This window comes from Spiribacter sp. 1M189 (assembly GCF_040838345.1).
Taxonomy (GTDB): Bacteria; Pseudomonadota; Gammaproteobacteria; order Nitrococcales; family Nitrococcaceae; genus Spiribacter; species Spiribacter insolitus.
Window position 1 is genome coordinate 1076697 of sequence record NZ_JBAKFF010000001.1, and the last position, 56669, is coordinate 1133365.

Genomic DNA, 56669 nt, shown 5'->3' on the forward strand with positions numbered 1-56669 from the left:
CCGCGGCAGCCTGCGCGGGGGCCCGTTCGAGCCACAATTGCTCTCCCTGGGCAGCAGCGGAGGCCGTTTCCCGGAATCCGCGCTGGCCCCACAGCGCCGGCCCGGATCCGGCCCCCTCCTGGCCATTCCGTTTGCATTGGTTGCCCCCGGTGAACAGCTCGATCCATTGCGCCGAAAACTGGAAAGCACGCTCCTGGAAAAGGGCCGGGCGGGGCTCGCCACGGACCGTGCGTTGCGGCAGTTAATGGGAATTGAGCCCGTCAACCTGAGTTATGCGACATTCCATGATCTCTCCGCGCTGCTCAAGGTGCAGCTGGAGCACGCAGAATTCGGCGGCCTATGGCAATTGATTGAAGGCGCGTTATACCGGCCCGACAGCCTTGAGGACGTTGGACTCGAGTCGGGAAACCGTTTTATCGGTAGCGCCGGTTCGGTCTGGACCCCCTGGATGACATTCGATGACTGGTCGGCGCGCAACACCGCCGACGTGGAGACGGCCCTGACAGGCTATGGCCGATGGGTCAGGATGCAGAGGCAGTACATGGCGGGTCTGGAGAGCCACGGCATCGAGGTGACGGCCAGCGCACCGGCAAAAGGCACCAGGGCGGCCGACCCTGAGGTCGCCCTCTCCGTTGCTCAGGCGCATGCCATCGACGCCCGACAGCCGTGGTACCGCCAGGTCGTCATCGACCACGGGGGCGTGAACTCGGCGGCGGTGGTCACCGTGACCGAACAGGCCAGCCGGGAACTCGGCCCGGTGGCCTACACGGCGCTCGCCCAGGCGGCGGATGGCAAGCTCCTGACACTGGTGCATGACTATCCAGTCCATCCGGACGGCATGCAGGCCATCCTTGATCATTGGGCGGAGCGGGCACGCTCTATGGGCGCCGCCTGGCAGGTGGAGCGGCCCGGCAACATCATCGCCGGCGGCGAACCGGCCCAGCTCCAACCCTGGCTCGACTACCAGGGCCGAGCCTGATCAGGGGTTGAGAAGCGTCCACTCCCAGGTGCCGCTTTCGCCGCGGTAGTACCGCTCGCGGTCGTGCAGGCGGCCGTCGCGGCCCCGCCAGAACTCGATCATGTCGGGGCGGACGCGATAGCCCGTCCAGTGCGGAGGCCGCGTTACCGGCATATCGGCAAACCGGGCCTCGACCTCGGCAACCCTTGCATCGAAGGCTTCGCGCCCGGCCAGAGGCTCGGACTGCTGTGAGGCCCAGGCACCAATCTGGCTGAGGCGCGGGCGGCTGGCAAAGTAGGCATCCGCCTCGACGTCGCTCACCGGCTGCACCGCGCCCTCGATCATCACCTGGCGCATCAGCGGAGCCCAGAAGAACGTCAGCGCCGCCCGGGCGTTGGCGGCAAGTTGGCGCCCCTTTCGACTGAGGCTGTTGGTGTAGAAAACAAAGCCATCTTCATCCACCTGCTTGAGCAATACCGTTCGCGCACTCGGCCTCCCGCTCGCCGTTGCCGTGGCAAGTGTCATCGCCGTCGGCTCCAGAATGCCTTCGGTCTCACGGGCGAGATCCAGCCATTCGGTAAAGCGCGCGACCGCGGTTTCATAATGCCCCATCGTCATTCGTCTCCCTTGTGTCCATCGGCTCGACCCTCAGGGTCAGGCCGTCTATTGCGGTGACCCGCACCCTGTCCCCCTCCCCCAGCGGCTTATCACATCTCGCCTTCCAGCGCTCACCTTCCACCCATACCCGCAGTTCGGGCCGGGTTGCGATCACCTCGCCCTGCTCTCCCTGCATGTGCGCCCTTCCCGCAACGCCACGCCGCCGGAAGGCACGCAGCGCGAGCATGGCCGTGCCCATGAAAATCACCAGGCTCGCTGCGGTTACACCGGCCACCAAGAGCATCGATAGCTCGAACCCCGGCCCCTCGGTATCGAAAAGCAGCAAGGAACCAAGCCCGAAGGCGAGTACACCACCGACGCCCAGCGCACCAAAGGATGGCGCGAGGGCTTCGCCCAGCATGAACAGAACGCCCAACGCAATCAAACCGAGCCCGGCATAATTGACGGGGAGCGCCTGCAGTGCAAATAGCGCGAGGAGTAGGGAAATGCCTCCGATCACCCCCGGAACGAATGTACCCGGATTGGCCAGTTCAAAGATCAACCCGTAGATCCCCACGAGCAACAGAATGTACGCCACGTTTGGATTGGTGATGACGGCCAGCAATTCATTTCGCCAGTCCGGGACGCGCTCGTCGATCACGGCGTCCGCCAGCCGAAGGGGCTCGGTGCTCTCCTGCAGGAGCCGGCGTCCGTCAACGGCCGCCAATACCGCCTGGGTATTCGTGGCCACCTGGTCGATGACTCCCTCCCGATAGGCAGCCTCCGCGGACAGGCTCACCGATTCGCGAACGGCACGCTCCGCCCATTCGGCGTTGCGCCCCCGGAGCTCGGCCAGCGAACGAATATAAGCGACGGCATCGTTGATGCGTTTGCGCTCCGAGGCCGATTGCGCACGACCGCCCTGATCCGCGGGCGCCTCATCGGATTCAGACGCGGCGCCGCCGGCGTCGGGCTCGCGCGCGCCACCGTCAGGATTCCCGGGCATACCCCCAACCTGAACCGGGGTAGCGGCCCCCAGATTGGTACCCGGCGCCATGGCAGCCCAGTGCGTGGCATAGAGTATATAAGTTCCGGCGCTGGCCGCGCGCGCTCCAGAGGGGGCGACGTAGCCGATGACGGGCACCTCGGAGGCGAGGATGGCCTGAATGATGTCGCGCATGGACTGGTCGAGCCCGCCCGGCGTATCCATCTGCAGGATGACGGCCGAGGCAGACTCCGCCTCGGCCGTTTCGAGCCCCTGCACGACATACTGTGCCGTCGCCGGACCGATCGCCCCATCAATCGTGAGGCGATGGACCGTCTGACCACTGACGCTCGTCACGGCCAGACAGAGCACCAGAGAGATAAACCCGCGCATCATGCCTGTCAGATCGCAGGCCTGGTACGCAGGTTCCCGGTTCAGCCCTCCAGGGCGTTGATGATCCGCTGTCGAACCGTGTCGATATGGCCCTCGCCATCGACGCAGACATACCGAGGCGCGTCGGGTCCGCCATTCTCAGCGAGTGACTGGTAGTAATCGACCAGCGGACTGGTCTGCTCGTGATAAACCGCAAGGCGTTGGCGCACCGTGTCAGGCTGATCATCCTCGCGCTGCACCAGTGGCTCCCCGGTGACGTCGTCCTTGCCGTCTTCCTTGGGCGGCGCGTTTTCCAGATGGTAGACGCGCCCGGAACCGGGATGGACTCGGCGTCCCGCCATGCGCGAGACGATCGCCTCGTCATCGACCCTGATCTCGACGACGGCATCGATGGGAACGCCCGCCTCCTGAAGCGCGTCCGCCTGGGCGAGCGTCCGCGGGAATCCGTCAAAGAGGAAACCGCTGGCGCAATCGGGCTGCGCGATGCGCTCCTTGACCAGGCCAATGATGATGTCATCAGAGACCAGTTCGCCGGCATCCATCACCGCCTTGGCCGCCTTACCCAGCTCAGTGCCCGCCTTGACCGCTGCCCGTAACATGTCGCCGGTGGAAATCTGCGGAATTCCGTAGGCTTCGCAGAGCCCGGCGGCCTGGGTTCCCTTGCCGGCCCCGGGGGGGCCCAGAAGTATCATGCGCATGGCTCTCCTCCTAGTTGCCTTGCTCGATGGTCAGGGCGCGCAGTCTACCGCCCAGATCCAGGACATACAGCCTGTCTTCCTCGAGCAGCGGCGCCGCTGCGATGCCAGTCCTGCCAACCTCGTAACGGGCGGTCAGTCTGCCATCACGAATATCAATCCAGTAGAGCCAGCCGTCAGAACCGGCGACCACCAGCCGATCACCATACTGGACCGGCGCCGTCAGCCGGATGCCGGAGAGCGCATCGACCCGCCAGACCGAAGCGCCGTTACGACGATCGAAAGCCCAGATACGCCCCTCAGCGTCGGTGGCGTAGACATTGGTGTCATCCACGCTCAGCCCGCCAAGGACGGAAACATCCCGGGCCCAGGCCACCTGTCCATTGCCGAGGGCCAATCCGGTGAGCCGACCCTGATAGGTACCCGCGAACAGCTCACGACCACTCACCACCGGATCGGCGTCGAGATCGATCATGCGCTCCAGATCGGTGCGACCCTCCGGGACAGCGACTGTGGCCTCCCAGACGGGATTGCCGGTCGCCAGATCGAGTGCGCTCAGCCGTCCGTTGTCGAATCCCGCCACGACGCCGCCATTGACCAGCACCGGCGCCGAGTGGCCGCGCAGACTGAGTGCCGGCACATTGCGCCGATACAGCCAACGCTGATCGCCATTAGCGGCATCGAGCGCGAACACCCCGCCGTCCGCCGTTCGTACGACCACACTGCCCTGCCCGACCGCCGGCGGAGCGAGCACCTCGCTGCTGACGCGGGTCCGCCAGTCGAGCTCGCCGGTTTCGGCGTCCAGGAACAGCACTTCGGCAGTCGTCGTCCCCACCGCCACGGCGTTTTCGCCGGCACCCACCGCACCGCCGATTTCTACATCGAAATCCTGACGCCAGAGCGATTCGCCGCTATCGGCGTCGAAAGCGGCCACTTCGCCGTCCGAAGAGGCCGCGAAAATTCGATTATCCAGCGCGGCGAGCTCGAGGCGGTGATAGGGCACGGAAACCGCGCCGATGTCCGCCTGCCAGCGTTGGGTGACCTGCGCCTCCGGCACCGGCGAGTCCAGTGCCGGTGGATCCTCTGCCTGGATGAGTGACTGACCCCCACACCCGGCAATCACCAGGGCGGTCGCGGTGATGATGGCTTTCGCGGTCATCTGCCCGTTCATGATGCCGGCGCCCCGCCTAAGTCGAGGAGCTTGATCTCCAACAGCGACCGGCGCTGACCGCCCGTCTCCTCCAAGGCCTGGCGATAGGCATCGATGGCGGCATCGGTATTGCCCAGAGCGGCCTCCAGATCACCCTGCAATTCCAGGTATCGGGGCCGCAGTGGCCCTTCCGGTGGCGGCTCAAGTGCCGTCAAGGCCGCCTGATCATCCCCAGCCTCACTGAGTGCCTCCGCCTGGCGAAGCCGGGCAACCACCGCCAGCGGACTCTGTGGCTGATTGGCCGGGATCCAGCCAAGGCTCTCGGCCGCTTCGCTCGTTTCGTCTCCGGAGAATTCCGCAGTGGCGACAGCGAGCGTTGCCATTGCCGCATAGGGGCTGCTTGCGTGCGATTCGCGAAGCAACTCCAGTCGATTGGCCGCGGCATCGCGATCGCCATCGTTAAGCGACGCCAGTATGGCCGCATAGTCGGACGCCGCCGCCGCCACCTGGCGATCCTGCCACGCACCCCACTGCTGCCAGCCAATGACCACCGCCAGGGCCACACCCACGGTTACCAGCACCGTGCGGCCGTACCGCTGCCACCAGGCCCGAATGGCCTCGAGTTGTTCTTCGTCGTCGTATGCCACGGATCGATTCCGTCCTGCTCAGGTTGATTCCAGCGTGGAGAGTATCTCCGGCAACCGCTCGATCGCCACTGAATACTGCTCCGCATCGCCACGCAAGTCCTTGATCGTGATCTCTCCGGCCGCGGTTTCCTCCGCGCCGCGGATAAGCGCCAGGGCCGCACCACTTCGATCGGCCCGGCGTAACTGGCTTTTCATGGAGCCCCCGCCAACGGGCAGTTGCAGTCGCAGCCAGGGGAGACGGTCACGAAGCCCCTCCGCCAGGGCCAGGGTATCGGCCTGCAGGCCCGAATCCGCCGCGACCAATGCCGCATGGGCCGGCGGCGCGGACGGCGCACTGCCCGACGCCTCCACCAGTGCCACCAGACGCTCCAGCCCCGCCGCGAAGCCGATCGCCGGCGTCGGTCGCCCGCCGATCATCTCGACCAGAATGTCATAGCGCCCGCCGGCCAGTACGGTGCCCTGCGCGCCGAGACGATCGCTGATCCACTCGAAGACGGTGCCGCCGTAATAGTCGAGCCCGCGCACCAGACGACTATTGATGACGTAAGGCTGACCGGCGGCATCGAGCATGGAACACAGATCATGGAAATGCTGCCGGGAAGCCTCGTCGAGATAATCCGCGAGGTCCGGCGCGGTTCGGACCACGTCGGCCATCTGCGGGTTCTTGGTATCGAGGATGCGCAGCGGATTGGTATGCAGTCGTCGCCGGGCATCATCGTCGAGCCAGCCCTCGTGAGACTCGAAATGCTCAATCAGCGCGGCCCGATAGCGCTGACGCGCCTCCATGGTCCCCAGGTTATTGAGCTCAAGCCGCAGTCCGTCGATACCAAGCGCGCGCAGGATCCGTCCGGAGAGGAGGATAAGCTCGGCATCCAGGTCCGGACCGGAGACTCCGAATGCCTCCGCTCCCACCTGATGGAACTGGCGATATCGGCCTTTCTGGGGACGCTCATGGCGGAACATGGGACCGGAATACCAGAGCCGGGGACGGGCGTTGTGCAGCAAACCCCGCTGCAGGGCGGCCCGGACACAGCCGGCCGTCCCCTCCGGTCGCAACGTGAGGCTATCGCCATTGCGGTCGGTGAAGGTGTACATCTCCTTCTCGACGATATCGGTCACCTCGCCGATTGACCGCGAGAAGAGCTCCGTCTTCTCCACGATCGGCAGCCGTATCTCCGAATAATCATAGCGCTCAAGCTCATGACGGAACGTCTCTTCGACGAACCGCCAGATCGGGCCCTCGTCGGGCAGGACGTCACTGAAGCCGCGGATGTTCTGGATCGAGGTACTCAAGCTTTCCCCGTTAATTTAAAACCATGACTGATCGGACCATGTCAGGAACCACCCAGCGTGAAACGCGCGACATTGCCCCGCGCATACGCTTCAAGGTCGACTTCCTCGTCCCCGTATTCGAGCCTGACGTTGCTCGTGTTGCCGATGACGATATCGAATGGTGCCCGGCCAGTCAGGCGCTCCTCACCCGGCTCGGCCATTCCAAATAGCAGCCGCTCACCGCGGTCATCGGTGACCTCCATCCAGGAATCCCCGCTGAAGCGGAAGACCAGTTCATCCGGCTCTGCCACCGGCGCGTCGACTGTCGCGGCCGGGGCGTCGGGTACCGCGACCGACGAGTCCGCGGCGTCCTCATTGCTGGATACGCCCGCTGTTGTCGGGCTCGTGTCCACCGCGCTCTCGCTGTCCGCCGTTTCTTCCATGGATGGCGCCGTCTCCGTTTCGGGTGCGGCGACCACGGACTCCGCCGGCTCGGGGTCGGTATCCATGGACTCAGAGGTGGGTTTGGATGCGGCTGTCCCCATGGATTGCCCGTCCGATGGGGCCTGCGTCATCGCGGCGTCTGATGATGAAGCGTTTTGCGAAGCACGATCGCTGGGTGCCGGTTCGGTGGACTCGTCCGCCGGTCCCATGAACGGGATGGAGATCTCCGCGCGCGACAGCCACCACCCCGCTGCGACCACACCGGCGATCAACAGGGCAAGCCCAAGGGCCAATCCGAGGAAGCCGGGGCCGCGACTGACTGGGCGTGGCGTGCGCGCATCACCCGCCTCGGCTCCGGCATGTGCCTTGAGCGGGCTTTCGTTGTCGGTAATCCCGGCATCAGCCAGGCGGCCGATCACCGGTTCGGGATCCAGATCCAGCAAATGACAGTAGGCGCGGAGGTAGCCGCGCACGAAGGTCAGCGGCGGAAGCGCCTCGAAGTCATCGGCCTCTAGTTGTTCCACCGTACGGCGGTCGAGATGCAGGGCCTCGGCAACCTGATCCGTGCTCATGTCCCGCCGCAGACGGGCATCCCGTACCAGCCGACCCGGTCCAGCGGCCTGGCTGACGGTGTTACTGCTATCGCCGCTGCGCTGTTGCTCCGTCATCGAGATGTTACTCCGTCAAGCGTGCGGCCTGCTCGGATGCGGGATATCGTTCCTTGAGCCGCCGGGCAAGCTGCCCGTGACGGTCCGCATCATCGGCGGCTCTGGCGACCCGCACCCCCAGCCAGAGCAGCGATGGCGTTTCCTCTGCCACCGCAGTGTAGCGCGAAAACCATTGTTGTGCGGCATCGGCCGAGTCCTGCGACAGGCTCCATTCGGTCATTCCCCGCAGGGCCGGCGGGTAGTGGGGCTGCAGCGAGAGTGCCCGCCGCCAGTAGGCTGCCGCCTCGCCACGCCGACCGGCATCGCTAAGGCAACGGGCCGCGTTGCTCAACGCCATCACACGCCGCGGGTAGAGCGGGTTGGCGGCCGCCATATCCCAAAGATCGAGTGCCCGACGCACTCGGCCGCGGCTGCACAGGAAGGCGGCATAGTTATTGAGCGCCGGACCACTGTCCTCGTCCAGCGACAGCGCCGTCTGGAAGTGCGACTCCGCTGCCGCCGGTTCACCGAGCCTTGCCCGTACTTCCGCCGCCACCAGGTGCCCGTCAATGAGCTCGGGATCCTGATCCAGCGCCCTGTCGATTTTCTCCAGCGCGAGGCCAAGCGCTCCGTTGCGCAGATGATAGGTGGCGATATCGGTATTGGCCCGGGCCGCCTGGAGGGAATCCTCGGTACTGAGGGGGGCATCCTGCCGAGCCACGCATCCGGCCATCAGTGTAGCGGCGAGGACCATCGACCAGACGCGCATCAGGCGGATGCCGTTGCTGTCCCGCGTTTACCCTGGTTGCGACGATTGATGACCTGACCGACCAGCTGGCCACAGGCCCCGTCGATATCCTGCCCTCGGGTGCGGCGGATCGTGGTGATGAACCCGGCGCGCTGGAGCGTATCGGCGAAGCGCCGGATGCGTTCCCTGGGCGATGCCGCATAGCGGGTGCCCGGAAACGGATTGAACGGGATAAGATTGATCTTGGAGGGAATCCCGGCCAGGAGATCCACCAGCTGCCGGGCATGTTCCTGACCGTCATTAACGCCATCGAGCATCACGTACTCCCAATAAATGCAGTGATGCGGCGTGTTGCCCAGGTAATGCTCGCAGGCCGGCAATAGCTCCCGCAGCGGATATTTCCGATTGATGGGGACGATCTCGTCGCGAAGCGCGTCGTTGGGCGCATGCAGCGAAACGGCAAGGCTGATGTTGCTGACATCCGCCAGCCTGTAAAGCGCCGGCACCAGGCCCACCGTCGACAGTGTGACCCGCCGCCGCGACAGCGCCCACGCATAGGGATCCACCATGAGGTTGGTGGCCGCCACCACGTTGCGGAAGTTCGCCAACGGCTCGCCCATGCCCATCATGACCACATTGGTCACTCGCCGGCCGCGGCCCTCTTCTTCGAGGGCCTGGGTGGCGAAGTGCAGCTGACCAATGATCTCCGCGGCCGTGAGGTTGCGATTGAAGCCCTGTTTGCCCGTGGAACAGAATCCGCAGTCCAGCGCACAACCCACCTGGGAAGACACACACAGCGTCCCACGGCCACGCTCGGGTATGTAGACGGTCTCAACCGCCTGACCACTCTCCAGGGCCAGCAGCCACTTGCGCGTGCCGTCCTCGGACTCACGATCGAAAACCGCCTGCGGCACGCGCAATTCCGAGAGATCCGCCAGCTTCCCGCGGAAGCCCTTCGCCAGGTCCGTCATGGCCTCGAAATCGAACACCCGCCGCTGGTGCAGCCACTGCCGCAGCTGCTTGCTGCGGAAAGGCTTCTCATCAAGCTCCTTGAGGAGGCCGTGCAGGCCTGCCTCGTCGAGACCAAGCAGATTGACCCGACCGGAGCGGGTCAGCGGCCGGTCTTCAGTTGCGGCTGTGGAGCTCATCATCACCAAAGAAGAAGGCGATTTCCTCGCGGGCCGTCTCCGGGGCGTCGGAGCCATGGACGGCATTGGCATCCAGGGTCTCGGCGAAGTCGTGGCGGATCGTGCCGGCGGCCGCCTCGGCGGGGTTGGTGGCGCCCATGATCTCGCGATTCTTGCGAATGGCGTGCTCACCCTCGAGTACCTGCACCATCACCGGCCCAGAGGTCATGAACTTCACCAGATCGCGGAAGAACGGACGCTCCCGATGCACGGCGTAGAATCCCTCAGCCTGCTCCTGGCTGAGGTGCAGCATACGCGCGGCGATGATCCGCAGACCCGCGGTCTCAAAGCGGCTGTAAATCTCGCCGATGTGGTTGCCGGCAACCGCGTCCGGCTTGACGATGGAAAGCGTGCGCTCCACGGCCATTGATCAACTCCTGCTGGGGAACCGGCTTAACCGCCGGTCCGAAAATACAAAACCCACCCGCCTCGGCGCAGTGGGCCCGAAAAACCGCCCGCTAGTCTACCCAGCCACCGGTATACCGGCAATCACTGCACCGAGAAGCTCTCGCCGCAACCGCACTCGGCCGTCACGTTGGGGTTGCGGAAACTGAAGCGCTCGTTGAGGCCCTCTCTGACGAAGTCCACTTCCACGCCCTCCAGGAATGGCAGGCTCTTTCGATCAATCACCACCGAAACGCCATGCTGTTCCACCAGCGTATCGTCATCCGCAACGGCATCGGCGTAATCCACCGTGTACATGAACCCCGAGCAGCCCGAGGTGCGGACACCCAGCCGCAGTCCCATGCCACTGCCCTGGCGCGCCAATGCGTCGCGAATGTGATCGGCGGCCCTTTCTGTCAGCTGTATCGTCATATCTCGCTCCCACCTTCTCCGGCGGCCATTACGGTCAGCGCCGACCGCAATGCATCCTCAATGCAAAGTGCTGTACCCCGAGCCTCATCCGGTATGTCGACTCTCTCGGCGAGCCAAAGCCCCGTGACCTTCGCTGCGGCGTCAAATGAGCGACCCGCGAGCCAATCCGCCAGCCAGGCCGCAGCTTTCATCGCCTCCGGGCCCGCGAACACCTCAAATCGGGCTTCGCGGATACACTCCGGCCCCGCTGCCAGCCAGCAATCGACTCGACAGCCGTCGGCGACGCGTCCAGCCTCGCCATGAGTCCAGCCCTGCGGCTCTGCGGGAGCACCAAGGCTCCCCGCATTCCAAGGTTCCGCCGACATTTCCATCATTTCAAGCCATTCCCGGCGGGGTTGTGACACCGTAGACATCTTCGATGGACTTTCCCGCCTGAAGTTCGCGCCACACCGGTGATATCGCCCGCAGGCGCCGGACCCGGTCGGCCACTCGCCCCGCCACCGCGTCTATGTCGCGCTCGGTGGTAAAGCGCCCAAGACTGAAACGCACCGAAGCATGGGCCAGCGCATCCGGCCGTCCCATCGCCCGCAGGACATGGGACGGCCCGCCGCGACTACTGCAGGCCGACCCGAAACCCACCGACAGATCGGCCAGTGCGGCACGCAGGGCCTCACCCTGGACACCCGCAAACGAGGCGTTTAGCACATGCGCCGATCCGTCGCGGCGGCCATTGATGACGACATCGCCAAGCCCCTCCAGGTGCTGGCTCAGCCGTTGATGGAGGCCGCGCTGACGCGTCCGCTCGTCGTGGTCATCCCTTATTTGCAGGGCCTCCCCCATCCCCGCGATGAGTGGCACCGGCAGGGTCCCCGAACGGATCCCACCCTGCTGGCCACCACCATGGAGCAGTGGCTCCAGGCGCAGCTCCGGCCGATAGCAGAGCGCTCCGATGCCCTTCGGTCCATAGAATTTGTGGGCCGACAGGGAGATCAGATCGGCATGACGATAGGGCCTGTCGTCGGGCAGATGACCGACTGCCTGAGCGGCGTCCAGATGAAGGCGGGCACCCACGGCGCGAATCGCCGGGGCGAGGGTCTCAATATCCTGGATGACACCCGTCTCGTTGTTGACGGGCGCGATAGAGACCAGCGCAACGTTGTCGTCAAGGGCCTGCTCCAGCGTACTCACCTCAAGGAGGCCATCGCCGGATACTGGCAGCGTTTCCACCTGCATGCCAGCGGACATTGTCGCCCGGGCGGCTGCCAGTACCGCCGAGTGCTCGGTTGCCACCACCAGCACTCGCCGCCGGCGACTATCCCGTCGATCGAGCGCCCTTGCGAGGCCACCGATGGCGAGGTTGTCCGCCTCGGTGGCGCCACTGGTCCAGATCACGCGGAACCCCGGGTCGTTCAGCAGGCCAAGCACCTGGTGCGCGGCCTCATCCACCGCCGATGCCGCCGCATGGCCGGCGGGATGGTCGCTACCGGGATTGGCGAAAAAACCGTCCGGTCCTTCGAACCGGGCCATGAACCGGGAGACCCGGGGGTCAACGGGGGTCGTTGCCGCATAGTCCAGGTAGGGGGTCATGAGCGCCCTTCAGCGTTCCGAACCCGAGGCCTGGTCCCGTTCGCCCTCGTCCTGCATGCCACAATCCTCGATATCAGGAATTCGGCTGTCATTCACCTCCGCGCCCAAGGCGCGCAGCGCGCTGCACATCTCCTGCATCCTCGCGTCGGTGTGGTGAACGTGATCGAGAATCGCATTAATGGCATTGGCCACCGGATCCGGCATATCCCGTGTCGCGCCATACGCCTCGAAGCCGATGCGCCGGGCCGTCTCCGCGCGGCGCTGATCGGCTTCGGTACACGGCGCTTCCTCCCGTGCGATGCGGGCGACCCGCGCCGGGATGCCCACCATCGTGGCGTGCTCGGGGACGTCCTTGACCACGACGGCGTTGGAACCGATCCGCGCACCCTCTCCCACCTCGATCGGGCCAAGCACCTTGGCACCCGCCCCGACAACCACATCATCGTGCAGTGTCGGATGCCGCTTACCCCCCTCCCAGGAGGTCCCGCCAAGGGTCACGCCCTGGTAGAGCGTGCAGTCGTCGCCGACCTCCGCCGTCTCGCCGATCACGATCCCGAGACCGTGATCGATGAAAAAACGTCGTCCGATCCGCGCACCCGGATGAATCTCGATGCCGGTCAGCCAGCGGGCGATCAACGAGAAGAATCGTGCCAGCCAGCGCAGACCCCGCCGCCACAGCCAGTGGTTCATGCGATGCATGATGAGCGCATGAACACCGGGATAACTGGTCAGCACCTCGAAATGGTTTCGTGCCGCCGGGTCGCGGTCGAGAACGCAGCTGACATCTTCGCGCAGACGCTGGAACATGAAGGAAGTATACGCGCCCCACGCTTACGGCAGCCAGCGTACCGCCCTAGGGCAGCACGCGCTTGAGGATGCCCCGCAGCAGATCCACTTCGTCGGTCGTGGGCCGGGCCCGGTTGATGAGGTTACGCAGCCGCCGCAGCATGACCTCACGGGGCGCGCGCGAGGCATAACCGCTGTGATCCGCCAGGAGCTCGATCTGCCGGTGGAGCCCTTCCAGATGGGCACCCGTCGCCAGCGTTGCCGCCGCCTCGCGGGTGGGCGCAGGCTGCCCGTTATCGCCCTGCCGTTCCGCCAATGCGATGAAGATCTCGTAGGCCATGATCTGCACCGCAGCGGCGAGGTTCAACGCCGGGTAGTCCGGATTGGCGGGAATGTGGACCAGACGATGACAGCAGGCCAGTTCATCATTGGTCAGGCCCGTGCGCTCACGACCGAACAGCACGGCCACCGGGCCGGATTCCCCGGCGATCATTGCGGCCGCCTGACGCGGCGTCAGCGCTGGCACCCCGTCACGCCTCGGCCGGGCGGTCAGCCCCAGACAGAGCTGGGCATCGGCCACAGCATGGGTGAGCTCGGCCTGGTGCCGGGCGGCGGCGAGCATGTCCCGGGCGCCGGCTGACATGGCAAGGGCCTGCTCATCAACCGCACACTCCGGCGCCACCAGCACCAGCTCGTCCAGTCCCATCGTGAGCATGGCCCGCGCGGTCGCGCCCAGATTGCCGGAGTGTGAGGTTCCCACCAGAACGAAGCGACAGTCATTGCCTTGCAACTGGGCCAAAACACGAACTCCCCTAGGTTTGCTGTTATCATGGGCGGCTAACGTGAATTCTACGGCATACCACGCCAATCGCAGCCCGTTTCAGGATCAGCCAATGCACCCGATGGTCAACGTCGCCGTGCGCGCCGCCCGCAGCGCCGGAAATATCATTGTCCGCAACATCGACCGCCTCGATCGTATCCAGGTCGAGACGAAAGGCGAAAACGACTTCGTCAGTGAGGTCGACCGGATGGCCGAGGACGAGATTCACGCCATTCTCAGCCAGGCCTATCCCGACCATTCGATCATTGGCGAGGAGCGCGGCGGCGAGGAGACAGCCGATTACGTCTGGCTGGTCGATCCGCTCGATGGCACGCTGAATTACCTGCGCGGTTTCCCGCAGTTTGCCGTCTCCATTGCCCTCAAATACCGGGGCGCGCTCGAGGCCGGGGTCATCTACGATCCGATCCGCCAGGAGTTGTGGACGGCCCGGCGTGGTGGCGGCTGCACGTTCGAGGGCCGGCGCATGCGCATCCAGGCACGCCCGGGACTGGACAACGCCCTGCTCGGCACGGGCTTCCCGTTGAGGATGCGGGACTACCACGAGGCCTATCTGGGGATGTTCGGCGACGTGTTTCGCCGCGCCGGCGATATCCGTCGCGCCGGTTCGGCGGCCCTGGACCTGGCCTATGTCGCCTGCGGGCGTCTGGACGGTTTCTGGGAGATCGGTCTAAAGCCCTGGGACATGGCGGCCGGCGCACTGATGATCCGGGAAGCGGGCGGCATTGTGGGGGATTTCGCGGGCGGGGACCGCTACCTCGAGACCGGCAACATTGTCGCCGGCAGCCCGAAGCTCTTCGCTGATCTGGTGCGCACCATCGGCCCGCACCGAGTCGAGGGTATTCGCGCCTGATCGCCGCTCAGGCGGCGCGCCCGTCCGCCACCACCCCGGAGGTGGACTTCAGCGTCTCGCGCACATCGCTCCAGCGGAGCAGTTCCAGATGGCCGGCGCGGGATTCCACCAGCGCGGTGCAGCTCTCGACCCAGTCGCCGTCATTGCAGTAGAGGACGCCGCTCTGGTCGGTGATCTCGGCGTGGTGGATATGCCCGCAGACCAGCCCGTCGACACCCGCCTGCCGGGCCTCGTGGATGAGCGCCTCTTCGTAATTGGCGATGTACTGCATGACATTCTTGGTGCGGTGCTTGAGATGAGCGGCCAGCGACCAGTAGGGGCGGTTGAACAGCTGGCGGATGCGATTGACCCAATGATTGGCCCGAATGAGCCAGGCGTACATGCGACTCCCCAGCATCGCCGCCAGGCGGCTGCACTGCACCACGGTGTCGAATTCGTCGCCGTGCAGCACCAGGAGTCGACGCCCGTCCGCGCACTCATGGATGGCCCGCAGTTCGATGCTCACGCCTTCGATGGACATCCCGGCGTAGTCACGGAACATCTCGTCATGGTTGCCCGGGATATAGATGACCCGGGTGCCATTGCGTGCCCGTTTGAGGATGTTCTGAACCACCGCGTTATGGCTGTCGGGCCAGCGCAACCCCCGCCTCCGCATCTCCCAGATATCAATGATATCGCCTACCAGATAGAGCGTGTCGCATTCCACCGATTCGAGGAAATCGAGAAGGAAATCCGCCCTCGCGCCACTGAACCCGAGGTGCGTGTCGGAGATGAAAATACTGCGGTAGCGAAGCGGTTTGAGCAGCTCGACGTCCGTCATGGCGGTATCCCCGTGGCCATGTTTGTCCGAATCATACGAGCTGTTTATGAAATCCGCGTGACCACCACTGGAATCAGGGCTGCTCATTCTCGGCGTCCTCACCTTCCTTCGGCGGCGGAACCAGATCTTCCTTGCTGACGCCGAGGGCCAGCGCCGCCGAGCTCGCCACATAGATCGACGAGTAGGTGCCCACCAGCACACCGATGATCAGCGCGATCGCGAACCCGCGGATGAGCTCGCCACCGAGCAGCGCGAGTGCGATGAGGACAAGCAGCGTGGTCAGGCTGGTGACCAGCGTGCGCGGCAGCATCTGGTTGATCGATCGGTTGGCGATCTCCGCGGCCGTCCCCTTGCGGACCCGCACGAAGTTCTCGCGGATCCGGTCGAACACCACGATCGTGTCGTTCAGCGAGTAGCCGATCACCGCCAGCAGCGCGGCCAGCACGGTGAGATCAAAGGTCATGCCGATCCCGGCGAAAATCCCGACGGTGACCACCACGTCATGCACCACAGCGGCCACCGCACCAATGGCGAAGCGGTATTCAAAGCGAAAGGCCACGTAGATCAGAATGCCGCCCAGAGCGTAGAGCAGCGCAAGCCCGCCCTTCTCGGCAAGCTCCTCACCCACCTGCGGCCCGACAAATTCCACCCGGCGCAATTCCGCCGCCGGGTCGGCTTCCCGCAGCGTATCCAGCACCGCATTGCTCAGCGAATCGCCTTCTCCGACATCCGGCGCCAGCCGGATCAGGATGTCGCGCGAAGTGCCGAAGGTCTGCACCACGGCGTCCTCGTAGCCGCCCTCGGCCAGTGTTGAGCGAACCTCCGCCAGATCCACGGTCTGCGGATAACCCACTTCGACGAGCGTGCCGCCGGTAAAGTCCAGGCCGAGGTTAAGCCCCCTGAAGAGCAGAAAGGCGATGGCCGCGGCGACGAGCACCGCGGTGAACACCGCGGCACGCCCGCGATGGGCCATGAATTCGATATTCGGCTCGCGTTTGAAGAAATCCACGAGCGCCTCCTCAGATGGCCAGACGGACGCCGCGACGGCCGCCATAGATCAGGTTGACGACAGCACGGGTGCCCAGAATGGCCGTGAACATGGAGCTCACGATGCCGATCGACAGCGTTACGGCGAACCCCTTCACCGGGCCGGTTCCGAAAGCAAACAGCACCAGGGCCGCGATCAGTGTCGTGACGTTGGCATCGGCGATGGTCGAGAAGGCCTTGCCATAGCCGGCCTCGATGGCCTGCTGGGTGCTGCTGCCGGCGCGCAGTTCTTCACGGATACGTTCATAGATCAGCACGTTGGCGTCGACCGCCATCCCCACCGTCAGGACGATGCCGGCAATACCCGGCAGTGTGAGCGTGGCCTGGAGCATCGAGAGCACCGCCACAATCAGCACCAGGTTGGCCAGCAGCGCGAGGTTCGCCACCAGTCCGAAGACCTTGTAGTAGACCGCCATGAACACGACCACCAACAGGAACCCCACGATCACCGCCGCCAGGCCCTGGTTGATGTTCTCCTGACCAAGGCTCGGCCCGATGGTCCGCTCCTCGACGATCTGCATGGGCGCCGCCAGCGAACCCGCCCTCAGCAGCAAGGCGAGATTGCGGGCCTCGCGGGAACTGTCGAGACCGGTGATGCGAAAGCGGCTGCCCAGCTGCTCCTGGATGCGGGCGACGTTGATGACCTCCTCGACCTCGACCTGCTCACGCACAACCTCGCCGTCGACCCGCCGCGCCTGTACCTCGGTCTCCTTGAAGACCACTGCCATATGATCGCCGACGCGGCCGCCGGTAATCCGGTTCATGACATTGCCGCCACTTCCGCTCAGGCGGATATTCACCTCCGGCTGACCGGTCTGCGTATCGATTCCCGAGGATGCATCGGTGATGGCGTCACCGGTGATAATGACTTCTCGCTCGAGCAGGACGTATCCGCCACCGCGCTCCGGGAACCGTTCAGTACCCGGCGGTACCGGATCATCGCCATCGCCGAAGTAGGGGAAATTGCCGGCGTCGACCATTCGGAACTCGAGCGTTGCCGTCGCACCGATGATGTCCTTCGCACGGGCTGTGTCCTGCACACCAGGGAGTTGGACGACGATCCGGTTGAGGCCCTGACGCTGGATCACCGGCTCCGCGACGCCGAGTTCATTCACCCGATTGCGCAGCGTGGTCATGTTCTGTTCGACAGCGAAGTTCCGGACCTCACGCAGTTCCTGTTCACTGAGTGCGGCCTCGAGGGTCGGCGTTCCATCCAACGCTTCCGCGTTAAAGTCGAGCTCCAGATAATCCGGACCCAGCGCCTCCCGCGCTGCATCACGGCGGGCCGCATCGGCAAACTGCATCACCACCCCGGTTTCGGCCAAGGTGATATCGCCATAGCGGATATCCGCCTCGCGCAGCTGACGCCGGAACTCGTCGCGATAGCGCGCAAGCGTCTGCTCGACAACCGCCTCGATATCCACTTCCATGAGAAAGTGCACCCCGCCGCGCAGATCCAGACCCAGATACATCGGCTGGCCACCGATGTTACGCAGCCAGCCCGGTGTGGCCGGTGCGAGATTCAGGGCGACGGTGTAATCACGGCCCAGCGCGACGGCGAGCTCGTCGGCCGCCCGCACCTGCGCATCATTGCTGGCGAGGCGCACCAGGAGGTGATCCTCCGAGACTTCCGTGCCCTGTATGGCGACGCCATCGTCGGACAAGAGACGGCGGATCCGCTCACGTGCCTGCTCCGAGGGCGCGCTGCCCTCGGCGGTACTGATCTGCAACGCGGGGTCCTGCCCGAACAGATTGGGCAGCGCGTAGAGACAGCCGCCGGCGATCACTAACACCAGCAGCAGGTACTTCCAGAGCGGATACCGATTCATCATGCCTACTTCGACTTGCCGCCCTTACCGGACTCGTCCTTGGCTGTCGCTTCGGCCTTCTCGAGACTGCCCTTCATCGCCCCCTTGGGCAGAACCTGGGCCACCGCGCTCTTCTGCATCCGGACCTCGATCCCGTCGGCGAGCTCGAGGCTGGCGTAGGTATCACCGACATCCGTCACGCGCCCGACAAACCCGCCGGTGGTGAGAATCTCATCACCTTTGGAGAGATTCGCGACGAGCTTCTTATGCTCCTTCGCCCGCTTCTGCTGCGGGCGGATCAGCAGGAAGTAGAAGATGACGATCAGCGCGATGGGAAAGATCAGGCCGGTGATTCCGGCCGCCGGCTCGCCCGACTGGGCAAGTGCATCACTGATGAAGAAGTCCATGGCAATCTCCCTCGATTAAAAAGTCGGCATTATGTCACACCGGAACGCATGGCATGGAACTCCCGAGTGAATTCCTCGAGCGCCTGCGCTTCGATCGCGTCGCGAATACGGCTCATCAGTCGCTGGAAATAGCGCAGGTTATGAAGGGTGTTCAGTCTGGCGCCCAGCATCTCCCCGCAACGGTCGAGATGGCGCAGGTAGCTGCGACTGTAATGGCGGCAGGTATAGCAGTCGCAGGCGGCCTCAACCGGGCGGGTATCATGGGCGAAGCGCGCGTTGCGCAGGCGCAGCGTCCCCGTATCGGTGAACAGAAAGCCGTTACGGGCGTTGCGCGTGGGCAGCACACAATCGAACATGTCGATGCCCCGCGCCACGCATTCGACAAGATCCTCGGGCTTGCCAACGCCCATCAGATATCGCGGCCGGTCCGCCGGCAGTCGCGGGCCGAGTGCATCGAGTACGCGGATGCGCTCCTCCGGTGGTTCTCCCACTGAGAGACCCCCCACGGCGTATCCCTCGAAACCGATATCGGTGAGCCCCGCGAGCGATGCAGCGCGCAGATCCTCGAACATCCCGCCCTGGATGATGCCGAACTGGGCCGAGGGATTACCGGCATGGGCCGCACGGCTGCGCTCGGCCCAGCGCAGCGAGAGCTCCATCGAGCGCTTCGCCTCGGACCACTCCACCGGCCAGGCGGTGCACTCGTCGAATATCATCACGATGTCGCTGCCCAGCGCCCGTTGAACGGCCATTGACCGCTCCGGATCCAGGAACACCCGCGAGCCATCCACTGGCGAGCGGAATTCGACGCCGGCCTCGCTGACCTTGCGCCCTTCGGCAAGACTGAATACCTGAAAACCACCGGAGTCGGTGAGGATCGGACCACCCCAGTGCATGAAGTCGTGCAGGTCACCGTGCTCGGCGATGATCTGGGTACCCGGCCGCAGCATGAGGTGGAACGTGTTCCCGAGCAGAATCTGCGCGCCGGATTCAGCCGCCTCTTCCGGAGTGACGCCCTTGACGGTGCCGTAGGTCCCCACGGGCATGAAGGCCGGCGTGTCAACGACCCCGCGGTCGAAATGCAGCCGCCCGCGCCGGGCCAGTCCGTCACTGGCCAGTTTCTCGAACCGCAGACTCATGGCCTCGCCCCGCCCGCGCCCGGCAGGATCAGCATGGCATCGCCGTAGCTGAAGAACCGGTATTTCGCCTCAACCGCATGACGGTAGGCGTTGAGGATTGCCTCGCGGCCTGCCAGCGCGCTGACCAGCATCACCAGGGTCGACCCCGGCAGATGGAAGTTGGTTATCAGTCCGTCGATCACGCGGAACTCGAAGCCCGGGTAGATGAAAATCTCAGTCTCGCCTTCGAAGGGTGCCAGCTCTCCTGGTGCGGCCGCCGCCTCCAGGGCACGCACCACGGTGGTTCCCACGGCCACCACGCGGCCACCGCAGGCGCGGGTGCGCTGGATCGCCTCACAGACGGACGCCGGCACCGAGAGCCACTCGGCATGCATATCGTGGCCCGCTATTGTCTCGCTGCGGATCGGCTGGAATGTCCCCGCGCCCACATGCAGCGTCAGGGAAGCGGTTTCCACGCCATCCGCCTGCAGCGCACCGAGCAGTGCCTCGTCAAAATGCAGGCCGGCAGTAGGCGCCGCCACGGCGCCGGGTTTGTCGGCGAAAACCGTCTGATAACGCTCGCGGTCCTCGTCGGTGTCCTGACGCTTGATATAGGGCGGCAGTGGCATATGGCCATACTGCTCGAGGAGCTGCGGCAGGGGCGGATCGGCAGGAAAGCGCAGGCGGAAGAAATCACCCGCCCGCTCCACCACTTCAACGCTCACGCCCCCTTCGAGCCGAATCTGCGTGCCGGGTTTCGGTGTCTTGCTGGCCCGAATCTGGGCCAGCGCCTCCGCTCCGCCGGTCAGACGCTCCAGCAGGATTTCCACTGCCCCGCCACTTGCCTTACGACCATGGAGGCGCGCGGGGAGCACACGCGTGTCATTGATCACCAGCAGATCGCCATCGCGCAGGTAATCCCGAATCGCCGGGAACTGACGATCGGTGATGCGGCCGGTGCGTGGATCCAACACCAGCAGCCTGCTGTCGGTCCGGTTGGGAAGCGGCTCGGAGGCGATCAACGCCTCCGGAAGGTCATAATTGAAATCGCTGACTTTCATGCAGGCCTGTTATAATCGATCCCCGGACGCCGGGGTGGCGGAACTGGTAGACGCGCCGGACTCAAAATCCGGTTCTCGCAAGAGAGTGCGGGTTCGATTCCCGCCCCCGGCACCATCGATTTTACCCAAACGCCCATCATAGCAACGCGCCGCGGTGATGTGGCACTCCCGCGACGGGTAGTGATAGACTTCGCGACGAAAAGTGAGACGGGGCCGTAGCTCAGTTGGGAGAGCGCTAGAATCGCACTCTAGAGGTCAGGGGTTCGACTCCCCTCGGCTCCACCACCTCCCCCTCAGGTCGATCCGACCGCATCCGCTCCTTCCTGGCCCGCACCGCGGCCCGGCTGGAAAGTGACAAGCGATACCGCGCTGATCACCGCCAGAGCCAGCAGGTAGTACGCCGGCGCGGCAATGTCCCCCGTGGCGTTGATCAACCATGTGCAGACCATGGGTGCGGTTCCACCGAAAAGGCCCATAGCCAGGTTGTAGGCGATGCCCACACCGGTATTACGGATGTCGCGGGGGAAGGTATGTGCGAGCATCGCCGGCATCGGGCCCTGCACCCAGCTGATGGCAAGCGCGAAGATCAGTCCGCTGATCAGGGCACCCAGAAAGCTCCCGGTATCGATCCAGAGAAACAGCGGGTAAACCCCGATGCCGGTGATCCCGATACCCCAGAGCATCATGCGGCGGAAGCCGAATCGATCCCCCATCAGACCACCAACCGGCAGGAGCAGGACCAGCACCAGCATGGAGAGGGTGTTCAGATCGATTGCATGGTCGATCGGATTCGGAATGACCTTCGACTGGTAGGTCGGCATCCAGACGAACAGGGTATAGAAGCCTCCGCAGAAAAGCAGCATGCAGGCCATGAGGTGCAGAACATCAATCGGGTGGCGTGTCAGCACCTGACGGAGGGGCGTTTCCTGTTTGCTCCCGACATTGATCGGCTCATCCGCCAGCGCGCGGCGCAACCATCGTCCGAAAACGAAGATCACCACGCTCAGCAGGAACGGGATGCGCCAGCCGTAATCCGCCATCGCCTCGGAGCTGATGAGCGCCTCGGTGGTCGCCACCACGGCGGAGCCGAGCAGTATGCCGCCGACCGCGCCGAACAGCGCCCAGCTGCCGTGGAGCCCCCGCCGGTGACGCGGCGCCCCTTCCACCAGGAAGGTAATCGAGGTGACCAGCTCGCCGCCCACCGAGACGCCCTGAATCAGGCGCAGGAGGATCAGCAGCGCGGCGGCCATCACACCAATGCTCTCGTAGGTGGGCAGCAACCCGACCAGAACCGTCGGCCCGGCCATCATGATGATTGACCAGCGCAGCGCTCGGGGTCGGCCCAGCCGATCGGCGATGTAGCCAAAGATGACGCCGCCCAGCGGCCGCATCAGATAACCCGCCGCAAACACCCCGTAGGTCTGGATGAGCGCCACCACCGGATCGGAATCCGGAAAGAACAGCGGCCCCATGAACGGCGCCAGGAAGCCGAAAACGGCAAAGTCATACCACTCGAGGACACTGCCAACGGCGCCGGCCATCTGGGTGCGGACTCTGGACATCTCAACACTTTCCATTGATGAATTTCAGGAAGAAATATCATAGCCACATCCACCCCGCGCCGGTAGCTGCACCGGTGATTGTTCCTGGTGGTATTCAGTGCCACCATTGCATTGGTGACCAGCCCTCTGGCGATGGGATTAGCGCCCCGATAGCTCAGCTGGATAGAGCGATCGCCTCCTAAGCGATAGGTCGCAGGTTCGAATCCTGCTCGGGGCACCAGCTCATTCGCCTTGCCGGTTCATCCATGTGATGGGCGGCTCAAGGGCCCAGCCGGCCTGCTCGGCATGCGTACGCATCAGATGGAGCAGCTCATGGGCATGGGCCCGGGTCAAGGAGAGCCCGGCCACCGGCAGCGGATCGAGCCGCCGGTCGGGCACACTGGGCAGCGGCTGGCCCATCAGGGCCACCACCAGGCGGTCGCCCTGCGGCTCAACCGTCACCTCGGTAATCAAATGATGGGCCCAGTTCGATGGTGCCTCGACGCCCACGCTTCCGTCCCCGGCGCGGGCATCCTTTTCCTGCGCGCGTTCTGCGGCGACCTGCGAGCGGGCGCCGATATGCTCCAGCGCCATCACGGCATCATGCGCCTCATCGCCATCCGCTGCCGGGTGACTCTTCTTGAGCATGGTATTCATGTGCCGCATGAGCCCCGTCAGCCCCCGCCGCGTCAGCCACGCCACCCGCCCGTCACCTGAGGCCATGGTCAGCCTGATCGCCAGGCGGTCTTCGAGTGCGGAGTAGACGAAACGGACCTGATGGACGCCCGGGACGGTGACTTCGCCCATGCGTCTCAACCTCTGCCCTTTCGGCGCCGGATCATTCGATCGCGTTTGCGCTGCTGGCGTGGCGTGAGCTTGTTGCGCCGCCCGGCGAACGGGTTTTCGCCCGTGCGCAGCTCAAGGCGGATCGGTGTGCCCTGCAGACTGAAGGCCCGGCGGAAGCGATTGACCAGGTAGCGCCGATAGGCGCCGGGCAGCTCGCCGGTCTGGTTGCCGTGGACGACGATGGTGGGCGGATTCTGTCCGCCCTGATGGGCGTAGCGCAGCTTGATGCGCCGGCCTCGCACAATGGGCGGCTGATGCGCCTCCACGGCCTCCTCCAGCACACGGTTGAGCGCCGATGTCGGCAGTTCGCGGCGGGCTGCCCGATAGACATGCACCACTTCCTCAAGCAGACGGCCGACGCCGGTACCATGTAGCGCCGAGATGAACCGCGGCCGGGCAAAGTCCAGGAAACCGAGCTTGACGTCGAGCTCACGCCGGATGCGCTCTCGGGTATCCGGCACCAGTCCGTCCCACTTGTTCACCGCCAGTACCAGCCCGCGGCCGGACTCGATGACATGGCCGATCAGATGGGCATCCTGCTCGGAGATCTCCTGTCGGGCGTCCAGCACCATGATGACCACCTGGGCCGCCTCGATGGCCTGCAGCGTCTTGACGACGCTGAACTTCTCGATGCTCTCCCGCACCCGGCTGCGCCGTCGGACACCGGCGGTATCGACAAGCGTAAAGGCCTGACCCTCGCGCTCGAACGGGACCCGGATGGCATCCCGGGTCGTACCCGGCATGTCATAGACGAGCACCCGTTCCTCGCCGATCAGGCGGTTCACCAGCGTCGATTTGCCCACGTTGGGCCGGCCAATGATGGCGACCTCGATGGATCGGGGCGTCGATTCATCGGACACCGCCTCATCCGCCATCCCGGAGCTGTCATCGGCATCGGGTATCGTCTGTTCGGGATCCACGGGCTCGCCGGTCAGATCCTCGAGAACGGCCGTCATGAGCCGGGTCACGCCCCGCCCGTGGACGGCAGCGATCGGCCATGGTGCATCCAGACCAAGGCTGTGGAAGTCCGCTGCCGCGAGATCGGGATCAACACCGTCGATCTTATTCATCACCAGCCAGACCCTTTTGCCCCGCTGGCGTAGCTCCGAGGTCAGGGCCTCGTCACCGGGCGTTACGCCGACCCGCGCATCCACCAGGAACAGGATGGCGTCCGCCTCGTCCAGCGCCCGGATCGCCTGGCGCTGCATATGGTGATAAGTGACGTCGTCAGGCTCCCCCAGCCCGCCGGTATCCACAACCACGTAGGCAGCCGGGCCGACCCGGCCGATGCCGTACTGACGATCCCGTGTCAGACCGGGAAAGTCGGCCACCAGCGCATCGCGCGTTCGGGTCAGACGGTTGAACAGGGTGGATTTACCGACATTGGGCCGGCCCACCAGAGCGATGACGGGTTGTTCCATGCACGAATGATAGCAGCCGTCGCCACGCCCCGGGGCACGGTGTCAGCTGGTATCCAGCGCCGCCGCCAGCAGTCGCTGTGTATAGGGATCGCGCGGGTCGGTGAACACCTGTTCCGCCGAGCCGGATTCCATTACGCGTCCGCCCTGCATGACGATCATGCGGTGGCTCATTGCCCGGACCACCTTCAGATCGTGGCTGATGAAGATATAGGCAAGTCCATGACGGCTCTGGAGCGTGCGCAGCAGCTCCACAAGCTGGCTCTGCACCGAGCGGTCCAGGGCCGAGGTCGGTTCATCCAGGACGATCAGCCGAGGCTTGAGCACAATCGCGCGGGCCACGGCCACACGCTGGCGCTGACCCCCGGAGAGCTCGTGCGGAAAGCGCTCGGCGAGCGCCGGATCCAGCCCCACTTCCTCGAGCGCTGCCCGGGCGAGCTGGCCACGCTCCGCGGCATCCGAGCCGATGCCGTGGACGCCCAGCCCTTCACCGATGATCTGCTCGACGGACATCCTCGGGCTGAGACTGCCGAAGGGGTCCTGGAAGACCACCTGGAACTCCCGCCGCAGTGGCCGCAGGGCGCGCTTGTCCACCGAACTGATGTCGCGTCCCTGGAAGAGGATTTCACCCCGCGCCGGCTGCAGGCGCAGCAGCGCCATGCCAAGGGTGGTCTTGCCCGATCCGCTCTCCCCCACCACACCCAGCGTCTCGCCTGGCCGGACCTGCAGGTCGACACCATCCACGGCCTTGAGATGGCTGACCACACGCTGGAACAACCCCGCGCGACGCGGGAACCAGACCCGCAGATCCCGAGCGGCGAGCACCGGCTCCGCGTCGGTGACGGGCGCCGGTCTTCCGGCCGGCTCGGCGGAGAGCAGCATTCGGGTGTAGCCGTGGCGCGGGCGGCTGAACACCGACTCAACCGCGCCCTGCTCCACAACCTCGCCCTGCCGCATGACCGCCACCCGATCGGCAATGCGCCGGACCACGTTAAGGTCGTGGCTGATAAAGAGCATGGCCATGCCGAGGCGATCCTTGAGATCGGCCAGCAACGCCAGAATCTCCGCCTGGATCGTGACATCGAGGGCGGTGGTCGGCTCATCGGCAATCAGCAGACGGGGGTTGTTGGCAATGGCCATGGCGATCATCACCCGCTGGCGCTGCCCCCCGGAGAGCTGGTGCGGGAAGGCCCCCAGTCGTGCCGAGGCCTCCGGCAGGCGCACCAGTTCGAGCAGCTCGACAATCCGGTCGCGGGCGGCGGCCGGCGTCATCCCCTGATGAATGCGCAGCGTCTCGCCGATCTGCTTATCGAGCGTATGCAGCGGATTCAAGGAGGTCATGGGCTCCTGAAAGACCATGCCCAGCGTCCCGCCGCGGAGCGCGCGGAGTCGAGCCGACGGTGCGCCGATCAGCTCCTCGCCATCGAGCCGGATGCTGCCAGCCGGGTGACTCGCCAGCGGATAAGGCAGGAGCTGCGGAATGGAGAGCGCCGTGATCGACTTGCCTGAACCGCTCTCCCCCACCAGGGCCAGGGTCTCGCCGGCATCCAGCGACAGGTTGACTCCCTGCACGGTGGGTGGCCGAGGATCTTCGCTGCCAAAGGCGATGGCCAGATCCTCGATCCGCAACAGCTCGGCGCTCATCCGCCCTGCCCCCCGAGCGTCTTGCGCGGATCGAAGGCATCCCGGGCCGCCTCGCCGATGAACACCAGCAAAGAAAGCATGATGGCCAGGGTGAAGAACGCCGTGAGCCCCAGCCAGGGTGCCTGCAGATTCGCCTTGCCCTGGGCCAGCAGCTCACCCAGCGAAGGCGAGCCTGGAGGTAGACCGAAGCCGAGGAAGTCCAGCGAGGTCAGCGTGGTGATCGAGCCGGTCAGGATGAAGGGCATGAAGGTGACGGTGGCCACCATGGCGTTGGGGAGGGCATGGCGGACAATGATCACGCCATCGGTGACGCCCAGCGCCCTCGCCGCCTTGACGTAATCGAAATTCCGCACCCGCAGGAGTTCCGCCCGCACGACGCCGACCAGCTGCGTCCAACTGAAAAGCAGCATGATGCCCAGCAGCCACCAGAAATTGGGCTGCACGAACCCCGCCATGATGATGAGCAGGTAGAGCACCGGCAGACCGCCCCAGATCTCGATGAAACGCTGGCCGAACAGATCAATCCGCCCGCCGAAGTACCCCTGCACCGCGCCAACCGCCACACCGATCAACGAACTGGCCAGCGTCAGCGCCAGCCCGAACAGCACCGAAATGCGGAAACCGTAGATCAGACGGGCCAGCACATCCCGCGCCTGGTCATCGGTGCCAAGCCAGTTCTCCGCCGACGGCGCCGCCGGTGCGGCGGCCTCGCTCGCATAGTTGATGGTGTCGTAGTGATAGCGAATGGGCGGCCAGATCATCCAGCCATCGGCATTGATCAGATCGGCGACAAACGGATCGCGATATTCCGCCTCGGTAGGGAAATCGCCACCGAAGGTGGTCTCCGGATAATTGACCAGCACCGGGAAATACCAGCCACCGTCGTAGTGCACCAGCAGCGGGCGGTCATTGGCGATGAACTCGGCACCCAGTGACAGCCCGAAGAGGATCAGGAACAGCCACAGCGACCACCAGCCCCGGCGATTGGCTCGAAACTGTGCCCAACGCCGCTGGTTGATGGGATTGAGCCGCGCCATGCCGCCTCAGCCCTCCCGCCGCTCGAAGTCGATTCGGGGGTCGACGAACATGTACATCAGATCCCCCAGCAGATTGAGCAGCAGCCCCACCAGCGTGAAGATGAACAGGCTGCCAAAGACGACGGGGTAGTCGCGGTTGACCACCGACTGGAAGCCCAACAGACCCAGCCCGTCGAGAGAGAAAATGACCTCAATGAGCAACGCGCCGGTGAAAAGCACACCGACGAAGGCCGCCGGAAAACCCGCGATGACGATCAGCATGGCGTTGCGGAAGACGTGCCCGTAGAGCACGCGGCGTTCACTCACCCCCTTGGCCCGAGCGGTGATCACGTACTGCTTGTTGATCTCCTCGAGGAACGAGTTCTTGGTGAGCATGGTCAGCCCGGCGAAGCCGCCGATCACCATCGCCAGCACCGGCAGGACCATATGCCAGAGGTAGTCGAGGATCAGCGCGGGCCAGGAGAGCGTCTCCCAGTTGTCGGAGACCAGCCCGCGCAGCGGGAACCAGTCGAGATAACTGCCCCCGGCGAATACCACAATGAGCAGGATGGCGAACAGGAAGCCCGGGATGGCATAACCGACAATCACCACTGCGCTGGTCCAGATATCAAAGGCCGAACCATCCCGCACCGCCTTGCGGATGCCCAGTGGAATGGAGATCAGGTAGGTGAATAACAGCGTCCAGACACCCAGCGAGATCGACACGGGCAGCTTGTCGGCAATCAGCTCGAGTACCGTCTGATCCCGGTAGAAGCTCTCGCCGAAGTCGAAACGGGCGTAGTCGCCCAGCATCTTCAGGAAACGCTCATGGGCTGGCCGATCGAAGCCGAACTGGGCCTCAAGCTCGGCAATATAGGCCGGGTCCAGCCCCCGCGCGCCCCGGCTCTCGCCGGAGATCTCGTCACCGGCTACGCCGGAGAAGCGACTGGTGGACAGATCCGCCGTGCCCTGCACCTGGGCCATGATCTGCTCCACCGGCCCACCCGGTGCGAACTGAACGATCACGAAATTGATCAGCAGCACGCCGATCAACGTCGGGATCATCAACAACAGTCGGCGGGCGATGTAGGCGTGCAACGCAGTGCGCTCCCGTGAAGCGTTTGGCTAACGGTTTTCGACGCGTTCCGCCCGTGCCGGATCCACCCACCAGGTGTCCAGCGCCAGGCCGTAGGGCGGGTTCTCGGGCGGTCGGCCAAAACGATCCCAATAAGCCACCCGGAACCGGTCGATGTACCAGTTGGGGATGGCAATGAACGTCCACTGCAGCACCCGATCCAGCGCCCGCGCCCGGGTCACCAGGGCCTCGCGGTTCGGCGCATCGATGATCTTCTGGACCAGCTCATCGACAACGGGATCACAGAGACCGGCCACGTTGCGGCTGCCGTTGACGTCGGCCGCCTCGCAGCTCCAGAAGTCGCGCTGCTCGTTACCGGGCGACAGCGACTGCGGTGCGACATGCACCGTCATGTCGAAGTCGAAGTCGTCCATTCGGTTCTGGTACTGCGTCGGATCCACCGTCCGGACGGTTACTTCAACCCCCAGGCGCTCGAGATTGCGCTTAAAGGGGAGGACGACACGCTCGAAGGACGGTGAGACAAGGAGGATCTCGAAGGCCATGGGCTGACCGGTCTGCGTGTTCGTGAGCACGCCGTCCTCGACCTGCCAGCCGGCCTCGTTCAGGAGCGTCAGCGCCTTGCGCAGATTCCGCCGGAGGCTGCCACCCTCAGTGCTCGGCGGCTCATAAGCCTCGGTAAAGACCCGTTCCGGCAGTTGATCGCGGTAGGGCTCGAGCACGGCCAACTCCGCCTCCGAGGGCAGCCCGGTTGCCGCCAGCTCGGAGTTCTCGAAAAAGCTGCGCGTCCGCTCATAGGCGCCGTAGAAAAGGTTCTGGTTGGTCCACTCGAAGTCGAACGCGTAGGACAGTGCCTCGCGTACCCGGGGATCGGAGAAGATCTCGCGGCGGGTATTGAAGAAGAATCCCTGCATGCCGGCGGGACGATCATGGGGGATTTCCTCGAGCTGCAGCAGCCCCTCCTCAACCGCCGGTATGTCGTAAGCGGTGGCCCAGTTGCGCGAGACATTCTCCTGGCGCAGATCGTATTCACCCGCCTTCAGCGCCTGGAGCGCGACGGTGCCATCCCGGTAATAGTCATAACTGATGCGATCGATATTGTGGCGGCCGCGCTTGACGGGCAGATCCTCCGCCCAGTAATCATCAACCCGTTCGTAGACGACTCGCCGGCCTTGATCCACCTCGGCGACGCGGTAAGGACCACTGCCAAGCGGCGGTTCAAGGGTCGTCGAGGTGAAATCCCGTCCGGCCCAGTAGTGCTCGGGCAACACCGGGAGCTGGCCGAGGATCATCGGCAATTCGGCGTTGCCCGGGTTGGCGAAGTGGAACACCACCGTGTGGTCATCAACCACCTCGACCCGATCCACATCCTGATAGTAGGCCCGATACTGTGGATGGCCGTCTTCGCGCAGCGCCCGGAAGGTCCAGGCCACATCCTCGGCGGTCACGGGCTCGCCATCATGGAACCGAGCCTCCTCGCGCAGATTGAAACGAACCTGGCTGTTGTCGTCAGCCACCTCCATCGACTCGGCGATCAGGCCGTATTCCGTGAATGCCTCGTCCAGGGAGCGCTCGGTGAGGGTGTCATAGATAAGGCCGATCCCCTCGGCCGCCGTGCCCCGGAGAATGAACGGGTGGAGGCTGTCAAAGGTCGACGCGGCGACATTGGCCATCTTGAGCGTACCACCCGTTGGCGCCTGCGGATTGACATAGTCGAAGTGCTCGAAGCCCGGCCCGTATTTCGGCTCGCCGTGCAGCGCCATGGCATGCTCGGCCTGGGCGAGTGCGAGTGCCGGCGCACAGGACAACAGCACACATACGACTGAGGCCGCCGTCCACCGGGCCCTGTCGAATTTCCCCATTCGGTTATCCCCCGCTTTCCGTCATCATCGGCCGCTTGGCCGTTACAATGCTTTTCAGTAACGTACTTCGGATTCTTTCAGGGGCAAAGGGGTTCCCATGGGTTTTCTTTCCAATCGCAAGGCACTCGTCGTCGGGGTGGCCAGTAATCGCTCCATTGCCTGGGGTATTGCTGAGGCCATGCATCGCGAGGGCGCCGAAATCGCGCTCACCTATCAGAACGAAAAGCTCAAAAAGCGCGTGGAGCAATGCGCCGAGGCCACCGGGGGCGGCCCAGTGCTGCCAATGGATGTCACCGATGACGAGCAGATTGATGCGGTCTTCTCGGAGCTGGAGGCCGTCTGGGGGCATCTGGATATCGTGGTCCATGCCGTGGGGTTCGCACCGCGCGAGGAGCTGGAAGGATCCTTTGTGGAGAACACCACCCGCGCTGGCTATGCCATGGCACACGACATCAGCGCTTACAGCTTCGTCGCGCTGGCCCGCGGGGCGCGGCCGCTCATGCAGGGACGCAACGGCAGCCTGCTCACGCTGACCTATCTCGGCGGTGAGCGGGCCCTGCCCAACTACAACGTCATGGGGCCGGCCAAGGCCAGCCTTGAGGCGGCCGTGCGCTACATGGCCAATGATCTGGGCCCGGAGGGGATCCGCGTCAACGCCGTATCAGCGGGGCCCATCCGCACCCTGGCCGCCTCAGGAATCGGCGATTTCCGCAAAATGCTGGACTACAACGCCGCTGCCGCGCCCATCCGGCGCAATGTGGGCATTGAGGAGGTGGGCAACACGAGCGCGTTCCTGTGCTCTGAGCTCGCCTCGGGTATTACCGGCGAGGTCGTCCACGTCGATGGCGGTTTCCATGCCGTGGCGCTGTCAAACAGTATGCTTGAGGGCTGAATCGATTCCGCGCCGCTGACTGGCACCGGGCGAGTCGGGAATCTCGCCCGGTGCCATCGTCGTCAGATGTTGTCTTCGCGGATACGAACCTCGGCCTGACTGCGGAGCGCTTCCACGATGGCGTTCACGCTCGCCTGCCCATCGAGCTCATTCAGCGTACGGCGCAACTGAGCGCGCCGTTCGGCATCCACCGACGTCGGGTCACCCGGCTCGACTGACTGCACCGTCACCGCGGCAAATCCCTCGGGCAATGTCGCCACACCCGCGCGCTGTCCGGTGCCGTCACCCATCGGCAGCCGGAAACCGGTCTCGCGAACGCCGGCCGGCAGAGCCCGTGCATTCCGCCCGCTCCACTGTGCCGGATTGAGCTCCGCAGCGGGAACGTCGGCGGCGGCGGCCTCCAGTGATTCACCCGCCTCGACGGCGTCCGCGATGGACTGTGCCGCGTTGCGGGCAGAGGCCCTGGCCTGCTCGCGCACATAGGCTGCTTGAACTTCTTCCCTCACCGTCTCGAACGGCTCGACCCGGGCCGGTCGATAATCCGTCACCCGGATGACCGCATAACCGCCGTCGGAGAGCTCGAGAAGATCACTGTTCTCCCGGCGCTCAAGCATCTCGTCACTAAAGGCCGTCTGCACCACGCCGGTCTCGCTGGCCAGCCCATTCTCGGTGCCGGAGGCGGAAATCCAATCGGTCGTTTCGACCTCAACGCCCGTTGCCTGGGCCGCCGGCTCCAGCGTCGTCGGATTCTCGAAGGCCAGCGTGTCAAGCTCGTTGGCCAGTTCAATGACCCGCCGCTCGGCGCGCTCCAGCGCGATTTCCTCGCGAATCTGATCGCGCATCTGCTCCAGCGGGGGCATCTCCGGCGCCGGCGCATCGGTCACCTCGATCAGGTGCCAGCCAAAGGATGTGCGCACGGGCTCGCTCAGTTCACCCGGTGTCAGCGACCAGGCCGCATCCGCAAACGCCGCATCGACGTCACCCCGCTCGATTGTCCCGAGCGATCCACCCTGGGCCGCCGAGCCAGGATCGTCGGATACCGACTCGGCCACCGCCGCGAATGTCTCCCCACCCTGTATGCGCTCACGCGCCGACTCGATCTCCTCGAGGGCTGTCTCAACCGCCGTTTCATCGGCCCCATCGGGGACGTTCACCAGGATATGCCGAACCTCTCTCGCGGAGGCATTACGAGTACTTGCGCTGCGCTCCTCATATCGCGCCTCGACGTCCGAAGCCGAAACGGTGACGTCTTCGGCGATCCCCTCCGGCGACAGGCGCAGGTAGCGCAACTGCACCTGCTCAGGTAACTGGAATCGATCGGGGTGCTCGTCGTACCAGGTCTGCAGGGCAGACCCAGTGACCTCGACCTCGTCCTGGTAGGCGGCGGTAGGCACCGTGGCCCACGCCAGCTCGCGGCGCTGCCCCTGGAGTTCCAGTAGCCGGTCGAGCGCGCGGTCCGTTGTGAAGGAACTCGTCTCCACCGCACGCTGCAGCAGCGTGATGGAGAGATCCCGACGGAGCTGTGCTTCGTAGGCCTCCGGCGTCAGCCCGTTCTGCTGCAGGATCGTGCGATAGCGGTCCATGGAGAAGCTGCCGTCCACCTGGAAAATGGACTGACTGCGCACCGAACTCGCCACATCGGCGTTACTGGCCTGGAGGCCATTGGTTTGCGCGTAATCCACCAGCACCTGGCGATCGATCAACTGCTGGAGCGTCTGGCGTCGGAGTTGATCGGTATCGAAGAGGGACGGATCGAAGCGCTCTCCCAGCATCTGGCGCAGTTCCGCCTGGCGCTGCTGGTAGGCCTGGTCAAGCTGGGAGCGCGTGATCTCCTCGCCGTTTACGGTGGCCACAATCTGCGGTCCACCGCCACCAACGTAGTTGTAGAGCCCGAACAGGGCGAACGGAATGACCAGCAGGGCAACGATCAGATAGGCGATCCAACCTCGGGTCCGGTCTCTGATGGCTAGCAGCATGTTCGAGTTCCGTAAATCAAAAAGGCGCCCATGGGCGCCTTCCTGATGATGGGATTGTTTGGCGGAGCGGACGGGATTTGAACCCGCGACCTCCGGCGTGACAGGCCGGCATTCTAACCAGCTGAACTACCGCTCCGTTGTCAGTTTTGGTGGGTGGTGAGGGGTTCGAACCCCCGACATTCGCCTTGTAAGGGCGACGCTCTCCCAACTGAGCTAACCACCCTGGAAAGCGGCGCTTAGTTTACCGAATCCTTCAGGGCTTTGCCAGCCTTGAAACCCGGAACCTTCGAGGCCGGGATGTTGATCGATGCCCCCGTCCGCGGGTTGCGCCCGGTGCGCGCAGCACGCTCGCGGACCGTGAAGGTGCCAAATCCTACCAGCGTCACCTGGTCACCCTGCTTCAGCGCGTCGGTCACGGTCGACGCAAAGGCGTCGACGGCCTTGGTGGCGTCAGCCTTGGACAGGCCGGCCGACTCGGCGACGGCGTCGATCAGTTCAGACTTGTTCATTAATCGATCCCCTTGAAAGTTTTTCTCTCGGTCATCGTCCACGAAGACGAACGACCCGCATGCTATCGTCTGGACGGCGCCCCGACAATGATCTCGCGCCCGTGCCCGGCCAGTTCCCGAGGCGCCCTCTGACGATATGTCATCGGGTATAGCAACGCCCACGGACCACTGTCAAACAAAAGAACCGGAAATCATGCCTGCCCCGCGCTCAGTGCGGCCGGACTGACTCTCCGCCAGCCTCGGCCTTTGACGTCGCTTCAGTGACGCCTTCCTCGGCCTCCGGCAGGGGCACGGGTGACGACGTCAGCGCCACCTCCAGCACCTGATCAATCCATTGCACTGTGCGGATATCGAGTTTCCCCTTAATATCACGGGAGATCTCTGCAAGATCCTTGCGGTTGTCCTCCGGAATCAACACCGTCCGGATGCCGCCACGCAACGCTGCCAGCAGTTTTTCCTTGAGCCCGCCAATCGGCAGGACCTCGCCGCGCAGCGTGATCTCACCGGTCATGGCGACGCTGGCAGACACCGGGATCCCCGTCAGCGCCGAGACCAGCGCGGTACACATTCCCGTGCCGGCACTCGGCCCGTCCTTCGGGATAGCGCCCTCTGGCACATGAATATGAATATCATGGCGCTGGTGGAATTCCGGATCGATGCCGAGGGCCCTTGCCCGACTGCGCACCACGGTGAGCGCCGCATGGATCGATTCCTTCATGACGTCGCCGAGCTGGCCGGTGTTCTGCAACCGTCCCTTACCGGGGACCACGGCACTCTCGATGGTGAGCAGCTCCCCGCCAACCTCCGTCCATGCCAGTCCGGTCACGCGCCCCACCTGGTCGGTGGACTCCGCCACTCCATATCGATGGCGACGCACGCCGAGATACTTGTCGAGATTCTGTGTACTGACCTGTACCGCCTTATCGCGGGGCTTGATCAGCACCTCCTTGACCACGCGGCGGGCGATCTTCGCCACCTCGCGCTCGAGATTCCGCACACCCGCCTCGCGCGTGTAATAGCGGGCGATGTCCCGCAGCGCGTTGTCGCTGACCTCCAGCTCGCCGGCCTTCAACCCGTTCGCCTTGATCTGCTTGGGCAACAGGTAGTTACGCGCGATATTGACCTTCTCTTCCTCGGTGTAGCCGGACAGCCGAATCACCTCCATGCGATCCAGCAAAGGCCCCGGGATATCCATGGTGTTGGCGGTGCAGACAAACATGACGTCCGAGAGGTCGAAGTCCACCTCCAGATAGTGGTCGTTGAAGGTGGCGTTCTGCTCGGGGTCAAGTACCTCCAGCAGCGCGGAGGCCGGATCGCCGCGGAAGTCCATGGCCATCTTGTCGACCTCGTCGAGGAGAAACAGCGGATTGCGCGTTCCCACCTTGGAGAGCTTCTGGACGATCTTACCGGGCAGCGAGCCGATGTAGGTCCTGCGGTGCCCGCGGATCTCCGCCTCATCACGCACACCCCCGAGCGACATGCGCACGAACTTGCGGTTGATGGAGCGTGCGATCGATTCACCCAGCGAGGTCTTACCCACGCCCGGCGGCCCCACCAGGCAGAGGATGGGCCCCTTGAGTTTGCGGACCCGCTGCTGCACGGCGAGATACTCAAGGATGCGCTCCTTGACCTTCTCCAGCCCGTAGTGGTCGGCGTCGAGGATCTTCTCCGCCCGCTCCAGATCGTGGCGGACCCGACTGCGTTTCTTCCAGGGCAGCGCCACCATCCATTCGAGGTAGTTCCGAACCACCGTTGCCTCGGCGGACATCGGCGACATCATGCGCAGCTTACCGAGCTCTTGGTCGGCCTTCTCCCGGGCCTCCTCCGACATCCCCGCAGCCTCGATCTTCTGCTCCAGGTCCTCGAGCTCGTTAGGGGCATCCTCCAGCTCACCGAGCTCCTTCTGGATCGCCTTCATCTGCTCGTTGAGGTAGTACTCGCGCTGCGACTTCTCCATCTGCTGCTTGACGCGGCCGCGGATGCGCTTTTCGACCTGAAGGATATCGAGCTCACCCTCGATCAGGCCCATGAGATGCTCCAGGCGCCGCGCCGGATTGTCGATCTCGAGTATCGTCTGCTTCTCGTCGATCTTCAGGCTCATGTGCGCGGCTATGGTATCCGCGAGACGGCCGGGCTCCTCGATGCCCTGCAGCGAGGAAAGGATCTCCGGCGGGACCTTTTTGTTGAGCTTGACGTACTGCTCGAAAAGGGAAAGCAACGAGCGGGTCATCACCTCCACTTCCGGATCGCCATCCACCGCCTCGTCGGCAAGTGCCACGGCATTGGCGGTGAAGTACTCACCCGTGTCATCCAGGCCCTCGACCCGGGCACGCTCGGCGCCCTCGACCAGCACCTTGACCGTACCATCCGGCAGCTTGAGCATCTGCAGGATATTGGCGACGGTGCCAACGCCATAGAGGTTTTCAGCCGTCGGATCGTCCACCTCGGCACTGTGCTGAGCCACCAGCAGTATGCGCTTGTCCTCAGCCATGGCGGCCTCAAGCGCCTGTATGGACTTCTCCCGGCCGACGAACAGCGGAATCACCATGTGCGGATAGACCACTACATCACGCAGCGGTAGCACCGGCGTCACCGATCCGCTGATCGGCGTCATTTCCTCACTCATAGGGTTCCTCTTGGAGGCCGGGGGCGCCCGGCCGCGGATCAATCCGATGCCGCGGCGGGCTGCTCCGAACCGTCATAGATGAGATAGGGGGAGGTCTCGCCACGGATCACCGCGTCATCCACCACAACCTTACCGACATTATCGAGCGATGGCAGGTCGTACATGGTGTCGAGCAGGACATGCTCGACCAGCGTGCGCAGCCCACGGGCACCCGTGTTGCGGGCAATGGCCTTGCGGGCCACCTCGTAGAGGGCCTCGTCCCGGAACTCGAGCTCCACGCCCTCCATCTCGAAGAGACGCTGGAACTGCTTGACCAGCGCGTTCTTGGGCTCGCGAAGAATCTCCACCAGGGCCTCCTCGTCGAGCTCGTTGAGCGTCGCCACCACCGGCAGCCGGCCGACAAACTCGGGAATAAGCCCATAGCGGACAAGATCCTCGGGCTCCACGTCCCGCAGCGTCTCGCCAACGGCCTTACGCTGGGACTCACCCTTGATCTCGGCATAGAAACCGATGCCGCCCTTCTCCGAGCGCTGCTGGATGACCTTCTCCAGCCCGGCGAACGCACCACCACAGATGAAAAGGATATTACCGGTGTCCACCTGCAGGAACTCCTGCTGCGGATGCTTGCGACCACCCTGTGGTGGCACCGAGGCGGTCGTGCCCTCGATGAGCTTGAGCAGCGCCTGCTGCACGCCCTCGCCCGATACATCCCGCGTGATCGACGGGTTTTCCGCCTTACGCGACACCTTGTCGATTTCGTCGATGTAGACGATGCCCTGCTGTGCCTTTTCGACATCATAGTCGCAGCGCTGCAGCAGCTTCTGGATGATGTTCTCGACATCCTCGCCGACATAGCCCGCTTCAGTGAGCGTCGTGGCATCGGCGATCGTAAACGGAACATCCAGCAGCCGGGCCAGCGTCTCGGCGAGCAGCGTCTTGCCGGAGCCCGTCGGCCCGATCAGCAGGATATTGCTCTTGCTGAGCTCGACATCATCCCGGCCCTGCGCCGCCTGCATGCGCTTGTAGTGGTTGTAGACCGCTACCGACAGGACCTTCTTGGCATGATCCTGCCCGATGACATGCTCGTCGAGCGCTGCGTTGATCTCGTGAGGTTTGGGGAGACTGGCACCGGCTTCGGCGCTTTTCTCCTCCATCTCCTCGCGGATGATGTCATTGCAGAGCTCCACGCATTCGTCGCAGACGAATACGGAAGGCCCTGCAATGAGCTTGCGCACCTCGTGCTGGCTCTTGCCACAGAAAGAGCAGTAGAGCAGCTTGCCGTTGTCGTCGCCGCGACCGCCGTTATCTCTGTCAGTCATTGGCTACCTTTGCGCATGCGAGAAATGGACGTTTTTGACCATGCCCGCTTTTAGAAGACCACGCAACCACTCTTACTCGAGCGGAAGGTTACTGCGATCCGTGAGCACCTGATCGACCAGCCCGTAGTCTCGGGCCGCCTCAGGTGACATGAAGTTATCGCGCTCGGTGTCACGGGCGATTGTCTCCAGGTCCTGCCCGGTATGATGCGCCAGAATCTGGTTGAGCCGCTCTCGCATACTCAGGATCTCGCGGGCATGAATATCAATGTCGGTGGCCTGTCCCTGGAACCCGCCCAGCGGCTGATGGATCATGACCCGCGAATTGGGTAGGGCAAAGCGCTTGCCCGCTGCGCCGCCGGCGAGCAGTAGAGAGCCCATGCTGGCCGCCTGGCCGATGCAGAGCGTGCTCACATCCGGCTTGACGAACTGCATGGTGTCGTAGATCGCCAGCCCCGCGGTGACCACGCCACCGGGGCTGTTGATATAGAAATGGATGTCCTTGTCGGGGTTCTCCGACTCCAGAAAGAGAAGCTGAGCGATCAACAGATTGGCCTGATGGTCCTCCACCGGACCAACCATGAAGATCACCCGCTCCTTGAGCAGGCGCGAGTAGATGTCGAAGGCACGCTCGCCCCGCGCCGTCTGCTCGACGACCATCGGGACCAGGCCCGTCGCCATGGGGGTGTCTTCGCGGCGCTGTTCGCTCATGATCAATAATACTCCCGGCCCTTAAGAGGCCTCGGTGTTTTCCTCATCCTCGACGCCACTGGTCAGCGCATCGAGACTCATCGGCTTTTCGGTGACCTGCGCCTGTTCCATGACCCAGTCAACGACCTGGTCTTCCATCACCTGGAGCTGAAGGCTCTGCATCATCTCCTGGTTCTGCAGGTAGTACTGCATCACCTGCTCAGGCTGCTCGTAGCCTGATGCCACACGCTGCAGGGCGGCCTGCATGCGCTCCGGCTCAAGCTGAATGTCATTGGCCCGGACGATTTCATTAACCAGCAGACCCAGCTTGACCCGGCGCCGCGCCTCTTCCTCGAACTGATCGGCGGGCAGATCCGGTTCCTCGCCCTCGGCCCCGGCCTGTCGCATCCGCTCCTGCGTCTGCTGGCGGAGCTGATCGATTTCGCTGTCCACCAGCGTCTGCGGCAGCGCCATGTCATTCTTTTCGACCAGCGCATCCATCACCTGGTTCTTGACCCTCGTGCGCACGGCCTGTTCCCGCTCGCGCTCTAGGCTCTCGGTGATGCGCTCGCGCAGCGCCTCGACTCCGCCATCGATACCGAGCTTCTCGGCGAACGTGTCATCCGCCTCGGGGAGCTCGGGGGCCTCGACCTTCTTCATGGTCACCGAGAACTCGGCCTCGCGGCCGGCAATATCCGCATCCGGAAAGCCTTCCGGGAAGGTGTATCGAACGGTCTTCTGCTCCCCGGCCTTCATGCCGACCAGCTCTTCCTCGAAGGGCCCCGGCATCTGGCCCTCGCCCAGCGGCACGGGCACATCCTCGCCACTGTTGCCGGAGAAGTCCTCACCCTCGACCTGACCGTGGAAATCGATGGTGGCGCGATCGCCCTCCTCCGCCGCCCGGTCGACCTCGGTATACTCGGCATGCTGTTTGCGCAGCCGCTCGAGGATGCGATCCACGTCCGCGGCCTCGATATCCACTGCCGGGCGGGTAAGCTCGATGGACTCGATACCCTGCACCTCGACCTCGGGGATCACCTCGAAACTCGCCTCGTACTCGAGATCCTTACCGGGCTCGACGGCCAGCGGCTGGATATCCGGTGTACCCGCCGGCCGCAGCGACTCCTGCTCCAGCGCCTCGGCGTAGGTGCTGCGGACGACCTCGTCGAGGACCTCGCCGCGCACCTGGGGGCCGTAGCGCTTCTGCACCACCTTCATGGGCACCTTGCCGGGCCGGAATCCCTGCAGACGGACCTGACCGCGCATCTCCCGCAGCTTCTTGTCGACCTGCTCGTCCACCCGCTCGGACGGGATCTGGACCTTCAACTTGCGCTTCAGGCCCTCGCCCGACTCCACCGATACTTGCATTGCCCACCTCTGAGGTAACTGGTGCGAAAGGCGAGACTCGAACTCGCACGGGGGACAACCCCACTGGGACCTAAACCCAGCGCGTCTACCAGTTCCGCCACTTTCGCGCTTAAAGACTCAAGCCGATCAGTATACCGGCATGCCGCAGCGGGCAAAAGCGAAGGCCGATTACCGGAAAAAGCTACCGGCCCATGCCGGATGACAGACCGACACCCCGCCGCCGCTGCCATGCCTTATGCCCCTCAGCCACTGCGATGATGGGCAGGCTGACCAACACCGCCATAAGCCATTCCGCCGAGCCGAGGGCCCGGGTGTCAAACAATAGCTGCATGGGCGGTGCATAGGTAAAGAGCAACTGCGCCACAATGATCGCGACGCCGGCGAGCAGTACGATTCGGTTGCCGAACAGCCCAGAGCGATTAAGCGCGCTCTCCCGTAGACGCCGCGCAGAGAACAGATACCAGACTTCGAAAAGGACAAGGGTGTTGATCGCCAGCGTCCTCGCCTCTGCCAGATCCCGTCCGTCCGCGAGCTCCCGCAGGAAAAGCCCCAGCGTACCGATCAGCATGGCCACGGCGACGATGATGACCCGCCAACCCAGCCCCTCCGGGATCAGCGAGGCGTTCGTCCGTCGCGGTGGGCGCGCCATGATGGCGTCTTCGGGTGGCTCAAAGGCAAGGGCCAGTGCCAGGGTGACCGCGGTGATCATGTTCACCCAGAGGATCTGCACCGGCGTGACCGGCAGCATCAGACCGGCCAGCACGGCGATCACGAGCAGCAGCGCCTGGGCGGCGTTGGTGGGCAGGATGAAGAGGATGGACTTGACGATGTTGTCGTAGATGACCCGCCCCTCGTGGACCGCGGCCTCGATGGTGGCGAAATTGTCATCGGCGAGTACGATCTCGGCGGACTCGCGCGCCGCGTCCGTCCCGCCCCGCCCCATGGCGACGCCCACATCGGCCCGCTTCAGCGCCGGCGCATCGTTGACACCATCACCGGTCATCGCCACGACTTCATCGTCGGCCTGCAGCGCCTCCACCAGGCGGAGCTTGTGCGCCGGCGAGACGCGGGCAAAAACCGAGCGCTGCCGCGCGACCTCGCGAAGCCCGGCATCATCGAGTGCATCCAGATCATCTCCGGTGACGCCGCGCTCATCGCTCTCGAGGCCGAGCTGCCGGCCGATGGCGGCCGCCGTCACGGCGTGATCACCCGTGATCATCTTGACCTCGATGCCGGCCCGCTGACAGGCCGCCACCGCGGCGATCGCCTCATCGCGGGGCGGATCAATAATCGCCACCAGCCCGATCAGGACGAGCCCATCCGGGCCATGCCCGTGGTGGATCGCCGTCGAGTCGTCGTCCAGCCAGCGCTCGGCGACCGCCAGCAGGCGCAGCCCGCGCGCCGCCATATGCTCCGCCTGGCGATGCCATGCCGCCTCATCCAGCGCCGCTGTCCCCGACCCGGTCAGCACCCGTTCACAGCGTGGCACCACCGCTTCCGGCGCGCCCTTGACGATCAGCCGGCGACGCTTGTCATCGCTGTTCACGGTGGCCATGTAGCGGTGCCCGGAATCGAACGGAATCCCGTCGAGCCGGGGATGGGCTGACCGATAAGCCTCGATGTCGACGCCGGCCGATTCGGCGAGCGCAAGTAGCGCGATCTCCATCGGATCGCCACTGATCCGCCCCCGTTCGCCGCCCGCCGGCTCGACGGCGGCATCGCTGCAGAGCGCCACCGCGCGGGCCAGCGCAACGGCGGCCTCGCCCGATGGCGCCGCCTCCTCATGCAGCACGTGGAGGCCGTCGGCCAGGAGCAGCTCCTGGACTGTCATCTCGTTGCGGGTCAGGGTGCCGGTCTTGTCAGAGCAGATCACCGTCACGGCACCCAGCGTCTCCACCGCAGGCAGCCGTCGGACGATGGCGTTGCGCGAGGCCAGACGCTGCACGCCGAGTGCCAGGGTGATCGTGACGATGGCCGGCAGCCCTTCCGGTATCGCCGCCACGGCGAGCCCGACCGCCGCCATGAACATCTCGACGATCGAAAATCCGTGCAGCAGGATGCCCGCCAGCGCCGTCAGCGCACCGGTGGAGACGATCATCAGGGCGAGCTGACGGCCGAGCCGGTCGAGGTGGCGCAGCAGTGGCGTGGTCAGTGTCTCGACCTCGGCCAGCATCTCGGTGACCTGACCGAGCTCTGTCCGCTCGCCGGTGGCGACCACGACACCCAGTCCCTCGCCCGTGGTCACCAACGTGCCGGCGAAGGCCATGGAGTGCCGATCGCCAAGGCCACACTGCGCCGGCACCGGATCGATGGTTTTGCTCACCGGCACCGATTCGCCGGTGAGCGCCGACTCATCAATGGCCAGCCCCCGGGCGCTGACAAGGCGCACGTCCGCGGTCACCTTTGCGCCGGGCTCAAGAATGAGCAGGTCCCCGGGAACCAGGCCGGCCGCGTCGATGGTCTGCCGGCGATCGTCCCGACGGACGGTGGCCTCCGGGGAGAGCAGCCCACGGATGGCCTCCATTGCGCTCTCCGCCTTGCCCTCCTGGATGGTACCGATGACGGCGTTCACCAGCACCACGGCGACGATCACGGCGGTGTCGATCCAGTGGCCGAGCGCCGCCGTGACCAGCGCGGCGGCCAGCAACAGGTAGATCAGCAGATTGCGGAACTGACTGGCAAAGCGGGCCAGGCGGCCACGTCGCCGGGGCGGGCGCTGAAGGTTCGGGCCATGGACCTCGAGCCGCCGGGCCACCTCCGCCGCACCGAGCCCCTCGAGATCAGCGTCGAGCCGGCGGAGCGCCTCTTCCGGGTCCAGCGCATGCCAGGCGGGCTGCTCGCCTGCCCCCGTCTCCTGCTTTTCCGACGCTGCGGTCATCTTCCCTGCTCCGCGTGAGGATCTACCAGTGTGAGGTGCCAGGTTCTCCCTTCCACGGGCCGACCAGCTCCTGGGTCACCCAGCCACCATAGTATCGACCGGACTGGGATTGGACCGGTTCATCGCCGACCCGGCAGTCGAGCTTCTCGGGGTAGGCGGAGAACCACCCCGCGATCGTCTCCGCGCCGGCAAGCGGCGCCGGATACCGCCAGATGGGCGCCTCAATGATGCCGGTATCGGTGACGACGTCGAAATACTCCGCCTCGCCCTTCCATTCGCAGAAGGTGCGATGGCTGGATGGCCGCAGCCGGGAATGGTCCACCGCCTCCGGCGGCAGGTAAAAGGCCGGCGGGCTGCCGGTCTCGAGCGCCCGGATGCTGTGATCGCTGGCGGCGATCAGGGTTTCACCGACGGCAATGCGCACCGTTCGGTCGTCACGCACGTAGGCCGGTGGCCGCGGGTAGTCCCAGACCGACTCCTTGCCCGGCCCCGGCTCGACTGCGAAGTCGGGACGCTCGCCTCCGCGATAGACCCAGGCATCACGGTGTCGCTTGAGATCCTCCGAGTCGCTCATGCTCTTTCTCCGGATCGCTGGCCATATCGGCGGCGCCATTCATCACGAGGCGGCGCAGCCACTGGTGCATCGGATCCCCATGATGGCGGCTATGCCAGTAGAGATACATGGGGAAGCCGGCCGATTGTAGTGCCTCGGGCAGCGGGCGTGTAACCAGCAGGGAATCCCGGGCCAACCGCGACGCAATTCGGTGCGGCAGCGAGAACACCACATCCGTACCCACACAGGAATCGGGCACATTGAAGAAGCTCGAGAGGCGCAACACCACGCGCCGGTTCCGACCCATGGCCTCGAGGCGCTGATCCATGATCGCCGGGCCCTTGCCGGTGATGGCCACGACACCATGCCGGGCGCGGAGATACCGATCGAGCGTCATTGGACCGCTAGCCAGCGGGTTATCCCGGCTCATCAGACACTCCGACCAGATGGTATCGATGACCCGTCGGTGGAACTCCGCCTGGCGCTGCCGCGGCTCGAGCGCACTGATGGCCAGATGCAGCCGGCCCTCGGCGAGCAGGCCGAAGTAGTCATCGGGATGGGAGTGGATTTCCACCGGCATGCCGGGTGCCGCCCGGCGCAGACGCTCCACCGCAGGCGCCAGATAAATGGCCGCTTCCAGGTCCAGACAACCGAGCCGGACCGGTGTCGTCGCCGTGGTCGGATCAAATCCCGGTTCGGCCACCAGTCGTGAGATGCCCGTCAGCGCATCGGCCAGCGGCTGCTGCAGGTCACGCGCCCGTTCGGTCAGCACCAGGCCGGACGGACTCCGCACCAGCAGGGCGTCGCCGAACATCTCCCGTAAGCGCCCGAGGGCACGGCTAACCGCCGGCTGGCTCATGTTCAGCCGCTCCGCGGCGTGACTCACATGCCGTGCCTCCAGCAGCGCCTGGAGGACCACCAGCAGATTGAGATCGAGGGTGCGCAAATTCACTTCGTGCATAGTGCTAATATAAACCATGCATTAGATGAATCGGCAGGGGTAGCCTAGCGTGCACGCTCTGGGCGCGCTCAAACATCACTTCATCGACCGGGACAGTACGCTGTCCCGCATGCTCAAACCCGCAAAGGAGACCAACCCATGAACATCCCTCGCGCACTCCGCCCGGCGATCGCCGGCATCGCACTCACCGGTATGGCCGCGACCGGCCAGGCCGTCGCCGCAGACTATGTCATCGATACCGACGGCGCCCATGCCTCCATTCAGTTCCGCATCAGCCATCTGGGCTATAGCTGGCTGAAGGGGCGGTTCAACGACTTCAGCGGCGAGTTCCAGTATGACGCGGCCAATCCCGGCGACTCGGAAATCGTCGTGAACATCGACACCGCCAGCATCGACTCCAACCATGCCGAGCGCGACAAGCACCTCCGCAGTGCGGACTTCCTGGATGTCGAACAGTATCCCGAGGCGAGCTTCGTGAGCACCGACTACGTCCCCAACGGCGACGGAACGGCAACGCTGGAGGGTGAGTTCACCCTGCATGGCGTCACCCGCCCGATCAGCATCGATGTCGAGAAGATCGGCGAGGGAGAGGATCCCTGGGGCGGCTACCGCGTGGGATTCAGCGGCGAGACGGAATTCGCGCTGGCCGACTACGGCATCGACTACAACCTGGGCCCCGCCAGCGAGACCGTCTATCTCGAGCTCGAGGTCGAGGGCATCCGCCAGTAAGGCCTGGCAATCAGGCGACGGAACCGGGCCCGGAGCGGGCGACCGCTTCGGGTTCTTCGTATGGGGAGATGGTGGGCCGTCAGGGACTCGAACCCCGAACCTACTGATTAAGAGTCAGCTGCTCTACCAATTGAGCTAACGGCCCATCGAAAGGATGGGGTGAGCGATGGGACTTGAACCCACGACCACCGGAGCCACAATCCGGAGCTCTACCAACTGAGCTACGCCCACCATTGTCACAGTCCCTGCCAGCAAGCTGGTCGGGGTGGAGGGATTTGAACCCCCGACATCCTGCTCCCAAAGCAGGCGCGCTGCCAGACTGCGCTACACCCCGCCTCGATTGCAGGCGCTCCCGCGGCGCGCCGCAGAGAGAAGCGGAATAATACTCAGCGCCCCCTTCCTGGTCAATGCGCGTATACTCCGCCCAGCGCAAGGAGTAACGCTTACATGACATTTGATCAATTCGGCCTTCGTGCCGAGCTGCTCGACGCCGTCCGGGCCTCGGGCTACACCACCCCTACCCCGATACAGGAACAGGCCATTCCCGTCGTGCTGAAAGGCAGCGACCTGCTCGCCGCCGCGCAGACGGGAACCGGCAAGACCGCGGCTTTCACGCTGCCACTGCTCGAGCGCCTCGCCGCTCGCCAGCCCGAGGGCAAACGCCGTCCGGTGCGCCTGCTGGTCATCGCGCCAACCCGCGAGCTGGCCGCCCAGATCCACGACAGTGTCAAGCAGTACGGCAACCATCTGCCACTGCGGGCAGCGGTCATATTCGGTGGCGTGGGTATGCAGCCGCAGATCGATCGGCTGCGCAAGGGCGTTGATATCCTCATCGCCACCCCCGGACGACTGCTGGATCATCTGCAGCGCGACAATGTCCGCCTGGACCGGGTGGAGAGTGTTGTCCTCGACGAGGCCGACCGGATGCTCGACATGGGCTTCATCCACGATATCCGTCGCCTGATGAAGCAGCTCCCGGCCGAGCGCCAGACGCTTTTATTCTCGGCCACCTTCTCCAAGGAAATCCGCCGGCTTGCCTCGGGCATGCTCAGGCATCCCGTGGAAATCGACGTCGCACCGCGCAACAGCGCGGCCGACACCGTCGACCAGCGCGTCTACCGGCTCGACAAGGCCGAAAAGCGCCCGTTGTTGAGCCGACTCATTCGCGAGGGCGACTGGCAGCAGGTGCTGGTCTTCACCCGCACCAAGCACGGGGCCAACAACCTCAGCCGCCAGCTTGACCGCGACGGGCTCACCGCCGCCGCCATTCATGGCAACAAGAGTCAGTCGGCACGCACCCGGGCGCTGGAGGGCTTCAAGCAGGGTAAGGTCCGCGTACTGGTGGCCACCGATATCGCCGCCCGCGGGCTCGACATCGACCAGCTTCCTCATGTGGTCAACTATGACCTGCCCCACGTCGCCGAGGATTACGTCCATCGCATCGGCCGCACGGGCCGGGCCGGCAACAGCGGCGAGGCGATCTCGCTGGTGGCACCCGATGAGGCCAAGCTGCTGAAGGGCATCGAGAGACTGCTCAAGCGGCCGCTCGAGCGGGCCAGCGCCACCGCCTGAGGCGCGGCCGATGAATGGCGCGCCCGGCAGGACTTGAACCTGCAACCCTCGGCTTAGAAGGCCGATGCTCTATCCGGTTGAGCTACGGGCGCGTCTCCATGGATTGTACAATCAATCCGCGTCGGGATCATGACGGATGACGGGAGCGAGGGGGCAATGAGCGCAAGCATCATCGACGGCAAGGCGATCGCCGCGGATATCCGCGAGACCATCCGTGGCGAGGTGGCGGAACGGGTGGCGGCGGGCCGCGCCGCGCCCGGGCTTGCTGTTGTGCTGGTCGGTGACAACGCGGCCTCTTCGGTCTATGTACGCATGAAACGGCGCGACTGCGCCGAAGTGGGCTTTGTCTCCCAGGACTACGATCTGCCGGTGCAGACCACCCAGGACGAGCTGCTCGCCCTCATCGACCGGCTCAATGCCAGCCCCGAGACCCACGGCATCCTGGTCCAGCTACCGCTGCCGGATCATATCGACGAGCAGGCCGTGATCGAGCGCATCGATCCTGCCAAGGACGTGGATGGCTTCCATCCGCAGAATGTCGGCCGACTCGTCCTTCGCCTGCCGGGTCTGCGCTCCTGCACGCCCCATGGGGTGATGACACTGCTGCATCGCACCGGACTGGAACTGGCCGGCGCCCATGCCGTGGTCATCGGCCAGTCGAATATCGTCGGCCGGCCCATGGCGCTGGAGCTGCTCAATGCGCGATGCACCGTCACCATCTGCCATAGCCGCACGAAGGATCTGCGCGCGGAGGTGGAACGGGCTGACATCCTGGTGGCCGCCGTCGGTCGAACCGCCTTCATCCCCGGTGACTGGATCAAATCCGGCGCGACGGTGATCGATGTGGGCATCAACCGCCAGGAAGACGGCCGCCTGGTAGGCGATGTCGATTATGCCGGCGCCGCTGAGCGAGCGGCCTGGATCACGCCGGTGCCGGGTGGTGTCGGGCCGCTGACCCGCGCGACCCTGCTCGAGAACACCCTGCAGGCGGCCCGGGCGCTGGCGGATTAATCGGCTTCGCGGATGATCTCGAGCGCGGCATCCAGGCGCTCCACCACCATGACGTCCAGCCCCTTGGGCCTGTCCCCCGGCGACGGGCAGTTCTTGGCCGGCACAAGCGCCCGCCGGAAGCCATGGCGGGCCGCCTCCGCGAGGCGATCGGGGCCATTCGGAACCGGGCGAATCTCGCCGGCCAGACCGACCTCGCCGAAGATCACCCAATCCTGGGGAATGGGTCGGTCGCGCAGGCTGGAGCTCACCGCGAGCAGCGCCGGCAGATCGCTGGCGGTCTCGCCAATGCGCACGCCACCGACAATGTTCACGAACACATCCTCTCCGTAAGTACTCACGCCGGCATGGCGCTGGAGCACCGCCAGCAACATGCCCAGGCGATTACCATCCAGGCCCACCGCCAGGCGGCGGGGATTGGACAGCGGGCTCTCCGCCACCAGCGCCTGGAGCTCCAGCAGCAAGGGCCGGGTCCCCTCCCGCGTCACCAGAATGGCGCTGCCGGGTACCGGCTGCTCGTGGCGCGAGAGGAATATCGCCGAGGGGTTTTTCACCTCCTTGAGCCCGGTGTCAAGCATGGCGAACACGCCCAGTTCGTTGGCCGCGCCAAAGCGATTCTTGACCGCGCGCAGCAACCGGTAGCGACTGCCGGAGTCGCTCTCGAAATAGAGCACCGTATCGACCATGTGCTCAAGCACCCGCGGCCCGGCCAGTTGCCCTTCCTTGGTGACATGGCCGACCAGGAACAGCACGGTGCCGGTCCGCTTGGCGAACTGCACAAGCTGGGCGGCGGATTCCCGTACCTGCGCAACCCCGCCCGGCGCGGAGCCCAGCGAATCACTGTGAATGGTCTGGATGGAGTCCACCACCAGCACCTCCGGGCGCTCCCGGGCGGCGAGCTCAATGATGGTCTCGACCCGGGTTTCGGCCAGCAGCCGGAGTCCGTCGCCCTCCACCCCCAGGCGCTCGGCACGCATACCCACCTGGCGCAGCGACTCCTCGCCGGTGACATACAGTGCGCCGTGCCGACCGGCAATCTGCGCCACGGCCTCCAGTAACAGCGTCGATTTTCCGATACCCGGATCGCCACCGAGCAGGATCACCCCGCCGGCGACCAGTCCACCGCCGAGCACCCGGTCAAACTCACCAATCCCGGTGGGAAAACGCGTTTCCTGATCACGCGGGACTTCCGAAAGACGCTTGATGCCGCTGTCGCCGGCGTAGTGCGCGCCGCCCCGGGTCGACCCGCGCCCACCCGCCGGTGGCGCCGCCTGGACCTGCTCTTCAAGGGTGTTCCACTCACCGCATTCCGGGCACTGCCCCGCCCACTGCATGGAGACTCCGCCACAGGCGGTGCAGACGTAACGGGTCTTGACGCTAGCCTTGGCCATGATCGCCTCCACGACGATAGACACGCTGCAGGCGGGGCGTGAGCTGGCAGAAAAGCTCGTAACTGATGGTGCCGCAGTGACCGGCGATCTCGGTGGCAAGCGGCGCTCCGCCCCAGAGCGTGACAGTATCCCCGACCCGCGCCTGCGGTGCATTGCGCAGATCAATGCAGACCATGTCCATGGACACCTTGCCGATCACCGGACAGCGCTGGCCGTTGACGTGCACCGGCGTCCCATCCGGCGCCTGCCGCGGGTAGCCGTCACCATAGCCGATGGAGACGACCCCCACCGGCATAGCCTCGGGGCAGACGAATCGGGCCCCATAGCCGACGCCGTGTCCGGCGGGAAGCCGTTTGACGGAAATCAGCGCGGCCTCCAGCGTCATCACCGGACGCAGCCGCGGATGAATCCGCGCATCCGCAAATGGCGATGCCCCATAGAGCATGATGCCCGGGCGCACCCAGTCGGCATGGGCCTCGCGCCCGTGGAGCGTGGCCGCGGAATTGGCCGCCGTCGCCTCGGCAGTCACGGCAGAAGACCCGGCCAAAGCGCCGAAACGCCCGAGCTGCGCCTCGGTCACCGGGCTGTCGGGCTCATCGGCACTGGCAAGGTGAGTCATCCAGCGCACCGCACCCACGCCCGGGAGACGACGGAGCCGATCCAATGCCGCCGGTGCGTCCCTGGGCAGAAAGCCCAGGCGCCCCATGCCCGTGTCCACCTTCAGCCAGCAGTCGATCGGGGCGGTGATGTCCGCCTGGGCCAGCGCCTCGATCTGCCAGGGCTGATGAATGACCGCGTCCAGCCGCCGCGCCGCAAAGGTTCCAAGCTCATCGGCATCGAAAAAGCCCTCGAGCAGGACAATGCGATGCCCAAGCCCCGCCAGTCGAAGCGGCAGCGCCTCCTCGAGGCAGCTCACGGCAAAGGCGTCGGCGGAGTCGGCCAGCTCGTGGGCCACCGGCAGCAGGCCGTGCCCATAGGCATCGGCCTTGAGGACCGCCATGAGGTTGGATCGGGGTGCCCGGCGTCGGGCCACGGACAGGTTATGCCGGAGGGCGTCGAGATCCACCGTCGCCCGGGCCAATCGGCTCACTGCCAGCCTCCGCCCCCGTAACCGGAATCCGCAATGAAGTTCTCGAAGCGCGTGTACTGGCCGAGGAACGTCAAGCGTACCGTGCCGACGGGCCCGTTACGCTGCTTGCCGATGATGATCTCGGCCGTCCCCGTATCAGGACTCTCCTCGTTGTACACCTCGTCGCGGTAGATGAATACGATGACGTCTGCATCCTGCTCAATCGCGCCCGAGTTGTGACTGACAATACCGTTCGCCAGCCAACATTCCGTCTCCGGGACCGTAAGGTCATAGACCGTCTCTTCGCCAGCGTCCTCGATGGACACGACGCGGTCCCAGAAAAGATCATCAGAGGCGACACCACGAAGAACTTCATCGCCGAGCAGGTCAGCATACCCCCTCACCGTCTCTCTTGATGGTGAGAAGGAGAAATGCGCACTGCCCCCATATGCCGTCCCCCGAAGCTTCGCCATACCGCGATGACTGATGCCGCTCTCGAGCATGCGCTCCCGAATAGTGTCAAACACTTCGCGGGGTAGCGTATCAACGTTCGTATTGATGCGAGCCGCCTGAAGATTCGCGCGTATCTCGTCGATCTGACCGGCCTGGCTTCCGAAGGCCCCGATTCGATCCAGGAAGACGAGCTGGTCCTTGGCCCCGGACACGTCAACCGTAAACCAGCCCTCGCTCTGCGGATGCTTGACATGCCGGACGCGGGCGAAAATCCCAAATTTGAGCAGTAAATCCGCGACATCCCTTGCCAGTTGCTGGCTCGCGGTCGCGAAGTAGATGCGAACACGACCATTACGGGCAACCGTTATGCTCCCATCGGTTGCCCAAAGGTGCCGGACAAAGAGTGCCATCTGGTCGGCAGAAAGCTGGAACACCTCCTCGGGCAGGGTCTTTTCCCGGGATCTCTGTCCGAAAACACCTAATTCCTTTAACCACTTACCGACGCCCGCCGGATGCCAGCGGTTGCCGTTCCCGCTAATGAGTAGCTGATGCCAGTTACCACGCCCCTCCCGGCGCTTCACTACCGAACCCATTGCCTCCGCAGCCTGACGGACCGCCTGGCTATTCTCTTCACTCGCGGTGGTATATCGGAGCGGCTGGTTCTTTACATAACTGCCGTCACCGACCAGGTGGCCCAACAGGATGAGCGCATGTTCAGACCAGCGCTTTGTGGCGGACGACTCCGGAAGATGTCGGGCGACTCCGAGGCGGTCACCGAAACGAATCTCCTCTACCCGCCGCCATCCCCACAGGGTTCGGAGCCTATGCTCGGACGTACACCTTATCGAGCGGCCGCTGGCCAGATTGATACGGAAAACACGACGCCGCCCGACCTCCCAGACGAGATCGGAGCGGGCCGTAGCAAGCGTGCCCCGATGATCGATCGTGAGCACCTCGGGCTGCTGACCGACCAGGGATTCAATTGGCCTCCGCGAGCCATCTGCTAGCATGACACGCGTATCGCCCGTCACACACTCACGAAGATCCGACATGATCGGGCGCTTGTTCGGCCGCTGCTCCAGGCTGCGGTTGAGCTGCGAGAGCACCATCACCGGCACCCCCAGCTCCTTGGCCATGCCCTTGAGGGCGCGGGAGATCTCGGAGATCTCGGCAGCCCGGTTTTCCTTGAAACCCGGCAACTGCATGAGCTGCAGGTAGTCCACCATGACCAGCCCCAGCCCATGCTCGCGCTTCAGGCGCCGACAGCGGGCCCGCATCTCGGTCGGCGTGAGCCCCGGCGTGTCGTCGATGAACAGATTGGCCTGCGAGAGCAGATTCATGGTGCTGGTGAGGCGCGGCCAGTCGTCATCGCTGAGGCGACCGGAGCGGATCTTCTGCAGCTCCACCCGACCCAGCGACGAGAGCATGCGCATGGCAAGGGAGTCGGCGGGCATCTCCATGCTGAACACCGCCGTGGGCGGCCCCTTCTGCAGTGCTGCCGCCTCGGCGATGTTCATGGCGAAAGTGGTCTTGCCCATGGAGGGCCGACCGGCAACGATCACCAGATCCCCGTTCTGCAGACCGGAGGTCATCCGGTCGAGATCCGTGAACCCCGTTGCCAGGCCAGTGACATCGCTGTCCTGGTGGTAGAGGGTGTCGATGCGATCCACCACATCCGGGAGCACATCGCGCACCCCCACGAAACCGCGGCGGTTGCGGCCCGACTGCTCGGCGATCTGGAAGATCAGCCTCTCGGCACTGTCGAGCAGATCCGCGGAGGTCTGACCCTCGGGGTTGAAGCCGGCGTTGGTGACCTCGGTGCCGGCCTCGATGAGCTGCCTGAGAACCGACTGTTCGCGGACGATGTCGGCATAGGCCCGGATATTGGCGGCGCTGGGGGTGTCCCGCGCCAGCAGCCCGAGGTAGCCGAGCCCCCCGGCGTTCTCAAGCTCATCGTTGGACTTGAGCCACTCCGAGAGGGTGACCGCATCCATGGGACGGCCGGACTCGGCCAGGGACTCGAGGGCGCGGAAGATCAGCCGGTGATCACGGCGATAGAAATCGCCCTCGCCGACCCGGTCCGCGATCTGATCCCAGGCATTGTTGTCCAGCATGAGCCCGCCGAGTACCGCCTGCTCCGCCTCGATCGAGTGCGGAGGCACCTTGAGCGCCTCCGCCGGTGAGGGGTTGCGGGCTTCAGCCATGCCGGATGCAGTCGCCTCAGGATTCGCCGGTGACGTTGACGCTCACCGTGGCATTGACGTCGGCGTGCAGGTGCAGCTCCACGGAGTACTCGCCCACCGCGCGGATCGGCCCCTCGGGCATGCGCACCTCGTGGCGACCCACCTCGATGCCCGCTGCCGTGATGGCCTCGGCCACGTCCTGCGGACCCACCGAGCCGAAGAGCTTGCCCTCCTCACCGGCATTGGCCGTGATCGTGACTTCAAGGGCGTTGAGTTTCTCGGCACGCGCCTCGGCCGCTGCGAATTCCTCGGCGGCCTTGCGCTCGAGTTCGGCCCGCTGGGCCTCGAAGTAGGCCACGTTCTCAGCCGTCGCCGGCTTTGCCTTGCCCTGGGGGATCAGATAGTTGCGGCCATAACCGGCGCGCACTCGCACCGTGTCGCCCAGGCCACCCAGATTGGCGACTTTCTCCAGCAGAATGACTTCCATTGTGTTTAACCCCGACTCAAAGTCTTTTTCGATATTACGCCGCGGGCGCGAAGCGCGCCCGAAAATCCACGAACGTGTCAGCCAGTCCCAGCAGCGCCACCGGACGCAGCAGGAGCGGGAGGATCAGATAGAAACCGACCAACCAGCCCACATGCCAACCCCGCGCGGCGACCAGGGCATGGGCCACCGCCAGCGCCTGCAGCAGGAACACCGCGCCGATCACCAGGCCGACATCCGCGACCAGCCCCGGCGGCCCGAACATGCCCGCCAGCACGGCGGCGACACCCAGGCCAGCGAACCAGCGGGCAAAGCGCAGACCGTGGAACTCGCTGCGGAACCCGCCCGGATTGTACAGCACCGCCTGCCACCACCGTCCTAATAGAAGGCAGAGGAAGGCGACCGCCAGCAGATTGGTCACCCACAACCCGGTGAGGCGTGGCGCGAGCTGGGCGGCAGCCTGGCTCCACTCCGGCCCCGGCCGCCCATCGGTCAGTGCCGAGGCGATGGCCTGCAGCGTCCCTTCCCAGAACGCCGCCGGATCACCATGCAGCCCGTAGAAGGCCAGCACGCCGGCCGCTGCCAGCAAGGTGCCCAACTGCAGGGTGGTTGCCAGCGACACCGTCGAGCGCAGGATCTGTGCCAGCGCCATCACCGGCAGCCAGACCAGCGCCAGCGGCTGCAGCACCGCCATGGGCGCCCCCAGCAGGCCGGCGTAGATCGGCACCAGCACCGCCGTGGCACCCGCCAGCACGATGGCGCCCTCGGCGAGTCCGCGCCGCAGGGTGATCAGCGCGAGCGCTCCGCCACTGACCCAGAACAGCAGCGGCAGCAGTGCCCCGAGCGCCACCACACCGATGGCGCCCAACCGGGTCCGCATGACAAAGGCAAGGAATGCTTGCATGCCGCGCTGCCGTGACTGCCTGCCAGTCGCCTAGTGGCTGTCGGTATAGGGCAGCAGCGCCAGATAGCGCGCCCGCTTGACGGCGGTGGAGAGCTGACGCTGATACTTCGCACGGGTGCCGGTGATGCGGCTCGGCACGATCTTGCCAGTCTCGGTGATGTACTGGCGCAGGGTGTTGAGATCCTTGTAGTCGATCTCCTTCACGCCCTCGGCAGTGAAACGGCAATACTTGCGGCGACGGAAGAAACGGGCCATGTCGTTATTCCTCTATTCGGTCTCTGTCAGCCGCTCGAGGCGACTGACGCTGATGATGATCGGATCGGTTTCGGGTGTGCGCTGCCGCGACCGGCGCATGTGACCGGCGACGCGGACCGGTTCGCCAATGGCGAGCCCCCGGAGCGTCTCGGCGAGCGGGCTGCCCGCCGCGCTCAGGCCGACGCGAAAGCGGATGGCGCGCTCGGCGCCCGCCTCGCTCTGGGTCGACTCGTGCTCGAGCAGCCCCCGCGCGATCGGAACGCCTGCCGGTGAGTGACGCAGCTCGGCGGCATCCACCAGCCGGCCGGTCAGCTCCACGCGGTTGCTCACGCCTGCGATTCGCTGTCCGCGGACTCGGCGTCGGCCGGCTTCGCGTCACTGTCGGACTCGCCCTCGCCGGCACTCTCCGCCCCGCTGGACTCACCCTCCGACGATGACTCCGGGCGCTCCCGGCGCGCCGGACGCTCCCGCTCGCGCTCCTCTTCCTGACTCTTGGCGAGCGGCGAGGCCTCGGTGACCGCTTCCTTGCGCGCCAGGACCATGTTGCGGATGACCGCGTCATTGAAGCGGAACATCGACTCGAGCTCCTCGATATCCGAGGGCTCACACTCGACGTTCATGAGCACGTAGTGTGCCTTGATGAGCTTGTTGATCGGGTAGGCGAGCTGACGCCGGCCCCAGTCCTCGAGGCGATGGATGCTGCCGCCGTTGCCCTCGATCAGGCCGCGATAGCGCTCGATCATGGCCGGGACCTGATCACTCTGATCCGGATGGACCATGAAGACGATTTCGTAGTGCCGCATTGTGGCTCCTTTCGGTTGATCCGGTTTTGACCGGTAAAAGCCACCCGCCATGACGGGCAGCAAGGAGAAACCGGCCTGAGGCCGATTAGCCGACCAGTATATTCAACCGGGCGGTTACGCGAAAGCCTGTCGCTGTCGCACCGCCTCGAACAGGACGACACCCGTGGCGACGGAGACATTCAGACTCTCGACCTGGCCGGCCATGGGGATGGCCACAAGCGTGTCGCAATGCGCGCGGGTGAGCCGCCGCAGACCCTTGCCCTCGGCGCCCATGACCACCGCCACCGCCCCGGTGAGGTCGGCGGCGTGCAGCGCCGTCGCCCCCTCCTCGGCCAACCCGAATAACCAGATCCCGCGATCGCGCAGATTCCGCAGACAGCGGGCGAGGTTGGTGATCTGGAAGAGCGGCACCACCTCGGCCGCCCCCGCAGCCACCCGATGGACGACCGGCGTCAGCCCGGCGGCCCGGTCCCGCGGCGTGATCACGGCATCCACTCCGGCGGCATCGGCCGTGCGCAGGCAGGCGCCGAGGTTGTGCGGATCCTGGACCTGGTCGAGCACGAGCAACAGCGGCGCATGCGGCAGAGCGTCGAGATGATCGGCCAACTCGGCATCACCGCGTGGCGCCTGACCCTGCCAGGCCAGCACCACGCCCTGGTGATTGAACTCGGGGAGTTTGTCATCGAGCGTCCGCGCATCGGCCTCATGGACCGCGCAGTCGAGCTCAGCGATCTGGCGTCGCAGCTTCTGCAGACGGGCATCCCGTCGGCGGCGGTCCAGCCAGACTTCGGTCACCCGGGTCGGGTCATAGCGCAGGGCGGACTGCACGGCGTGCAGCCCGCCGATCAGCGTGGTCCGGCTCATCGCCGGCGCCGACGGCTCCGGGAGCCGCCCTTGCGACTGCGCTCCTTGCGCTTGCCGCGATCCGGGCGCTCGCTGCGCTCCGGCTGCGGCAGCGGCTCGCCGTCCGGCCCCAGCGGATGGGCAACCGGGTCAAAGTCAATCTTGCCGTCATCGACATTGACCTGCGCGAGGCGCACGCGAATGCGGTCGGTCAGCCGGTATTCCTTCCCGGTGCGCTCGCCGACGAGGCGATGGCCGATGGCGTCGAAATGGAAGAAGTCCTGCTCGAGATTGGTGATGTGAATGAGCCCGTCCACGAACAGGTCATCCAGTTCGACGAACAGACCGAACGACGTCACACCACTGATCACGCCAGTGAACTCCTCACCGAGGCGGGCGGCCATGAAGCGGCACTTGAGCGTCATGGTGGCGTCGCGGGTCGCCTCTTCGGCCCGGCGGTCCGTCATCGAGCAGTGCTCGCCGACGGTGACCAGTTGATCCTCGGTGTACTGAAACGCCTCGATGGGCTGCTTCGAGAGCACATGCTTGATCGCCCGGTGGACGATCAGATCCGGATAGCGGCGGATCGGCGAGGTGAAATGCGCATAGGCATCGAGGGCCAGGCCGAAGTGGCCGGCGTTATCCGGCCGGTACTCGGCGGCCATCATCGAGCGCAGCATGATGGTCTCGATCAGGTGCCGGTCGGGTCGCTTGCGGATCTGCTCGATGAGCCCGGCATAGTCCTTGGGCGTCGGCTCATCGCCCCCACCCAGCTTGAGGCCGGTCTGCGCGAGGAATTCGCGCAGGTTCTTCAGGCGTTCCTCGGCCGGCGGCTCATGCACGCGATAGAGCGCCGGGATGCGATGGCGGCGGAGGAAGCGCGCGGTGGCCACATTGGCCTTGACCATGCACTCCTCGATCA

The 56669-nt window shown here is 65.0% G+C and carries 53 protein-coding genes and 10 tRNA genes (2 of these 63 cut by a window edge); 9 read left to right on the plus strand and 54 right to left on the minus strand.

The genetic code is table 11. From position 1 onward, the window contains the following. Positions 1-979, plus strand: partial view of a hypothetical protein gene (locus V6X30_RS05385; RefSeq protein WP_367983612.1) — the 3' portion only. 194 nt of this gene lie to the left of the window's left edge; 979 of the gene's 1173 nt are visible here — the last part of the coding sequence; its start codon lies off the left edge, out of view; it ends in the stop codon at positions 977-979. Here the strand turns inward: V6X30_RS05385 and pdxH are convergent, their stop codons facing one another. From pdxH to V6X30_RS05460, 15 genes are all read right to left on the minus strand, one after another. Then, the gene (gene pdxH / locus V6X30_RS05390; protein WP_367983613.1) at positions 980-1570 is read right to left on the minus strand and encodes a pyridoxamine 5'-phosphate oxidase; all 591 of its coding nucleotides are present in this window, start codon (positions 1568-1570) and stop codon (positions 980-982) included. Further along, entirely contained in the window at positions 1557-2936 is a 1380-nt protein-coding gene (locus V6X30_RS05395; RefSeq protein ID WP_367983614.1) for an NfeD family protein, read from the minus strand. The genes pdxH and V6X30_RS05395 overlap by 14 nt, the downstream gene beginning before the upstream one ends. Before the next feature lie 38 nt (positions 2937-2974). Continuing rightward, positions 2975-3631: an adenylate kinase gene (gene adk, locus V6X30_RS05400; protein WP_367983615.1), complete on the minus strand. Its 657-nt coding sequence runs from the start codon at positions 3629-3631 to the stop codon at positions 2975-2977. Between the two features lie 10 nt (positions 3632-3641). After that, complete coding sequence (gene bamB / locus V6X30_RS05405; RefSeq protein ID WP_367983616.1) at positions 3642-4787, minus strand: outer membrane protein assembly factor BamB; 1146 nt, start codon at positions 4785-4787, stop codon at positions 3642-3644. An 8-nt stretch (positions 4788-4795) separates the two neighbouring features. Continuing rightward, positions 4796-5425: a YfgM family protein gene (locus V6X30_RS05410; RefSeq protein WP_367983617.1), complete on the minus strand. Its 630-nt coding sequence runs from the start codon at positions 5423-5425 to the stop codon at positions 4796-4798. 18 nt (positions 5426-5443) lie between these two features. After that, positions 5444-6718 (minus strand): histidine--tRNA ligase, encoded by a 1275-nt coding sequence (hisS, locus tag V6X30_RS05415; protein ID WP_367983618.1) that lies wholly within the window; start codon positions 6716-6718, stop codon positions 5444-5446. A 41-nt stretch (positions 6719-6759) separates the two neighbouring features. Then, positions 6760-7809 carry a RodZ domain-containing protein gene (locus V6X30_RS05420; RefSeq protein ID WP_367983619.1) on the minus strand — a complete coding sequence of 350 codons (1050 nt, stop codon included), beginning with the start codon at positions 7807-7809 and terminating at the stop codon, positions 6760-6762. 7 nt (positions 7810-7816) lie between these two features. Continuing rightward, positions 7817-8557, minus strand: coding sequence for a type IV pilus biogenesis/stability protein PilW (gene pilW, locus V6X30_RS05425; protein WP_367983620.1), 741 nt, complete (start codon positions 8555-8557; stop codon positions 7817-7819). After that, positions 8557-9684 (minus strand): 23S rRNA (adenine(2503)-C(2))-methyltransferase RlmN, encoded by a 1128-nt coding sequence (rlmN, locus tag V6X30_RS05430; protein WP_367983621.1) that lies wholly within the window; start codon positions 9682-9684, stop codon positions 8557-8559. Before rlmN ends, pilW begins: the two co-directional genes overlap by 1 nt. Beyond that, complete coding sequence (ndk, locus tag V6X30_RS05435; protein ID WP_367983622.1) at positions 9662-10090, minus strand: nucleoside-diphosphate kinase; 429 nt, start codon at positions 10088-10090, stop codon at positions 9662-9664. The genes rlmN and ndk overlap by 23 nt, the downstream gene beginning before the upstream one ends. A 122-nt stretch (positions 10091-10212) precedes the next feature. Then, positions 10213-10539, minus strand: a complete 327-nt coding sequence (locus V6X30_RS05440) for a HesB/IscA family protein (protein WP_367983623.1) — start codon at positions 10537-10539, stop codon at positions 10213-10215. After that, positions 10536-10952, minus strand: coding sequence for an iron-sulfur cluster assembly scaffold protein (locus V6X30_RS05445; protein WP_367983624.1), 417 nt, complete (start codon positions 10950-10952; stop codon positions 10536-10538). Before V6X30_RS05445 ends, V6X30_RS05440 begins: the two co-directional genes overlap by 4 nt. Beyond that, positions 10915-12126, minus strand: coding sequence for a cysteine desulfurase family protein (locus V6X30_RS05450; RefSeq protein ID WP_367983625.1), 1212 nt, complete (start codon positions 12124-12126; stop codon positions 10915-10917). Before V6X30_RS05450 ends, V6X30_RS05445 begins: the two co-directional genes overlap by 38 nt. 9 nt (positions 12127-12135) lie before the next feature. Then, positions 12136-12933: a serine O-acetyltransferase gene (cysE, locus tag V6X30_RS05455; RefSeq protein ID WP_367983626.1), complete on the minus strand. Its 798-nt coding sequence runs from the start codon at positions 12931-12933 to the stop codon at positions 12136-12138. A 46-nt stretch (positions 12934-12979) separates the two neighbouring features. Then, positions 12980-13711, minus strand: coding sequence for an RNA methyltransferase (locus V6X30_RS05460; protein ID WP_367983627.1), 732 nt, complete (start codon positions 13709-13711; stop codon positions 12980-12982). Positions 13712-13805: 94 nt separating this feature from the next. Here V6X30_RS05460 and V6X30_RS05465 point away from each other — a divergent pair, with 94 nt between their 5' ends. Next, entirely contained in the window at positions 13806-14603 is a 798-nt protein-coding gene (locus V6X30_RS05465; protein WP_367983628.1) for an inositol monophosphatase family protein, read from the plus strand. Between the two features lie 7 nt (positions 14604-14610). Here the strand turns inward: V6X30_RS05465 and V6X30_RS05470 are convergent, their stop codons facing one another. The 6 genes from V6X30_RS05470 to queA all read right to left on the minus strand — a co-directional run bounded on the left by V6X30_RS05470 (position 14611) and on the right by queA (position 20864). Continuing rightward, a complete protein-coding gene (locus V6X30_RS05470; RefSeq protein ID WP_367983629.1) occupies positions 14611-15423 on the minus strand; it encodes a UDP-2,3-diacylglucosamine diphosphatase in 813 nt (270 codons plus the stop codon). Between the two features lie 73 nt (positions 15424-15496). Beyond that, on the minus strand, positions 15497-16432 hold the full coding sequence (gene secF / locus V6X30_RS05475; protein WP_367983630.1) for a protein translocase subunit SecF: 936 nt from the start codon (positions 16430-16432) through the stop codon (positions 15497-15499). Positions 16433-16442: 10 nt separating this feature from the next. Next, positions 16443-18299, minus strand: a complete 1857-nt coding sequence (gene secD, locus V6X30_RS05480) for a protein translocase subunit SecD (protein WP_367984544.1) — start codon at positions 18297-18299, stop codon at positions 16443-16445. 5 nt (positions 18300-18304) lie between these two features. Further along, positions 18305-18685: a preprotein translocase subunit YajC gene (gene yajC, locus V6X30_RS05485; protein ID WP_367983631.1), complete on the minus strand. Its 381-nt coding sequence runs from the start codon at positions 18683-18685 to the stop codon at positions 18305-18307. A 29-nt stretch (positions 18686-18714) separates the two neighbouring features. After that, positions 18715-19818 (minus strand): tRNA guanosine(34) transglycosylase Tgt, encoded by a 1104-nt coding sequence (tgt, locus tag V6X30_RS05490; RefSeq protein ID WP_367984545.1) that lies wholly within the window; start codon positions 19816-19818, stop codon positions 18715-18717. A gap of 2 nt (positions 19819-19820) precedes the next feature. After that, a complete protein-coding gene (gene queA / locus V6X30_RS05495) occupies positions 19821-20864 on the minus strand; it encodes a tRNA preQ1(34) S-adenosylmethionine ribosyltransferase-isomerase QueA (RefSeq protein WP_367983632.1) in 1044 nt (347 codons plus the stop codon). Between the two features lie 28 nt (positions 20865-20892). On the opposite strand from queA, the gene V6X30_RS05500 reads away from it, so the two are divergent. Together V6X30_RS05500 and V6X30_RS05505 are read left to right on the plus strand one after the other, a co-directional pair. Next, positions 20893-20979: transfer RNA gene (locus tag V6X30_RS05500), tRNA-Leu, on the plus strand. Between the two features lie 94 nt (positions 20980-21073). Beyond that, a tRNA-Ala gene (locus tag V6X30_RS05505) sits at positions 21074-21149 on the plus strand. 8 nt (positions 21150-21157) lie between these two features. Here the strand turns inward: V6X30_RS05505 and V6X30_RS05510 are convergent. Beyond that, positions 21158-22426 (minus strand): MFS transporter, encoded by a 1269-nt coding sequence (locus V6X30_RS05510; RefSeq protein WP_367983633.1) that lies wholly within the window; start codon positions 22424-22426, stop codon positions 21158-21160. A gap of 143 nt (positions 22427-22569) precedes the next feature. Here V6X30_RS05510 and V6X30_RS05515 point away from each other — a divergent pair. Continuing rightward, a tRNA-Arg gene (locus tag V6X30_RS05515) sits at positions 22570-22646 on the plus strand. Between the two features lie 2 nt (positions 22647-22648). Here V6X30_RS05515 and V6X30_RS05520 read toward each other — a convergent pair. The 6 genes from V6X30_RS05520 to V6X30_RS05545 are packed head-to-tail and all read right to left on the minus strand — an operon-like array spanning position 22649 to position 30284. Next, the gene (locus V6X30_RS05520) at positions 22649-23212 is read right to left on the minus strand and encodes a hypothetical protein (RefSeq protein ID WP_367983634.1); all 564 of its coding nucleotides are present in this window, start codon (positions 23210-23212) and stop codon (positions 22649-22651) included. Between the two features lie 5 nt (positions 23213-23217). Further along, positions 23218-24672 (minus strand): ribosome biogenesis GTPase Der, encoded by a 1455-nt coding sequence (der, locus tag V6X30_RS05525; protein ID WP_367983635.1) that lies wholly within the window; start codon positions 24670-24672, stop codon positions 23218-23220. A 42-nt stretch (positions 24673-24714) separates the two neighbouring features. Beyond that, positions 24715-26313, minus strand: a complete 1599-nt coding sequence (locus V6X30_RS05530) for an ABC transporter ATP-binding protein (protein WP_367983636.1) — start codon at positions 26311-26313, stop codon at positions 24715-24717. Further along, positions 26310-27350 (minus strand): ABC transporter permease, encoded by a 1041-nt coding sequence (locus V6X30_RS05535; protein WP_367983637.1) that lies wholly within the window; start codon positions 27348-27350, stop codon positions 26310-26312. Before V6X30_RS05535 ends, V6X30_RS05530 begins: the two co-directional genes overlap by 4 nt. A 6-nt stretch (positions 27351-27356) precedes the next feature. Beyond that, positions 27357-28427 (minus strand): microcin C ABC transporter permease YejB, encoded by a 1071-nt coding sequence (locus V6X30_RS05540; protein WP_367983638.1) that lies wholly within the window; start codon positions 28425-28427, stop codon positions 27357-27359. A 27-nt stretch (positions 28428-28454) separates the two neighbouring features. Then, entirely contained in the window at positions 28455-30284 is a 1830-nt protein-coding gene (locus V6X30_RS05545) for an extracellular solute-binding protein (protein ID WP_367983639.1), read from the minus strand. A gap of 97 nt (positions 30285-30381) precedes the next feature. On the opposite strand from V6X30_RS05545, the gene V6X30_RS05550 reads away from it, so the two are divergent. Next, on the plus strand, positions 30382-31176 hold the full coding sequence (locus tag V6X30_RS05550; protein WP_367983640.1) for an enoyl-ACP reductase FabI: 795 nt from the start codon (positions 30382-30384) through the stop codon (positions 31174-31176). 62 nt (positions 31177-31238) lie between these two features. Here V6X30_RS05550 and V6X30_RS05555 read toward each other — a convergent pair whose 3' ends face one another. The 12 genes from V6X30_RS05555 to V6X30_RS05610 form a co-directional block, all read right to left on the minus strand. Continuing rightward, a complete protein-coding gene (locus V6X30_RS05555; protein WP_367983641.1) occupies positions 31239-33152 on the minus strand; it encodes a SurA N-terminal domain-containing protein in 1914 nt (637 codons plus the stop codon). Between the two features lie 59 nt (positions 33153-33211). Further along, a tRNA-Asp gene (locus V6X30_RS05560) sits at positions 33212-33288 on the minus strand. Positions 33289-33299: 11 nt separating this feature from the next. Continuing rightward, positions 33300-33375: transfer RNA gene (locus V6X30_RS05565), tRNA-Val, on the minus strand. Positions 33376-33388: 13 nt separating this feature from the next. Next, positions 33389-33661: an HU family DNA-binding protein gene (locus V6X30_RS05570; protein ID WP_367966988.1), complete on the minus strand. Its 273-nt coding sequence runs from the start codon at positions 33659-33661 to the stop codon at positions 33389-33391. A gap of 208 nt (positions 33662-33869) precedes the next feature. Beyond that, a complete protein-coding gene (gene lon / locus V6X30_RS05575; protein ID WP_367983642.1) occupies positions 33870-36287 on the minus strand; it encodes an endopeptidase La in 2418 nt (805 codons plus the stop codon). A 38-nt stretch (positions 36288-36325) separates the two neighbouring features. Continuing rightward, complete coding sequence (gene clpX, locus V6X30_RS05580) at positions 36326-37606, minus strand: ATP-dependent Clp protease ATP-binding subunit ClpX (protein WP_367983643.1); 1281 nt, start codon at positions 37604-37606, stop codon at positions 36326-36328. 72 nt (positions 37607-37678) lie between these two features. Further along, on the minus strand, positions 37679-38314 hold the full coding sequence (clpP, locus tag V6X30_RS05585; protein WP_367983644.1) for an ATP-dependent Clp endopeptidase proteolytic subunit ClpP: 636 nt from the start codon (positions 38312-38314) through the stop codon (positions 37679-37681). Between the two features lie 21 nt (positions 38315-38335). After that, the gene (tig, locus tag V6X30_RS05590; RefSeq protein ID WP_367983645.1) at positions 38336-39661 is read right to left on the minus strand and encodes a trigger factor; all 1326 of its coding nucleotides are present in this window, start codon (positions 39659-39661) and stop codon (positions 38336-38338) included. Positions 39662-39680: 19 nt separating this feature from the next. Continuing rightward, a tRNA-Leu gene (locus tag V6X30_RS05595) sits at positions 39681-39768 on the minus strand. 74 nt (positions 39769-39842) lie between these two features. Then, positions 39843-42539, minus strand: coding sequence for a cation-translocating P-type ATPase (locus tag V6X30_RS05600; protein WP_367983646.1), 2697 nt, complete (start codon positions 42537-42539; stop codon positions 39843-39845). Between the two features lie 22 nt (positions 42540-42561). Beyond that, positions 42562-43113 (minus strand): DUF427 domain-containing protein, encoded by a 552-nt coding sequence (locus V6X30_RS05605; protein ID WP_367983647.1) that lies wholly within the window; start codon positions 43111-43113, stop codon positions 42562-42564. Next, positions 43079-44053 carry a LysR family transcriptional regulator gene (locus V6X30_RS05610; RefSeq protein ID WP_367983648.1) on the minus strand — a complete coding sequence of 325 codons (975 nt, stop codon included), beginning with the start codon at positions 44051-44053 and terminating at the stop codon, positions 43079-43081. Before V6X30_RS05610 ends, V6X30_RS05605 begins: the two co-directional genes overlap by 35 nt. Before the next feature lie 138 nt (positions 44054-44191). Between V6X30_RS05610 and V6X30_RS05615 the strand changes: the two genes are divergently transcribed. Next, on the plus strand, positions 44192-44782 hold the full coding sequence (locus V6X30_RS05615; protein ID WP_408022357.1) for a YceI family protein: 591 nt from the start codon (positions 44192-44194) through the stop codon (positions 44780-44782). Positions 44783-44851: 69 nt separating this feature from the next. Here V6X30_RS05615 and V6X30_RS05620 read toward each other — a convergent pair. From V6X30_RS05620 to V6X30_RS05630, 3 genes are all read right to left on the minus strand, one after another. Beyond that, a tRNA-Lys gene (locus V6X30_RS05620) sits at positions 44852-44927 on the minus strand. Between the two features lie 10 nt (positions 44928-44937). Then, positions 44938-45013: transfer RNA gene (locus tag V6X30_RS05625), tRNA-His, on the minus strand. Between the two features lie 26 nt (positions 45014-45039). Further along, positions 45040-45116: transfer RNA gene (locus tag V6X30_RS05630), tRNA-Pro, on the minus strand. 113 nt (positions 45117-45229) lie between these two features. Here V6X30_RS05630 and V6X30_RS05635 point away from each other — a divergent pair. After that, positions 45230-46354 (plus strand): DEAD/DEAH box helicase, encoded by a 1125-nt coding sequence (locus V6X30_RS05635; protein WP_367983649.1) that lies wholly within the window; start codon positions 45230-45232, stop codon positions 46352-46354. Between the two features lie 15 nt (positions 46355-46369). On the opposite strand, the gene V6X30_RS05640 is transcribed toward V6X30_RS05635, so the two are convergent. After that, positions 46370-46446, minus strand: a tRNA-Arg gene (locus V6X30_RS05640). 64 nt (positions 46447-46510) lie between these two features. On the opposite strand from V6X30_RS05640, the gene folD reads away from it, so the two are divergent. Then, positions 46511-47365 carry a bifunctional methylenetetrahydrofolate dehydrogenase/methenyltetrahydrofolate cyclohydrolase FolD gene (gene folD, locus V6X30_RS05645; protein WP_367983650.1) on the plus strand — a complete coding sequence of 285 codons (855 nt, stop codon included), beginning with the start codon at positions 46511-46513 and terminating at the stop codon, positions 47363-47365. Here the strand turns inward: folD and radA are convergent. The 10 genes from radA to rnr form a co-directional block, all read right to left on the minus strand. Further along, entirely contained in the window at positions 47362-48753 is a 1392-nt protein-coding gene (gene radA / locus V6X30_RS05650; protein WP_367983651.1) for a DNA repair protein RadA, read from the minus strand. The genes folD and radA overlap by 4 nt on opposite strands. Beyond that, positions 48740-49843 carry an alanine racemase gene (gene alr, locus V6X30_RS05655; RefSeq protein WP_367983652.1) on the minus strand — a complete coding sequence of 368 codons (1104 nt, stop codon included), beginning with the start codon at positions 49841-49843 and terminating at the stop codon, positions 48740-48742. The genes radA and alr overlap by 14 nt, the downstream gene beginning before the upstream one ends. Continuing rightward, complete coding sequence (locus V6X30_RS05660) at positions 49840-52479, minus strand: replicative DNA helicase (protein ID WP_367983653.1); 2640 nt, start codon at positions 52477-52479, stop codon at positions 49840-49842. The genes alr and V6X30_RS05660 overlap by 4 nt, the downstream gene beginning before the upstream one ends. Before the next feature lie 16 nt (positions 52480-52495). Beyond that, positions 52496-52945, minus strand: coding sequence for a 50S ribosomal protein L9 (gene rplI / locus V6X30_RS05665; protein WP_367983654.1), 450 nt, complete (start codon positions 52943-52945; stop codon positions 52496-52498). Positions 52946-52979: 34 nt separating this feature from the next. Then, positions 52980-53846, minus strand: coding sequence for a hypothetical protein (locus V6X30_RS05670; RefSeq protein ID WP_367983655.1), 867 nt, complete (start codon positions 53844-53846; stop codon positions 52980-52982). Between the two features lie 30 nt (positions 53847-53876). Then, positions 53877-54101: a 30S ribosomal protein S18 gene (gene rpsR, locus V6X30_RS05675; protein ID WP_110883152.1), complete on the minus strand. Its 225-nt coding sequence runs from the start codon at positions 54099-54101 to the stop codon at positions 53877-53879. A 12-nt stretch (positions 54102-54113) separates the two neighbouring features. Beyond that, positions 54114-54431: a primosomal replication protein N gene (priB, locus tag V6X30_RS05680; protein ID WP_367983656.1), complete on the minus strand. Its 318-nt coding sequence runs from the start codon at positions 54429-54431 to the stop codon at positions 54114-54116. Then, positions 54428-54904, minus strand: a complete 477-nt coding sequence (gene rpsF, locus V6X30_RS05685) for a 30S ribosomal protein S6 (protein WP_367983657.1) — start codon at positions 54902-54904, stop codon at positions 54428-54430. The genes priB and rpsF overlap by 4 nt, the downstream gene beginning before the upstream one ends. Positions 54905-55018: 114 nt before the next feature. Further along, the gene (gene rlmB, locus V6X30_RS05690; RefSeq protein ID WP_367983658.1) at positions 55019-55768 is read right to left on the minus strand and encodes a 23S rRNA (guanosine(2251)-2'-O)-methyltransferase RlmB; all 750 of its coding nucleotides are present in this window, start codon (positions 55766-55768) and stop codon (positions 55019-55021) included. Continuing rightward, on the minus strand, positions 55765-56669 hold the 3' portion of the coding sequence (gene rnr / locus V6X30_RS05695; protein WP_367983659.1) for a ribonuclease R. The gene runs 1402 nt beyond the window's last position; only the last 905 of its 2307 coding nucleotides appear in the window; its start codon lies off the right edge, out of view; the stop codon is at positions 55765-55767. The genes rlmB and rnr overlap by 4 nt, the downstream gene beginning before the upstream one ends.

Excerpts from the sequence above, each read along its gene's own strand:
- V6X30_RS05440 (WP_367983623.1), bottom strand. The coding sequence starts at position 10,539 with ATGACGATACAGCTGACAGAAAGGGCCGCCGATCACATTCGCGACGCA.
- rlmB (WP_367983658.1), bottom strand. The coding sequence starts at position 55,768 with ATGAGCCGGACCACGCTGATCGGCGGGCTGCACGCCGTGCAGTCCGCC.
- pdxH (WP_367983613.1), bottom strand. The coding sequence starts at position 1,570 with ATGGGGCATTATGAAACCGCGGTCGCGCGCTTTACCGAATGGCTGGAT.
- V6X30_RS05660 (WP_367983653.1), bottom strand. The coding sequence starts at position 52,479 with ATGGCTGAAGCCCGCAACCCCTCACCGGCGGAGGCGCTCAAGGTGCCT.
- V6X30_RS05615 (WP_408022357.1), top strand. The coding sequence starts at position 44,192 with ATGAACATCCCTCGCGCACTCCGCCCGGCGATCGCCGGCATCGCACTC.
- V6X30_RS05470 (WP_367983629.1), bottom strand. The coding sequence starts at position 15,423 with ATGACGGACGTCGAGCTGCTCAAACCGCTTCGCTACCGCAGTATTTTC.
- V6X30_RS05510 (WP_367983633.1), bottom strand. The coding sequence starts at position 22,426 with ATGTCCAGAGTCCGCACCCAGATGGCCGGCGCCGTTGGCAGTGTCCTC.
- V6X30_RS05555 (WP_367983641.1), bottom strand. The coding sequence starts at position 33,152 with ATGCTGCTAGCCATCAGAGACCGGACCCGAGGTTGGATCGCCTATCTG.
- lon (WP_367983642.1), bottom strand. The coding sequence starts at position 36,287 with ATGAGTGAGGAAATGACGCCGATCAGCGGATCGGTGACGCCGGTGCTA.
- V6X30_RS05550 (WP_367983640.1), top strand. The coding sequence starts at position 30,382 with ATGGGTTTTCTTTCCAATCGCAAGGCACTCGTCGTCGGGGTGGCCAGT.
- bamB (WP_367983616.1), bottom strand. The coding sequence starts at position 4,787 with ATGACCGCGAAAGCCATCATCACCGCGACCGCCCTGGTGATTGCCGGG.
- V6X30_RS05395 (WP_367983614.1), bottom strand. The coding sequence starts at position 2,936 with ATGATGCGCGGGTTTATCTCTCTGGTGCTCTGTCTGGCCGTGACGAGC.
- V6X30_RS05635 (WP_367983649.1), top strand. The coding sequence starts at position 45,230 with ATGACATTTGATCAATTCGGCCTTCGTGCCGAGCTGCTCGACGCCGTC.
- rlmN (WP_367983621.1), bottom strand. The coding sequence starts at position 9,684 with ATGAGCTCCACAGCCGCAACTGAAGACCGGCCGCTGACCCGCTCCGGT.
- V6X30_RS05545 (WP_367983639.1), bottom strand. The coding sequence starts at position 30,284 with ATGGGGAAATTCGACAGGGCCCGGTGGACGGCGGCCTCAGTCGTATGT.
- clpX (WP_367983643.1), bottom strand. The coding sequence starts at position 37,606 with ATGACTGACAGAGATAACGGCGGTCGCGGCGACGACAACGGCAAGCTG.
- V6X30_RS05570 (WP_367966988.1), bottom strand. The coding sequence starts at position 33,661 with ATGAACAAGTCTGAACTGATCGACGCCGTCGCCGAGTCGGCCGGCCTG.
- V6X30_RS05450 (WP_367983625.1), bottom strand. The coding sequence starts at position 12,126 with ATGACCCCCTACCTGGACTATGCGGCAACGACCCCCGTTGACCCCCGG.
- rpsR (WP_110883152.1), bottom strand. The coding sequence starts at position 54,101 with ATGGCCCGTTTCTTCCGTCGCCGCAAGTATTGCCGTTTCACTGCCGAG.
- rplI (WP_367983654.1), bottom strand. The coding sequence starts at position 52,945 with ATGGAAGTCATTCTGCTGGAGAAAGTCGCCAATCTGGGTGGCCTGGGC.
- secD (WP_367984544.1), bottom strand. The coding sequence starts at position 18,299 with ATGAATCGGTATCCGCTCTGGAAGTACCTGCTGCTGGTGTTAGTGATC.
- V6X30_RS05605 (WP_367983647.1), bottom strand. The coding sequence starts at position 43,113 with ATGAGCGACTCGGAGGATCTCAAGCGACACCGTGATGCCTGGGTCTAT.
- V6X30_RS05670 (WP_367983655.1), bottom strand. The coding sequence starts at position 53,846 with ATGCAAGCATTCCTTGCCTTTGTCATGCGGACCCGGTTGGGCGCCATC.
- yajC (WP_367983631.1), bottom strand. The coding sequence starts at position 18,685 with ATGGACTTCTTCATCAGTGATGCACTTGCCCAGTCGGGCGAGCCGGCG.
- adk (WP_367983615.1), bottom strand. The coding sequence starts at position 3,631 with ATGCGCATGATACTTCTGGGCCCCCCCGGGGCCGGCAAGGGAACCCAG.
- der (WP_367983635.1), bottom strand. The coding sequence starts at position 24,672 with ATGGAACAACCCGTCATCGCTCTGGTGGGCCGGCCCAATGTCGGTAAA.
- V6X30_RS05445 (WP_367983624.1), bottom strand. The coding sequence starts at position 10,952 with ATGTCTACGGTGTCACAACCCCGCCGGGAATGGCTTGAAATGATGGAA.
- V6X30_RS05600 (WP_367983646.1), bottom strand. The coding sequence starts at position 42,539 with ATGACCGCAGCGTCGGAAAAGCAGGAGACGGGGGCAGGCGAGCAGCCC.
- V6X30_RS05520 (WP_367983634.1), bottom strand. The coding sequence starts at position 23,212 with ATGGGCGAAGTCACCGTCCCGGGCGTCCATCAGGTCCGTTTCGTCTAC.
- clpP (WP_367983644.1), bottom strand. The coding sequence starts at position 38,314 with ATGAGCGAACAGCGCCGCGAAGACACCCCCATGGCGACGGGCCTGGTC.
- folD (WP_367983650.1), top strand. The coding sequence starts at position 46,511 with ATGAGCGCAAGCATCATCGACGGCAAGGCGATCGCCGCGGATATCCGC.
- V6X30_RS05535 (WP_367983637.1), bottom strand. The coding sequence starts at position 27,350 with ATGGCGCGGCTCAATCCCATCAACCAGCGGCGTTGGGCACAGTTTCGA.
- V6X30_RS05610 (WP_367983648.1), bottom strand. The coding sequence starts at position 44,053 with ATGCACGAAGTGAATTTGCGCACCCTCGATCTCAATCTGCTGGTGGTC.
- radA (WP_367983651.1), bottom strand. The coding sequence starts at position 48,753 with ATGGCCAAGGCTAGCGTCAAGACCCGTTACGTCTGCACCGCCTGTGGC.
- rpsF (WP_367983657.1), bottom strand. The coding sequence starts at position 54,904 with ATGCGGCACTACGAAATCGTCTTCATGGTCCATCCGGATCAGAGTGAT.
- pilW (WP_367983620.1), bottom strand. The coding sequence starts at position 8,557 with ATGCGCGTCTGGTCGATGGTCCTCGCCGCTACACTGATGGCCGGATGC.
- ndk (WP_367983622.1), bottom strand. The coding sequence starts at position 10,090 with ATGGCCGTGGAGCGCACGCTTTCCATCGTCAAGCCGGACGCGGTTGCC.
- cysE (WP_367983626.1), bottom strand. The coding sequence starts at position 12,933 with ATGTTCCAGCGTCTGCGCGAAGATGTCAGCTGCGTTCTCGACCGCGAC.
- tig (WP_367983645.1), bottom strand. The coding sequence starts at position 39,661 with ATGCAAGTATCGGTGGAGTCGGGCGAGGGCCTGAAGCGCAAGTTGAAG.
- V6X30_RS05530 (WP_367983636.1), bottom strand. The coding sequence starts at position 26,313 with ATGAGCGCCGAGCTGTTGCGGATCGAGGATCTGGCCATCGCCTTTGGC.
- V6X30_RS05465 (WP_367983628.1), top strand. The coding sequence starts at position 13,806 with ATGCACCCGATGGTCAACGTCGCCGTGCGCGCCGCCCGCAGCGCCGGA.
- V6X30_RS05420 (WP_367983619.1), bottom strand. The coding sequence starts at position 7,809 with ATGACGGAGCAACAGCGCAGCGGCGATAGCAGTAACACCGTCAGCCAG.
- queA (WP_367983632.1), bottom strand. The coding sequence starts at position 20,864 with ATGAAAGTCAGCGATTTCAATTATGACCTTCCGGAGGCGTTGATCGCC.